At 36.4% G+C, this 57,671-nt stretch carries 44 protein-coding genes and 2 tRNA genes; 30 read left to right on the plus strand and 16 right to left on the minus strand.

Features of this window, described 5'->3' with window-relative positions; all coding sequences use genetic code 11:
- Window positions 1-360: 360 nt before the first annotated feature.
- From QZ657_RS09615 to QZ657_RS09625, 3 genes are all read right to left on the minus strand, one after another.
- A complete protein-coding gene (locus QZ657_RS09615; RefSeq protein ID WP_291960627.1) occupies window positions 361-1,827 on the minus strand; it encodes a glutamate synthase subunit beta in 1,467 nt (488 codons plus the stop codon).
- 9 nt (window positions 1,828-1,836) lie between these two features.
- Window positions 1,837-6,345 (minus strand): glutamate synthase large subunit, encoded by a 4,509-nt coding sequence (gltB, locus tag QZ657_RS09620; RefSeq protein WP_291960625.1) that lies wholly within the window; start codon window positions 6,343-6,345, stop codon window positions 1,837-1,839.
- Between the two features lie 319 nt (window positions 6,346-6,664).
- Window positions 6,665-7,804, minus strand: a complete 1,140-nt coding sequence (locus QZ657_RS09625) for an acyl-CoA dehydrogenase (RefSeq protein WP_291966566.1) — start codon at window positions 7,802-7,804, stop codon at window positions 6,665-6,667.
- A gap of 336 nt (window positions 7,805-8,140) precedes the next feature.
- On the opposite strand from QZ657_RS09625, the gene nhaD reads away from it, so the two are divergent.
- From nhaD to QZ657_RS09710, 17 genes are all read left to right on the plus strand, one after another.
- Complete coding sequence (gene nhaD / locus QZ657_RS09630; protein ID WP_291966567.1) at window positions 8,141-9,511, plus strand: sodium:proton antiporter NhaD; 1,371 nt, start codon at window positions 8,141-8,143, stop codon at window positions 9,509-9,511.
- A gap of 52 nt (window positions 9,512-9,563) precedes the next feature.
- Window positions 9,564-10,253, plus strand: a complete 690-nt coding sequence (locus QZ657_RS09635) for a MotA/TolQ/ExbB proton channel family protein (protein ID WP_276473434.1) — start codon at window positions 9,564-9,566, stop codon at window positions 10,251-10,253.
- A gap of 9 nt (window positions 10,254-10,262) precedes the next feature.
- Window positions 10,263-10,649 carry an ExbD/TolR family protein gene (locus QZ657_RS09640; RefSeq protein WP_276473435.1) on the plus strand — a complete coding sequence of 129 codons (387 nt, stop codon included), beginning with the start codon at window positions 10,263-10,265 and terminating at the stop codon, window positions 10,647-10,649.
- Entirely contained in the window at window positions 10,650-11,588 is a 939-nt protein-coding gene (locus tag QZ657_RS09645; RefSeq protein WP_291966569.1) for an energy transducer TonB, read from the plus strand. It begins immediately after the preceding gene.
- Window positions 11,585-12,796, plus strand: a complete 1,212-nt coding sequence (locus tag QZ657_RS09650; RefSeq protein WP_291966572.1) for a bifunctional folylpolyglutamate synthase/dihydrofolate synthase — start codon at window positions 11,585-11,587, stop codon at window positions 12,794-12,796. Before QZ657_RS09645 ends, QZ657_RS09650 begins: the two co-directional genes overlap by 4 nt.
- A gap of 59 nt (window positions 12,797-12,855) precedes the next feature.
- Window positions 12,856-12,930, plus strand: a tRNA-Val gene (locus tag QZ657_RS09655).
- A 905-nt stretch (window positions 12,931-13,835) separates the two neighbouring features.
- Window positions 13,836-16,952 (plus strand): SusC/RagA family TonB-linked outer membrane protein, encoded by a 3,117-nt coding sequence (locus QZ657_RS09660; protein ID WP_291966574.1) that lies wholly within the window; start codon window positions 13,836-13,838, stop codon window positions 16,950-16,952.
- 18 nt (window positions 16,953-16,970) lie between these two features.
- A complete protein-coding gene (locus QZ657_RS09665) occupies window positions 16,971-18,425 on the plus strand; it encodes a RagB/SusD family nutrient uptake outer membrane protein (protein ID WP_291966576.1) in 1,455 nt (484 codons plus the stop codon).
- A gap of 19 nt (window positions 18,426-18,444) precedes the next feature.
- On the plus strand, window positions 18,445-19,266 hold the full coding sequence (locus QZ657_RS09670) for a PKD domain-containing protein (RefSeq protein ID WP_291960611.1): 822 nt from the start codon (window positions 18,445-18,447) through the stop codon (window positions 19,264-19,266).
- 151 nt (window positions 19,267-19,417) lie between these two features.
- Window positions 19,418-20,860 (plus strand): hypothetical protein, encoded by a 1,443-nt coding sequence (locus tag QZ657_RS09675; protein WP_291966578.1) that lies wholly within the window; start codon window positions 19,418-19,420, stop codon window positions 20,858-20,860.
- A gap of 10 nt (window positions 20,861-20,870) precedes the next feature.
- Window positions 20,871-21,785: a polysaccharide lyase family 7 protein gene (locus QZ657_RS09680; protein ID WP_291966580.1), complete on the plus strand. Its 915-nt coding sequence runs from the start codon at window positions 20,871-20,873 to the stop codon at window positions 21,783-21,785.
- A gap of 10 nt (window positions 21,786-21,795) precedes the next feature.
- Window positions 21,796-22,773: a polysaccharide lyase family 7 protein gene (locus tag QZ657_RS09685; protein WP_291960605.1), complete on the plus strand. Its 978-nt coding sequence runs from the start codon at window positions 21,796-21,798 to the stop codon at window positions 22,771-22,773.
- A gap of 222 nt (window positions 22,774-22,995) precedes the next feature.
- Window positions 22,996-23,697 carry a FadR/GntR family transcriptional regulator gene (locus QZ657_RS09690; protein ID WP_291960603.1) on the plus strand — a complete coding sequence of 234 codons (702 nt, stop codon included), beginning with the start codon at window positions 22,996-22,998 and terminating at the stop codon, window positions 23,695-23,697.
- Window positions 23,698-23,797: 100 nt separating this feature from the next.
- Window positions 23,798-25,069: an Nramp family divalent metal transporter gene (locus tag QZ657_RS09695; protein WP_276473445.1), complete on the plus strand. Its 1,272-nt coding sequence runs from the start codon at window positions 23,798-23,800 to the stop codon at window positions 25,067-25,069.
- Window positions 25,070-25,162: 93 nt separating this feature from the next.
- Window positions 25,163-25,237: transfer RNA gene (locus QZ657_RS09700), tRNA-Val, on the plus strand.
- A 152-nt stretch (window positions 25,238-25,389) separates the two neighbouring features.
- Window positions 25,390-29,076, plus strand: coding sequence for an efflux RND transporter permease subunit (locus tag QZ657_RS09705; protein WP_291966582.1), 3,687 nt, complete (start codon window positions 25,390-25,392; stop codon window positions 29,074-29,076).
- Window positions 29,073-30,791 carry an efflux RND transporter periplasmic adaptor subunit gene (locus QZ657_RS09710; protein WP_291966584.1) on the plus strand — a complete coding sequence of 573 codons (1,719 nt, stop codon included), beginning with the start codon at window positions 29,073-29,075 and terminating at the stop codon, window positions 30,789-30,791. The genes QZ657_RS09705 and QZ657_RS09710 overlap by 4 nt, the downstream gene beginning before the upstream one ends.
- Window positions 30,792-30,793: 2 nt before the next feature.
- Here QZ657_RS09710 and QZ657_RS09715 read toward each other — a convergent pair whose 3' ends face one another.
- On the minus strand, window positions 30,794-32,071 hold the full coding sequence (locus tag QZ657_RS09715; protein WP_276473448.1) for a UDP-N-acetylmuramoyl-tripeptide--D-alanyl-D-alanine ligase: 1,278 nt from the start codon (window positions 32,069-32,071) through the stop codon (window positions 30,794-30,796).
- Between the two features lie 61 nt (window positions 32,072-32,132).
- Complete coding sequence (gene gldJ / locus QZ657_RS09720; protein WP_276473449.1) at window positions 32,133-33,800, minus strand: gliding motility lipoprotein GldJ; 1,668 nt, start codon at window positions 33,798-33,800, stop codon at window positions 32,133-32,135.
- A 437-nt stretch (window positions 33,801-34,237) separates the two neighbouring features.
- Here gldJ and porV point away from each other — a divergent pair, with 437 nt between their 5' ends.
- The 9 genes from porV to QZ657_RS09765 all read left to right on the plus strand — a co-directional run bounded on the left by porV (window position 34,238) and on the right by QZ657_RS09765 (window position 43,814).
- Window positions 34,238-35,383: a type IX secretion system outer membrane channel protein PorV gene (gene porV / locus QZ657_RS09725; protein WP_291960594.1), complete on the plus strand. Its 1,146-nt coding sequence runs from the start codon at window positions 34,238-34,240 to the stop codon at window positions 35,381-35,383.
- A gap of 131 nt (window positions 35,384-35,514) precedes the next feature.
- Window positions 35,515-36,003, plus strand: a complete 489-nt coding sequence (gene cdd, locus QZ657_RS09730) for a cytidine deaminase (protein ID WP_412759654.1) — start codon at window positions 35,515-35,517, stop codon at window positions 36,001-36,003.
- 188 nt (window positions 36,004-36,191) lie between these two features.
- The gene (pdhA, locus tag QZ657_RS09735) at window positions 36,192-37,190 is read left to right on the plus strand and encodes a pyruvate dehydrogenase (acetyl-transferring) E1 component subunit alpha (RefSeq protein WP_276473452.1); all 999 of its coding nucleotides are present in this window, start codon (window positions 36,192-36,194) and stop codon (window positions 37,188-37,190) included.
- A 4-nt stretch (window positions 37,191-37,194) separates the two neighbouring features.
- Window positions 37,195-38,841: a pyruvate dehydrogenase complex dihydrolipoamide acetyltransferase gene (locus QZ657_RS09740; protein ID WP_291966586.1), complete on the plus strand. Its 1,647-nt coding sequence runs from the start codon at window positions 37,195-37,197 to the stop codon at window positions 38,839-38,841.
- An 85-nt stretch (window positions 38,842-38,926) separates the two neighbouring features.
- Window positions 38,927-39,976: a M28 family metallopeptidase gene (locus QZ657_RS09745; protein ID WP_291960590.1), complete on the plus strand. Its 1,050-nt coding sequence runs from the start codon at window positions 38,927-38,929 to the stop codon at window positions 39,974-39,976.
- Complete coding sequence (locus QZ657_RS09750; protein WP_291960589.1) at window positions 39,976-40,656, plus strand: SDR family NAD(P)-dependent oxidoreductase; 681 nt, start codon at window positions 39,976-39,978, stop codon at window positions 40,654-40,656. Before QZ657_RS09745 ends, QZ657_RS09750 begins: the two co-directional genes overlap by 1 nt.
- A 2-nt stretch (window positions 40,657-40,658) precedes the next feature.
- A complete protein-coding gene (locus QZ657_RS09755) occupies window positions 40,659-41,261 on the plus strand; it encodes a SprT-like domain-containing protein (RefSeq protein ID WP_276473456.1) in 603 nt (200 codons plus the stop codon).
- Between the two features lies 1 nt (window position 41,262).
- On the plus strand, window positions 41,263-42,342 hold the full coding sequence (locus QZ657_RS09760; protein WP_291966588.1) for a mannose-1-phosphate guanylyltransferase: 1,080 nt from the start codon (window positions 41,263-41,265) through the stop codon (window positions 42,340-42,342).
- Between the two features lie 2 nt (window positions 42,343-42,344).
- Entirely contained in the window at window positions 42,345-43,814 is a 1,470-nt protein-coding gene (locus QZ657_RS09765; protein ID WP_291960586.1) for a DUF389 domain-containing protein, read from the plus strand.
- Here QZ657_RS09765 and QZ657_RS09770 read toward each other — a convergent pair.
- Window positions 43,811-44,578 (minus strand): ABC transporter ATP-binding protein, encoded by a 768-nt coding sequence (locus QZ657_RS09770; RefSeq protein WP_291960584.1) that lies wholly within the window; start codon window positions 44,576-44,578, stop codon window positions 43,811-43,813. The two genes, QZ657_RS09765 and QZ657_RS09770, sit on opposite strands and share 4 nt — an antisense overlap.
- Window positions 44,578-45,315: an MlaE family ABC transporter permease gene (locus tag QZ657_RS09775; protein WP_276473460.1), complete on the minus strand. Its 738-nt coding sequence runs from the start codon at window positions 45,313-45,315 to the stop codon at window positions 44,578-44,580. Before QZ657_RS09775 ends, QZ657_RS09770 begins: the two co-directional genes overlap by 1 nt.
- Window positions 45,316-45,426: 111 nt before the next feature.
- Here QZ657_RS09775 and pafA point away from each other — a divergent pair, with 111 nt between their 5' ends.
- Together pafA and murI are read left to right on the plus strand one after the other, a co-directional pair.
- Window positions 45,427-47,100, plus strand: a complete 1,674-nt coding sequence (gene pafA, locus QZ657_RS09780) for an alkaline phosphatase PafA (protein WP_291966590.1) — start codon at window positions 45,427-45,429, stop codon at window positions 47,098-47,100.
- Between the two features lies 1 nt (window position 47,101).
- Window positions 47,102-47,890, plus strand: a complete 789-nt coding sequence (murI, locus tag QZ657_RS09785; RefSeq protein ID WP_291960580.1) for a glutamate racemase — start codon at window positions 47,102-47,104, stop codon at window positions 47,888-47,890.
- On the opposite strand, the gene QZ657_RS09790 is transcribed toward murI, so the two are convergent.
- Together QZ657_RS09790 and QZ657_RS09795 are read right to left on the minus strand one after the other, a co-directional pair.
- On the minus strand, window positions 47,877-48,377 hold the full coding sequence (locus QZ657_RS09790) for a dihydrofolate reductase (RefSeq protein ID WP_291966619.1): 501 nt from the start codon (window positions 48,375-48,377) through the stop codon (window positions 47,877-47,879). The genes murI and QZ657_RS09790 overlap by 14 nt on opposite strands.
- A gap of 11 nt (window positions 48,378-48,388) precedes the next feature.
- Entirely contained in the window at window positions 48,389-48,790 is a 402-nt protein-coding gene (locus QZ657_RS09795) for a 2TM domain-containing protein (RefSeq protein WP_291960578.1), read from the minus strand.
- A gap of 54 nt (window positions 48,791-48,844) precedes the next feature.
- Here QZ657_RS09795 and QZ657_RS09800 point away from each other — a divergent pair, with 54 nt between their 5' ends.
- On the plus strand, window positions 48,845-49,927 hold the full coding sequence (locus tag QZ657_RS09800; RefSeq protein WP_291966592.1) for an aminotransferase class V-fold PLP-dependent enzyme: 1,083 nt from the start codon (window positions 48,845-48,847) through the stop codon (window positions 49,925-49,927).
- A gap of 152 nt (window positions 49,928-50,079) precedes the next feature.
- Complete coding sequence (locus QZ657_RS09805) at window positions 50,080-50,376, plus strand: isoamylase early set domain-containing protein (RefSeq protein ID WP_276473465.1); 297 nt, start codon at window positions 50,080-50,082, stop codon at window positions 50,374-50,376.
- Window positions 50,377-50,452: 76 nt separating this feature from the next.
- Here the strand turns inward: QZ657_RS09805 and egtD are convergent, their stop codons facing one another.
- The 7 genes from egtD to QZ657_RS09840 all read right to left on the minus strand — a co-directional run bounded on the left by egtD (window position 50,453) and on the right by QZ657_RS09840 (window position 57,602).
- Window positions 50,453-51,421, minus strand: coding sequence for an L-histidine N(alpha)-methyltransferase (gene egtD, locus QZ657_RS09810; RefSeq protein WP_291966594.1), 969 nt, complete (start codon window positions 51,419-51,421; stop codon window positions 50,453-50,455).
- 16 nt (window positions 51,422-51,437) lie between these two features.
- Window positions 51,438-52,598 (minus strand): ergothioneine biosynthesis protein EgtB, encoded by a 1,161-nt coding sequence (gene egtB / locus QZ657_RS09815; RefSeq protein WP_291966597.1) that lies wholly within the window; start codon window positions 52,596-52,598, stop codon window positions 51,438-51,440.
- A 71-nt stretch (window positions 52,599-52,669) separates the two neighbouring features.
- Window positions 52,670-53,494, minus strand: a complete 825-nt coding sequence (locus tag QZ657_RS09820) for a thymidylate synthase (RefSeq protein ID WP_291966599.1) — start codon at window positions 53,492-53,494, stop codon at window positions 52,670-52,672.
- 165 nt (window positions 53,495-53,659) lie between these two features.
- On the minus strand, window positions 53,660-55,120 hold the full coding sequence (locus QZ657_RS09825) for a NupC/NupG family nucleoside CNT transporter (RefSeq protein ID WP_412759684.1): 1,461 nt from the start codon (window positions 55,118-55,120) through the stop codon (window positions 53,660-53,662).
- A gap of 17 nt (window positions 55,121-55,137) precedes the next feature.
- The gene (locus QZ657_RS09830; protein ID WP_291966601.1) at window positions 55,138-55,767 is read right to left on the minus strand and encodes a bifunctional nuclease family protein; all 630 of its coding nucleotides are present in this window, start codon (window positions 55,765-55,767) and stop codon (window positions 55,138-55,140) included.
- An 85-nt stretch (window positions 55,768-55,852) separates the two neighbouring features.
- Complete coding sequence (locus tag QZ657_RS09835) at window positions 55,853-56,821, minus strand: electron transfer flavoprotein subunit alpha/FixB family protein (protein WP_291960567.1); 969 nt, start codon at window positions 56,819-56,821, stop codon at window positions 55,853-55,855.
- Window positions 56,822-56,861: 40 nt separating this feature from the next.
- Window positions 56,862-57,602, minus strand: coding sequence for an electron transfer flavoprotein subunit beta/FixA family protein (locus QZ657_RS09840; protein ID WP_276473471.1), 741 nt, complete (start codon window positions 57,600-57,602; stop codon window positions 56,862-56,864).
- Window positions 57,603-57,671 lie beyond the last annotated feature (69 nt).

The following is a 57,671-nucleotide window of genomic DNA, read 5'->3' on the forward strand; positions in this document are numbered from 1 at the left end:
CGCCTTTTTCGAAAGCCCCTTACAGTAATGTAAGGGGCTTTTTTTATACCTTAAAATGAAAAAAACTCGGGTAATATAAGTTTTACACTATTTTCATACGGACTTATTATACATCTGGGGTAATTTTAAGTGAAGTAGTTATACGTGTTCTCTTTGAATGCCCAAGGGCTAGTTCTGCTGTTTCATATAAGTTTAAGAGATGTAATGAGCCTAATAATGAGTACAGAAAAACATCTATTATTAATATTATGAGCTATTATTTCATGAATTTGAATATTGATAAGTGAAGTATAAGCCAAATAGATAAAAAAATCCGCAACCTTAACAGTTGCGGATTTGTAGTTTATAGGTAGTTAATAATTATACTCTAGGTAAATCACCTTCACCTTTCAATGGTAAAGCAGTTTCACCCATTAAATATTTATCTACATGATGTGCAGCTTGTCTTCCTTCTGAAATGGCCCAGACAATAAGAGATTGTCCCCTTCTCTGATCACCAGCAGCAAATACGCCGGGTACGTTTGTTTTATAATCATTTTCAGATGCCTTAATGTTGGTTCTTGCATCCATATCTAAACCCAATTGGTTCGCAACGGTATTTTCAGAACCGGTAAAGCCTAATGCTAATAAAGCCAAATCACACTTCCATTCTTTTTCAGTTCCTTCAACTTCTTTTAACTGTGGTCGTTGTCCTGGAGTTTTAATCCATTCTACTTCAGAAGTTATTAAACCAGTAAGGTTGCCATTTTGATCACCAATAAATTTTTTGGTAGATATACTAAAGAAACGTTCAGCACCTTCCTTGTGGGAAGAACTAGTTCTTAAGCGCATAGGCCAAAATGGCCAAGGCTGACCTTCGGGTCTTTCTGTAGTGGCCATTGGCATGATCTCGAAATTTGATACTGAAATTGCTCCATGTCTAAAAGATGTTCCAATACAATCTGATCCAGTATCACCACCACCGATAACAATTACATTTTTACCGGTTGCTTTGATTTCTTCTCCTAATTCTTTAATACCATCTACTCTTCTGTTGTTCTGTCCAAGAAAATCCATGGCTTGAACAACGCCTTTTAGGTCAGATCCTTCAATAGGTAAATTTCTTCTAATAGTAGCTCCACCTGTTAAAACAATAGCATCAAAATTTTGTTTTAATTCATCAGCTTTTATATCTACTCCAATGTGTACTCCACATTTAAATGTAATTCCTTCTTCTTTTAAAATTTCTAAGCGACGATCAATGACATTTTTTTCCATTTTAAAATCGGGAATTCCGTAACGTAAAAGTCCGCCCGGTTTTTCATCACGTTCAAAAACAGTTACGTTATGACCTGCTCTGTTCAGTTGTTGTGCCGTAGCCAAGCCTGCAGGTCCTGATCCAACGACAGCAACTTTTTTGTCAGTTCTGGTAAGTGGTGGTTTGGCTGAGATCCAACCTTTTTCAAAAGCAGTTTCTACAATATTTTTTTCAATATTCTCAATACTTACCGGATCTTCATTAATACCCAAAACACATGCCTCTTCGCATGGTGCCGGGCACAATCTACCGGTAAATTCAGGAAAGTTGTTTGTAGAGTGTAGAATTTCACTAGCTTTTTCCCACTTGCCACGGTAAACTGCATCGTTAAAATCAGGAATTAAATTTCCTAATGGGCAACCGCTATGGCAAAAAGGAATTCCACAGTCCATGCAACGGGCACCTTGCTCCTTTAAATCCTTTTCAGGTAATGGTACTGTAAATTCTTTGTAGTTTTTTAAACGCTCCTCAACCGGTTCGTATGCTTCAATTTTTCTGTCGAATTCCAAAAATCCTGTTGTCTTTCCCATGTTCCGATCTTAAATAGTTTGTAAGTTTTCTTCCTCTAATCTTATTAAAGCCTGTCTGTATTCTTCAGGTAAAACCTTTACGAATTTAGGTAGATAGGATTCCCAGTTTTCTAAAATTCGTTGTGCTAATGGACTTGATGTTGAATTGTAGTGACTTTCAATTAAGTCTTTCAATTGTTGAATATCTTCTTTTTCGTTGACTTCTAAAAGATTAAGTCCTTCAACGCTGCATCTCTTTTTAAAGGTTTTGTTACTGTCCAGTACATAGGCAATACCACCGCTCATACCTGCTCCAAAATTTCTTCCTACTTCGCCAAGTATAACGGCTACACCACCGGTCATGTATTCACAACCGTGATCACCTATTCCCTCAACTACCGCTTTTGCTCCTGAATTACGAACACAGAAACGCTCACCGGCTTTACCGTTAATATATGCTCTACCTGCTGTTGCTCCATAAAGAGTAACATTTCCGGTAATTACATTGTCTTCAGGTACTATAGTAGATTTCTCAGGGACCTTGATGACAAGTTTAGCTCCTGAAAGTCCTTTACCTAAGTAATCATTAGTATTACCGTTAACAATCATTGTAAGTCCTCTTGTAGCAAAAGCTCCGAAGCTCTGCCCTGCAGAACCTGTGAAATTTAATCTAAGCGTATTTATAGGTAATCCTTCAGCTCCGTAAGTTTTAGAGATTTCATTACTTATAATTGCACCAACTGCTCGATCAGTATTGCAAATAGGGTAATCTAATGTTAATTTTTCCTTTCTGAATAAGGAAGGATTGGCTTTTGCTATAATATCAAACTCGATAGATTTATCTATATCGTGTTTTTGCTTTTCGGTATTGTAAAATTTAGTTCCTTTAGGGACATCGACCTGATGTAGTATTGGTGTTAAATCAATACCAGCCGCTTTGTAGTGGTCAATTGCCTTTTTTCTATCTAGTTTTTGTACTTGACCAACCATTTCATTAATAGTCTTGAAACCTAGTTGAGCCATTATCTCACGTAACTCCTGTGCTACAAAATACATGTAATTGACTACGTGCTCAGGCTTACCCTTAAATTTCTTTCTTAATTCAGGGTTTTGAGTTGCAATACCTACTGGGCAAGTGTTTAAATGGCATACACGCATCATTATACAACCTGATGCAACTAGTGGGGCAGTGGCAAAACCGAATTCTTCAGCTCCCAATAGACAAGCTACGGCAACATCTCTGCCGGTTTTCAGTTGACCGTCACATTCTAAAATTATTCTGTTTCGTAAATCATTAAGAACTAGTGTCTGTTGAGCTTCGGCAATACCAAGTTCCCATGGTAGGCCGCAATGTTTTAACGATGTCAAAGGAGATGCTCCCGTGCCGCCGTCAAAACCAGAAACTAGTACTACGTCCGCTTTTGCTTTGGCTACACCGGCGGCAACGGTACCTACGCCCACTTCAGAAACTAATTTTACATTGATTCTTGCTTTTCTATTTGCAGATTTTAGGTCGTAAATTAATTGAGATAAATCTTCAATAGAATAAATATCGTGATGCGGAGGTGGTGAAATTAAACCTACATACGGAGTAGAGTTTCTTGTTTTTGCAATTTCAGGATTTACTTTAGGACCTGGTAACTGGCCACCTTCACCTGGCTTGGCACCTTGTGCCATTTTTATTTGAATTTCTTTAGCGTTAGTCAAATAATTGGAGGTTACACCAAATCTACCCGAGGCAACTTGTTTTATTGCGCTGTTTCTCCAATCACCGGTAGAATTTTTATAAAATCTGTTTTGATCTTCTCCTCCTTCACCTGAGTTACTTTTACCGCCAATACGGTTCATAGCGATCGCTAAATTTTCATGGGCTTCTTTACTGATTGATCCATAAGACATTGCACCGGTTTTAAATCTTTTTACAATTTCCGTCCAAGGTTCAACATCTTCTATTGGAATTGGGTCATAGTTAGAGAATTCAAAAAGACCTCTAATGGTCATTAGGTTTTTTGATTGCTCGTTGACCATATTGGAATACTCCTTATAAGTATCTGGTTCATTATTGCGAACAGATTTCTGAAGTTTTGCAATGGATAATGGATTGAACATGTGTTTTTCACCATCTCTTCTCCACCTGTACTCTCCACCAATTTCTAAATCTAAACTGGCATCAACTAGTTTTTTGTTAAAAGTTTTATGGTGACGTAAAGCAATTTCTTTCTCTATTTGATAAAGACCAATTCCTTGAATACGAGTTGGAGTGTTTGGAAAATATTTTTCTACGACTTTGGTGTTTATACCTATACATTCAAAAAGTTGAGAGCCACGGTATGAGTTTAAAGTAGAAATACCAATTTTGTTCATCACTTTTAAAATACCCTTACCAACCGCTTTGTTGTAATTTTTAATGGCATCATCAAATGATATTTCCGTGATATCATTTTCCTCTATTTGTTCGGCAATTATTTCATTTACCAAATAGGGGTTAATAGCACTTGCGCCAAAACCAAATAACAAGGCAAAATGATGTACCTCTCTAGGTTCGGCAGATTCTATGATTACACTAAGTTTAGAGCGTTTTCCAAGTTTCTGTAAACCGCTATTTACGAACGAGCACGCTAATAAGGCAGGTATAGGTGCCATGTTTTCATTCACGTTTCTGTCCGAAAGTATGATAATGTTAGCTCCTTCGTCTACAGCTTTTGATGCTTGGTCCAATACTGATTGCAAAGCATCCTCTAGACCGTTGTGTCCTTGTTTTATGGAATACAACATTGAAATGGAAACTACTTTGTAATCTGGGCTTACATCATAGTTTTTGATTTTGTCCAAATCCTCTTTTGAAATTACAGGATTTTGAATCTTAAGTTTTCTACAGTGTAATTCTGAAAACTCGAAAATATTATGATCGCTACCTAATGTTAAGCTGATATCGGTAATCAGTTCTTCGCGAATACCATCTAACGGAGGGTTGGTTACTTGGGCAAATAATTGTTTAAAGTAATTGTAAATTAGTTGTGGACGTTGGGATAAAACGGCAATAGGCGTATCAGAACCCATGGAGCCAATAGGCTCTTTGCCAGCTTTTGCCATTGGTAATACAATGGTATTGATATCCTCTATCGTATAGCCAAAAACGGACTTTCTCTTATCTAGCGTTTCTTCCCCTAAGAATAAAGGGCAATCGTTGTATGGGATATCTTTTAAATGTACTAAGTTGTCGTTTAGCCATTTTTTGTAGGGAAATTTTTGGGCAATGTTCTCTTTAATTTCTTCATCGTTGACAATTCTACCCTCTTCCATGTTCACTAAGAACATTTTGCCTGGTTGTAACCTTCCGTGGAATTCAACGTTATCAGGGGCAATGTCTACCACACCTGTTTCAGATGACATCACTACATAATCATCTTTTGTAACTGTATATCTAGATGGTCTTAAGCCGTTTCTATCTAAAACGGCACCTATAAAGTTACCGTCGGTAAAAGGTATAGAGGCTGGTCCGTCCCAAGGTTCCATCATACAGGAATGATACTCGTAAAATGATCTTTTAGCTTCGGACATCTCTGTATTTTTTTCCCAAGCTTCTGGAACTAGTATCATCATGACCTCCGGTAAAGATCTACCGGTCATTAATAAAAGTTCAACGACCATATCCATGGTTGCAGAATCTGACTTTCCAGGTAATATAATTGGAAGTACATTCTTTATTTCGTCACCGAACATGTCACTTTTCAGTAATTCCTCTCTAGAGAACATGCGGGTAACATTACCTCTTAAGGTGTTTATTTCACCGTTATGGCACATATATCTAAATGGTTGTGCCAAATCCCAAGTAGGGAAGGTATTGGTAGAAAAACGCTGATGAACCAATGCCAACCTGGTTACTACTCTAGAGTCCATAAGGTCAGAATAGTAAAGACTAATATCTAAAGGCATTAAAAGTCCCTTGAAAATTATTATTTTGGTAGATAAGCTAGGTACGTAAAAGAACTTGCTTTCGGAAAGCTTAGATTTAATAATCGTATGCTCGGTTATTTTCCTGGCAATAAAAAGTTTTAAGTTAAAATCAAAATACTCTTGATCCTCACTTTCTTTAGCTACAAATATTTGCTTAACGAAAGGCTCTGTTTCCGCTGCAATTCTACCGGGTATTGATCTATTGACCGGTACGTCTCTCCAGCCTAATAATCTTAAGCCTTGTTTTTTAATATTCTCTTCAAATACCGAGATGCAAAAATCCCTTTGATTTTCTTTACGTGGAAAGAAAATATTGCCAACGGCATAATCGCCTGCTTTTGGTAAGTCGAAGTTGCATACAGCCTGAAAAAAATCATGTGGTATATCTATTAGGATACCTGCACCGTCCCCTGTCTTACCGTCTGCGCTTACCGCTCCTCTGTGCTCTAAACGTTCAAGTATTTCTAACGCCTTATGTATAATGTCGTTAGATTTTTTTCCTTTAAGGCTACATATAAATCCAGCCCCACAGTTGTCATGTTCAAATTCCGGTAGATATAATCCTTGTTTCTTCAGTGTCATATTTTGTGGTATTTCTTCAAAAATATCAATTTTTTTAAATTATGTTCAACGATTGAAACAAATTCAAATAATAAATTCAACGAAATAAATAAAAGCTTAAAAAATCGATAATTATGAATTTTTAAAACCTTCAATTTATCATAATGATAAATTTAAGTTAATATTATCGAAAGCGATCAGTGAAGTAGGGGGTAAAAGTTAGTTTTTGTGACTTTCTAACAATTAAGTCTAACTTTATTGGGTAGTTAACAAAGTAAGATTATAGTTTAATGAAAAACACCCCTATAAATTATAGGGGTGTAATTAAATTTTTTTTTTTTTATTTTAAAATACTTCTTGAAATCACGATTTTTTGAATTTCAGAAGTGCCTTCGTATATCTGTGTTATTTTGGCATCTCTCATAAGACGTTCTACATGGTAGTCTTTTACGAAACCGTTTCCGCCATGAATTTGTACGGCTTCGACCGTTGTTTCCATTGCTACTTTAGAAGCATATAATTTTGCCATAGCACCAGATAGGTCGTAATCCCTATCATTGTCTTTATCTAATGCAGATTGGTAAACTAGTAATCTTGCAGCCTGTATTTCTGTATGCATGTCCGCTAATTTAAATGCAATGGCTTGGTGATTACTGATTTCTGTGCCAAAGGCCTTACGTTCCTTTGAATATTTTAAAGCAAGTTCGTAAGCGCCGGCCGCAATACCTAATGCCTGAGCGGCAATACCTATACGGCCACCGGCTAGAGTTTTCATGGCAAACTTAAAACCGAAACCATCTTCGCCAATTCTATTTTCTTTAGGCACTTTTACATCATTGAATATAAGTGAATGGGTATCGCTTCCTCTAATGCCTAATTTGTTTTCTTTTGGTCCTATTTCAAATCCTGGAATTCCTTTTTCAATAATAAGGGCGTTGATGCCCCTATGCTTTTTGTCCTTGTCCGTTTGAGCAATTACAATATAGGTGCTTGCTGTACCGCCATTGGTAATCCAGTTTTTGGTGCCATTAACAATATAATGGTCGCCCATATCTATTGCGGTAGTTTTTTGTGAAGTAGCATCGCTTCCCGCTTCTGGTTCAGAAAGGCAGAATGCACCTATTTGCTCGCCTGTGGTGAGTTTTGTAAGATATTTTTCTTTTTGTGCTTCAGTTCCAAATTTTTCCAATCCCCAGCAAACTAGAGAATTGTTTACTGACATAACTACCGACGTAGAGGCGTCAATTTTTGAAATTTCTTCCATAGCCAATACGTAAGAAAGAGTGTCTAGCCCACTTCCACCATATTTTGGGTCTACCATCATTCCTAAAAAGCCGAGTTCTCCCAGTTTTTTAATTTCTTCTTTTGGAAATCTTTGAGCATCATCACGTTCAATTACTCCTGCTAATAGCTCCGTTTGGGCAAAATCGCGTGCAGCTTCTTGTATAAGTTTTTGTTCTTCATTCAATGAAAAATCCATCTAATAATATATAAAGGTTAACTTCTCAAAGATAAAGATATAGTAGTTAAATATATTACTTAAGGGTCTCCTTTTGAACGATTTCATAACAATTTTGGGCTCATTGTAGGCTGTACGTTCATTTTAACATTTTCTTATACGTTAAATTGCCGTCGCCAAAAACCTGTTAAATTTATAATCATATTGATTTAAGTATTTGGATGTCAGATTACTTCGGTATTATTGTTAATTCATTAGGATTTCAAAGACAATTTTAAATATATTTGGAAGATTTATTTTTTAGAATTAGAACCTATATTTACAACTCATAACTAGTTACTCAAAAAACCAACGAATATGGAAACCATCATTGTTATTGTTTTTTTGGCGGGATATCTTGCCATTACCTTAGAACACAATCTTAAGATAGATAAATTAATCCCTGCATTGGCCATGATGGCTATTCTTTGGGCGCTTATTGCTCTTGGAATAGATGGCTACGAAAACTGGTTTGATTCTGCTCATCAAAGTCTAGTTGATGGTTTTGATAAGTTTGGGCATTTAGATAGAATGCACATGATGGAGGAGTCCCTTTTGCATCATTTAGGTAAAACTGCGGAAATTCTTTTCTTTCTTCTTGGGGCTATGACCATTGTAGAGATTATAGATTATTTTGATGGCTTTGCGACTATAAAAGGTTTTATCAAAACAAAGCAGAAAGGTAAGTTATTGTGGTTGTTTTCAATATTGGCATTCGTATTATCTGCAATCATAGATAACTTGACAGCTACCATTGTTTTGATTACCATATTGCAAAAGGTTATTAAGGACAGGGAAACTAAATTATGGTTTGCCGGTATGATCGTAATAACGGCAAATGCCGGTGGGGCTTGGTCGCCTATTGGTGATGTGACCACTACCATGTTATGGATTGCAAATAGGGTTAGTGCAGGTCAATTGGTGCTTCACGTACTTTTACCTTCATTGGTTTGTATGATTGTTCCAGTTGTGATTGCAAGTAGGTTCAAGGTCTTTAAAGGGTTGATCGATGGTGAATTGGATGGTGATAATTCTAAGTCTAAATATAGTGGTGTAATGTTATATTTAGGATTGGGGGCTATTCTTTTTGTTCCTATTTTTAAAACGGTTACCCACTTGCCTCCTTATGTTGGTATGATGTTATCATTGGCAGTTGTAGCAACTTTTGCAGAAATATATAGTAATAAAAAGTTTAGTATTTCTTCTGTAGATCAAGAGGGTCAAGACACCGAGGGGCACCATAGTCCTGTACATCATTCATTATCCAAAATTGAACTGCCAAGTATATTATTCTTTTTGGGGATTTTATTGGCAGTTGCCGCTATGGAATCTTTAGGGATACTCTTTAATGCTGCTGGAGCTCTTAATGAAGCTATACCTAATACGGACATAGTAGTTATGTTGTTTGGTCTGGGATCGGCAGTTATTGATAACGTACCATTGGTTGCGGCAAGTATGGGTATGTTCAGTGAGCCTTTAGATAGTCCGTTATGGCATTTTATCGCTTATTCTGCCGGTACTGGTGGTAGTATGTTGATTATTGGTTCTGCAGCCGGTGTAGTTGCGATGGGTATGGAGAAAATTGATTTTTTCTGGTATCTTAAAAAAATTGCTTGGTTGGCATTGTTAGGTTTTGTTAGTGGTGCAATCGTATTTATATTATTGAGAGATTTTGTTCTTCACGGATAATTTAATTCGCAAATCGTCGTTATAAAGGCAAATTCAATACTTAAAGAATATTATGTTATTATTCCAGGATTTGGCTCAAGATGCGAGCGAAGAATTATTGTCTGAAGAGAAAACACTTTCGGTCATAGATTTAATATTTAATGGGGGTACAGGTAGTGTAATCATTATCTCCGTTTTATTTATAATGTTAGGCGTGGCTCTTTATATTTATTTTGAACGATTATTGGCAGTTAATGCTGCGTCTAAAATAGATAAGAATTTCATGAATCAGATTCGTGATTACGTGACCACGGGTAAACTAGATGCGGCAAAAATTTTATGTGCTCAAACAGATTCGCCGGTAGCTAGATTAACGGAGAAAGGTGTATCTAGAATAGGCAAGCCTTTAGATGATATAAATACCGCAATAGAAAATGCAGGTACTCTTGAAGTATATAAGCTAGAGAAAAATGTAAGTATTTTGGCAACTGTGGCCGGTGCGGCTCCAATGATCGGTTTCTTGGGAACTGTTATTGGTATGATTCTTGCCTTTCATGAAATGGCCAGTAGTGGAGGCCAAGCGGAAATGGGTTCATTGGCATCAGGTATTTATACGGCCATGACTACAACCGTTGCCGGTCTTATTGTGGGTATTATTGCCTATGTTGGTTATAACCACTTAGTGAATAGAACTGATAAGGTTGTCCACAAAATGGAAGCTAACGCAGTGGAATTCTTAGATTTATTAAACGAACCTCTTTAATTTTATACTATGAAATTAAAAGGAAGAAATAAAGTCAGTCCAGACTTTAGCATGTCTTCAATGACAGATATTGTATTCTTGTTATTGGTGTTTTTTATGCTAACAGCGAATTCACCTAACGCTTTGGATTTATTGCTACCAAAGGCAAAAGGAAAATCTACTAATACTCAAAATGTATCGGTAAGTATAGATAAGAACCTACAGTACTTCGTTAATGACGAACGTATAAATGGCGAGTATGTTGAAATAGAGTTAAAAAAGGCTTTGGCAGGTCAAGATAGTCCTACGATAATTCTTAGGGCAGAAGAAAGTGTGGCCATAAAAGAAGCGGTAAATGTTATGGATATCGCGAATAGGAACAATTACAAAGTTATTTTGGCGGTACGCCCAAACTAAATGGCATTTTTAGATACGAAACATAAAAAGAAATCATTGACACTTACCACACTGTTGTTAAGTGCACTTTTATTGGTTTTATTTTATATCGGTCTAAACTATATGGATCCACCTGAAGAAAATGGGATTTCTGTTAACTTCGGTACTATGGAATTTGGTAGCGGTAAGGTTCAGCCAAAAGAAAAGATACAATCAGAACCATTAGATACTCCACCCGTTGAGCCAACCGAGCAAGAGGTCGCAGAAGCTATAGAAGAACCTGTAGAGGAGGTTGAAGAGGCTGTTGCCGATAAGGAAGCTCCTGCGGAAAAAGCATTAACTCAAGAAAATGATGAGTCTATAAAAATAGATCAGGCAAAAGAGGCAAAAAGAAAAGCTGACAAAGCTGCTGCAGATGCTAAAAGAAAGGCAGAAGCAGAAGAGAACAGGAAAAAGGCAGAAGCCGCACGTATAGCCAAGCAAAAGAAAGAAGCCGAAGACAAGGCGCGCCAAGAGCAAGAAGCCAAGAAGAAAGCTTTAGATGCAATGATGGGTGGGCTTAATAAATCTGATGGCACGGCATCTGGTAGTGAAGGTGATGATAATAGGGCAGGCGATAAGGGGCAGCCAGATGGTGATCCATATGCTACCAGTTATTATGGTAGTCCAGGTAGTGGTAGTGGTACTGGTGGTTACGGATTAAATGGACGTTCACTGGTCAACAAAGGTAAGGTGCAGCAAGAATGTAACGAGTCTGGCAGAGTAGTGGTCAAAATAATTGTTGATCGCAATGGAAAAGTGGTTAGTGCAGAGCCAGGTGTAAAAGGTACCACCAATAATAACCCATGCTTATTGGAGCCCGCTAGGAAAACTGCATTTATGCATAAATGGAATTTAGACGGTAACGCTCCAAGTAGGCAAGTAGGTTTCGTAGTAGTAAATTTCAAATTAGGAGAGTGACCTATAAAGAGACATTAGATTGGATGTTTGCTCAGCTTCCAATGTATCAGAATAAAGGTAAAAGCGCCTTTAATTCAAAGATGGACGGCATTTTAAAACTTGCCGGGCATTTAGAAAATCCTCACAAAAAATTTAAAAGTATACATGTTGCCGGAACCAACGGAAAAGGTTCAAGTAGTCATTTGTTGGCCTCTGTTTTACAAGAATCAGGTTATAAAGTTGGTTTGTATACCTCGCCCCATTTGAAAGATTTTAGAGAACGTATACGTATCAACGGTAAGAAGATAGCAAAGAATTGGGTAGTCCGTTTTATAGCGGACAACAAATCTTTTTTTAACGCTAATAGGCTTTCTTTTTTTGAAATGAGTGTTGGTATGGCGTTTTCATATTTTGCCCATGAAAAGGTTGATATCGCTATTATAGAAGTGGGATTAGGTGGAAGACTTGATTCAACAAATATAATTATACCAGAGGTTAGTTTAATAACGAACATAGGGTTAGATCATACCGATATGTTGGGTGATACTCTTGCTAAGATAGCAAAAGAGAAAGCTGGGATAATTAAAAAAGAAATTCCTGTAGTTATTAGTGAGTTTGATGAAGAAACGGCTCCAGTTTTCAAATCTGTAGCAAAAGATAAGAACTCCAAAATAATTTTTGCGGAAGAATTTGATTATCCGGACTATGAAATTGGTTTATTAGGTGCTTATCAAAAGAAGAACGTAAAAGGGGTGCTTGCTACGTTAAATGCTTTGCCTGGCTTTAAGGTCTCTAACCGTGATATAGCACATGGGCTAAAAAATGTAGTTCTTAATACTCGGTTAAAGGGAAGATGGCAGCAAATTGGCTCAGATCCTACTATAATTTGTGATACGGCCCATAACAAGGAAGGTATTGAATTGGTGATTGAGCAAATCAATAGGCAAAAATTTGAGCATTTACATATTGTTATAGGTTTTGTAAAGGGTAAGGATATGGATAAAATTTCAGCCCTTTTTCCAAAAAATGCAACTTATTACTATTGTAAGCCAAAAAATTTTCGGGGACTTGATGAAAAAGATTTGTCAAGCACTTTTTCTAATAAAGGATTTACCGGAAATATTTATAATTCTGTAAATAAGGCACTTATGGCGGCAAAAAAAAGCGCCCAAAAAAATGATTTTATATATGTAGGCGGAAGTAATTTTGTAGTTGCGGAAGTTATTTAAAATTTTATTGATTTTTCTTTTGTGAAATGTAAAAGTATTATATATTTGCACCCCCATTGGGGCTCTTAGCTCAGTTGGTTCAGAGCACCTGCCTTACAAGCAGGGGGTCACTGGTTCGAATCCAGTAGGGCCCACAGGATTAAAGGCTTTCATGAAAATGAAAGCCTTTTTTATTTCTACAACATTTATAGTATAAATTCTTACCTCATTTTGTAATGCTATAGATTGAATTTTTGTTTTTGTAAAGCTCTTGTTTAGAAGGTGGGTTAAATAGCCTGATATTACATTCATTTTGCATGTAATAGTAGGTGATTTTTGGTGCTTTTTACCTTTTTAGAAAGATAATCAGTGAGTAAAATCCTGTTTATAATTGTTACACTTCTCGGGTTGATTTTGGTATTTACATGCCAGACCGGCAATGTTAAGTAGTGATAATGTGCAAAATTTTCAAAATTCTATTCTTCTTGTATTCATATCTTAATTATAATCTATACCTAGCTGTATATATCTTACTTTTAGTAGGTAGGATCCCAATAAACACGGGGTCTCAGTTGATTTTGCGTAATTCTTATAAGTAGTGTTATTATTTATCAATTGCGCAATTTATGAGGGGTAAATTCTATAAAATCACAATAAAATTACCCTGAAATCATCAAAGTAATTTTTTTTAACAATATAATAACATATATTTGGTAAACCAGTTTGATGAACCAATTTGGTAAACCAGTTAAAAAATAGAATCAATACTAACTAAAAGAGAAGAGATGAAACGCTAAGAGAATCACATATAAAAAAGGACGGGTGCTCGCCCATCCTTTTCGTAAAAAAAATTACTTCATGTCCAACGGAAGTAATGCAAAAAACATGTAAATATTACTACAAACACATTTCCTAGTAAAAATAGGAATTTTCATTGATTTAAGATGAAAGTGTTGATAGTAGTAATTGGATATTATAATGCGAGATATACAATCGCATTTTAAGTAGATCAAAAAGATGGCACAAGCCAATTCAATAGAACTAACTTAATATAACACAGATGAATTTTAAATTAAAAATTTTTATGGTTGTAATGTTGCTTGTCAACATTCAATTATTTGCACAAGACTCCTATGACTTATCAGGTACGGTGGTAGATGCAAACAATGTGCCAATACCTGGTGCAAATATCGTTGTAGCGAATACAACAAGAGGTACACAAAGTGATTTTGATGGAAATTTTACCATCAAAGTATCTAGTGGAGATATTTTACGTTTTTCATATATAGGCTACACTACTGAAACTGTAGCAATTGTTTCGCAAAAAACAGTTAGCGTTACTTTAAAAGAAGACGCCAGTCAACTGGATGAAGTTGTTGTAGTTGGTTATGGAACGCAAAAAAAATCTACCGTTACCGGTTCAATTTCTAAAGTAACCAACGAAAAGTTAGATCAAATAGCTGTATCAAGGGTTGATGATGCATTAATAGGTCAGGTTTCAGGTGTTAATATTCAGGCTACCAATGCTGAGGCAGGTGGGGCTCCTACCATTACTATTAGAGGTATAGGTTCCGTAACCGCTGATTCTGGTCCTGCATTGGTAATTGACGGGGTTGTAGTAAGTTCAGAATTCTTAGGTAACCTTGATATGAACGATGTGGAATCTTTTGAGGTATTAAAAGATGCTGCTTCTGCTGCAATTTATGGTAGTGAAGGATCTAACGGTGTAATTTTAATTACAACTAAAAGTGGTAAGGCTGGAAAGACCAAATTTAGCTATCAGACATATACAGGTATTAAAAGTGCCCATGGTAGTGATGATTACAGAAAAAGTGTAGCAGAGTGGGCTAAAATAGAACAAGCTGCAACGGGTACACTTTCAAATGAAACTCAATATGCACAATTATTGGTTCAGGCTACAGGAGTAGATAGGGATTGGCAAGATGTTTTCTTTGACGGAGGAGCAATAACCAGTCATTCTTTATCGGCTAGAGGTGGTTCGGAAGACACTAAATTCAGTACTTCATTAAGATATCTTCATGATGAAGGTGTTGTTATTACAGATGATTTTAAATTATTCTCTGCCAATATGAAAGTTGATTCAAAAATTGGTGAGAAAGCAAGATTCGGTATTAGGGCTACGCCTTCTTATACAAAACAAAGAAGATTGCCGACCTCTATTCATAATCCTACGCGCCAATCTCCATGGTTACCTATTTATCATACGGAAGAATCACTTCAGTTTATTGATAGGGAGTCTGGTAACGGGCAATATGCAGATGTTGGTGTAGGAGATTATTTCTTTGAAAACCACCTGGTTGAATTAGATATTAATGGAGATGGTAGTGATAGCAGGCCTCGTACATCGGGTGATTCTAATCCTTATGCGCAATATGTTGAAAGAGAGCATTTTGAGTATAACACTAAATTATTCGGTTCTACGTATTTAAGCTATGAGCTTTTGGATGGTTTGACTGCTAAAACACAGTTAGGTGTTACTTTGGAGCAAAGAAAAAGAACAAGGTATGACGGTACAAAGCATCATGCCAGTGGTGCGGCCAGATCTTCATATTACCTGGCAAATAGATTTAGAACTAGAATAATTTCCGATAATACCCTTAACTATAATAAGACTTATGGTGATGATCATGATTTAAACGTTTTATTGGGTGCAACTATTCAAAAAAGAAAATCAGAGGAAAGCATTACAGAGGGTAGTGGTTTTTCAAATGACTTGTTAAAGAATTTCCAAGGAGCTACGGTTGTTGATCTTCCTACTGAAATTAATACGGAGCTTAAAAAGATAGGTTATTTTGCTCGTGTTAACTATGCGTATAAAGGAAAGTATTTGGTAAATGCATCTTTTAGACGAGATGGTAGTTCTGTTTTTGGCGTAGATTCTAAGTGGGGTAACTTCCCTGCGGTTTCATTAGGTTGGAACGTTGCTAAAGAAAATTTCTTGTTGAACAGCGATGTTGTGAATACAATGAAGTTTAGAGCTAGTTATGGTCTTACGGGTGCAGAGAACTTTAATGTAGGTGACGCTATTGTAAATGCATGGCCTTATTTAGCATTGTTGCAGAATTCAAATTCAATTGATAATGGTAGTATTGCAGCTGGTGTGTCACCATTAAATATTGCCAATACATTGTTACAATGGGAGGCATCTAAAGAATTGACAGTTGGTTTGGATTACGGCTTTTTCAACAATAGGATCTCAGGTTCTATTGATTATTATGAAAGAACTAGTGATGAGTTGTTGTTGAACAACCCTGTTTCCTATATCTCAGGTTTCAATAGTGGTATCGTTAATTTGGGTGAGGTCCAAAATAAAGGTTTGGAACTTGAAATAAGAACTAGAAATGTTTCAAACGAGAATTTTTCATGGAACTCAACTTTGATCGCATCTACAAATAAAAATGAGCTTTTAAGTTTTGGTGATTCTAACAATGCGTTAATTGAAGATACCTACGGTAGAAATTCGCAATGGATCAATAGAATAGGAGAGCCTATTTCTTCTTTTTGGGGTTACGTAGTAGATGAAGAAGCTTTTGATGAAACTTCTTTTAGAACAACATATGTTGACAGTCCTTGGAACAGGATCAATGGTCAGTCTGATGATACGATTGTAAAAGATTTAAACGGAGATGGGTTGATTACGGAAGAGGATAAAACAATTTTAGGTAGTCCGTATCCAGATTTGGTATATAGTTTTACCAATGAATTTAAATTCGGGAATGTAGACTTTTCTTTCATGGTTCAAGGTAGTCTTGGAGCTCAGGTCAACAATATAGGTGATCAATATTTTTACAACTGGTTTGGTAACAGAACAAGAAGTGGTGGAGAGTTAGAAGCTGTTGCCAATGGTCTTGTATCCGATGTTTCGTTTATCCAGGAAAAAGTATTGACAAGCGATGTTATTGCAAGTGCGGATTATTTCTCTTTACGTAATGTAAACCTAGGTTATAATTTTTCAAATGATGTTGCAGAACGTATAGGGGTAAGTGGTCTAAGAGTTTATGCTACTGCTCAGAATTTGCTTTATATCACTGCAGATGATTATCACGGTTTCAATCCAGAGCATATAGATGGTAGTAACCCAAGAGCTTATGGTTCTCAAAGAGCAGGTACACCAATTTTTAGAACGGTTACAGTTGGTCTTAACGTTGATTTTTAATCTAAAAACAAACAAACGATGAAACATATAAAATATTTAATAATTGCAGTAACGGTATCCGTATTTGTTTCCTGTGATAGTGAAGAGTTTTTAAATCCATTGCCAGACACTGCTGTTGCGGTAGATGGGTTCTTTCAATCAGATGCTGATGTGTTATCCGGTATTTATGGTATATATGACGCCTTGCAAGGTGTTAATAGTAATACCGAGTCTAATATAGGCAACTTTAACAGAGGTGTACAATTTGAGCACCTTTTAACAGAGCACAGAACGGATAATACAAGAAATGCTACCCTTGAGGGTTCTAAAGCTGATTTTCATAGATATGTGGTCAATGCCAACAATGTTGAATCAGAAGATTATTACGCATCTATGTATGAAGTAATTTTTAGGGCTAACAATATATTGGATTTTATAGATGTGGCAGATGAAGGTAATCAGGCTAAATATGCTGCAGAAGCAAAATTTCTAAGAGCATATGCTTACTTTAAATTGGTAAGAATGTTCGGTGATGTGCCGTTGGTGACATCAGTAGTGGGTCCTACGGATAATGAAGCTCTATTTACTAGAATTCCTTCAGCTCAGGTTTATGATCAGATCATAGCAGATTTACAAGAAGCGGCAAGTGAATTGGATAATTCATCTAAATCTAGGGCTTCTAAAGCCGCGGCCCAAGGTGTATTGGCCAAGGTGTATTTGTCATTGGCATCTCCTGATTATGCTGCTGCACGCCAATTATGCGAATCTATAGTAAACAGCGGTCAATTTAGTTTAATGAGTGATTTTCACGATGTTTTTTATGATGAACTGAACAACGAAATAATTTTTGCCATTCAGTATATTCCAGGAAACAGTGCGGAAAGTCAAAGTTTTTCATCTGAATTTACTTCTTCTATACGTGCAGGACAAGAAGACGGTCAAAACATTGTTAATGATAATCTAAGGTTAGATTTTATAGCCTTTGGAGGAAATAGAACGGAAACTTCAATTACTGATCTAAATGGTTCGCTTTTGGACGATAGAAATGAGGTAGCCAAATTTTTCCCGGACGGCTTTGATTCTACAGCTGAACCAGCATACGGCCCTAATGCCCGTAATGCCGGTAATGACTATATAGCTTTACGTTATGCAGATGTTCTTTTAATGCATGTGGAAGCTATAATGGCAGGTGCCGCATCTACTACAGATGCTGCGGCCTTGGCATCTTTTCAAGCGGTAAGGGATAGAGCCGGTTTAACTGATGCAGTTTCTAGTATTACAAAGGAAGAACTTTTAACGGAAAGAAGAGTTGAGTTGGCCTTTGAAAATCAGCGTTGGTTCGATCTACTAAGATTCGGTGTTGCCGAGGCTGTATTAAGTGCTCATTCTGCTGAAATGGGATATGTGTTCGATGCTAGAAAATTATTGTTGCCTATACCGGCAAGAGAAATAAATATAAGTGGTGGACTTTTGACACAAAACCCGGGATATTAAATTTTAAAACTTTTAAACTATGAAAATTAAACAAAATATTTTCCGAAAAACAACGCTACTGCTATTTACTGTAGTATTGGCAAGTTCTTTTGTTGGTTGTGTTGGTTCAGATACTTTTAGGGATGATTTGCCAGATTCCAATTCTAAGGCAGATACAATATTTCCAGAAGCTAATTTTGACTATACGGCTGATCAAGAAGATTTTACGATCATAAACTTTACAGATCTTTCAACAGAGGCATCTTCCTATTTATGGGATTTTGGTGGTGGTGAAACATCTACAGATCGCGATCCTACTTTTCAATTTCCTGGAGAAGGGACGTTTCCTGTTACTTTAGTTTCTAGTGATGGTAACGGTGTTACTTCTACAATTACTTTAGATGTAGTCGTTGTAGATGAGTTAGTTGCTGCTTTTCAATGTCCAGATTTTTTATGTAGCCCAAGAACGCCATGGGCTGGTGTGGATAGAGGAACAACAAGTTCTTATTCGGCAAGTTCTTCACCAACTCCACCAGAAGGTAATGGTGCTGCCAAATTAAGTAGTAGTTCTAATTTCCTTGATCAAAGTATTCGTGTAGTAGCAGGTGCAACTTATGAAGTAACATTTTGGTATGTTAGTAAAACTACCGGTACTTCTGCGGGTACTTTGTTGATCGAAGATGCTGACACCGGTGATGATTTTCTTTTACAGGAAATTCCGTTGACCGATCAAGCTTCGGCCTATGTTCAAACATCGTTCACTTTTACAACAGGTGAGGCAACTGAGAATATGAGATTCAATATAGAATATGCCGGGACAGAATGCAGGTTCTCTAAAATTAGTATTGATAGGCTAAATTAATGATAGCTCTTGAAAAGATAGTTTAGAAATGTTTTTGCTTTTAAGTGCGGTTTCATTTTTAAATTATCCTTCAAGACATCATGTATTCTCTTAAGCGGAAATTTCAACTGTTTAAGAAGCATCTAACAAAAAATTAAAAAAATATAATATTATGAGTTTAATAAAAAAAGGAATTAGTGCCCTTTTAATAACCGGTTTGATCATGTCATGTGATGAAGATGGTTATGAGCCAATTGAGCCGGTAGATTCTTCTGGTGGTTCTATTGGGAGTGTGTTTTCAAGTTTTGATGTATCGGCTAGTGGAGATGGTACAATTGTTACGGTAAAACCATTGACTGTAGGTGTAGATTCATACGTCATTGACTTTGGTGATGGTAGCAGTCCGTTAACCGCATTGCAAGGAGAGTCCGCTACGTATGATTATTCTAATGTAGAAGCATCTGCAGATTATACAATTACTGTAACTACCAAGGCGGCAGGGCAGGCAGATCTTGTAAAGACCGAAGATATTACGGTTGAGCATACCGTACCTTCTATTGATACAGCCCCCAGTTCACCAGAGATCAAAAGATATAATATATTGAACATTTATACGGATGCAAGTTCTGTTGGTTCAGCAGGTACAGGTGGCAAGGCTATTGTTTTGGATTCTGGTAACAATTTATTGGAATTTTCTAGGTTGCACAGTACCGTTGGAGAGTTTGCACTGAGTGATGAGGTTGTTGCGGCAGATGCGTTCTATAGCGGTGTAGGTTCTAATGATATTCATTTTGATGTGTATTCTGAGTTTGCCACAGGTATAGACAAGTTAAAGATTACTTTAGTGGATAGCACCAATGGTACCAGCCATGTAATTGATGACTTGGATTTGATTGATGGTGAATGGACAGGGTTTGATTTTAGTTTGGCAACGGATTTTTCTACGCCGGTTACTCAATTCGAAACTATTCTTTTTGAAGTAGGAAGTACTGGTACTGCAAATGATCATGCAACCATTACCGTAGATAATATTTATATGTCAAGAATGACGGGTGCTACAATTTTGAACGGTGATTTTGAGGATGGTCAAGATTTCTGGAAATGGTCAACATTTACAGACGGTAATACCAATCCTTTTGGATCTAGTTCTGATGGTTCTAACCAAGATTATGACGGGGTTGATACCGGCAGTAAGACAAGAGGAGCTAAGTGGTCATCAAGTCAATCTGGCGGAGACCTAAGAACTTCTAGTTCTAGATATGCCTATCAAGAGCTTATTTTGGAGCCTGGCACAGATTATATTTTAGAGTATCAATATGCTATTAAAGACGATAGTGGTACGGATCCTATAGGCGGCAGAAAAGTAGTTGGCCTGATCTTGAACGGTCACTATGATGATGGTGCGGATGCCGTTGATAATATTGGGGATAATTTAGGTTTTAACGAAGGTTATGTTGCAGAAGGTAAGTTTTCTGATACTACAGATGGTGCAGGTACGTTGGTACAGATTCCATTTACTGCAAACGATAGTGGAGAAGTTGCCATAATGTTCTATGCGGTAACTCCAAAAGATGCATATGTAGATAATGTGAAGGTTCGTTCAGTGAATCCTTAATTTATAATTTATGCAAAACACCCGAAACGGAATATTGGTATTTATAGTATTGCTATTTCTATCTGTAAACGCTACTTCTCAAAAACAGAAAAGTAGCGTTTCAGAATCGGATGTAGAACTAAAAAAAATCAAAAAAAAGAAGAAAAAGAAAGTCAGGTTACCCCAAATCGATTTAAACAATTGGAAGGTTACAATTCCTGAAGGTAGTGGTAAAGGAGGGGCAATCAGTGTAGCACCGCCAGAAATTTTAAATTATGCTACAAATGAGGTGCTTAAGCCTTATATGTATAATGATTCTACAAAAGGTGCACTTACGTTCTATGCTTACCCCACCTCGGCAACCACCGCTAACACTAAATATTCCAGGTCAGAACTTAGGGAGCAAATGGTTCCTGGAAACGACAACGTAAATTGGACTTTCAAGCAAGGAGGCACATTAAGTGCAAAATTATCTGTTGATGAAGTTTCTAGAGATAAAAACGGTAAGTACCATAAAGTAATCATTCTACAGATTCATGGTCGCTTGACCAATAATCAAAAAGAGTTAATAAAACAAAAGGATAATAATGCACCGCCGGTATTAAAAATATATTGGCAGAACGGTAAAATTAGGGTCAAAACAAAAAAATTAAAATATGCAGATGTGAATGCTATGGGTATATTACATGAAGAGGCGTGGACAGATGATGAGGGTTTCAATTTTGAAGAAGAAGTGGGCTTTGGTAAATTTCAAATAGAAGTAAAAGTTACGGATGGTAAAATGGTGGTTTCACTGAACAAAAATGAATATGCCGTTTATGACGATTTTAATATGAAAAGATGGGGCGTTTTTGAGAATTATTTTAAAGCAGGAAATTATTTTCAAAGTAGGGATGAAGGTTCATTTGCCAAGGTCAGTTTTTATGAACTTGAAGTGAAGCATTAATAAAAAATATATGATTATAGATTACAAGTTACTTTTCAATAAAACTGTGGTATTAAATTGCTTTTTCGCATTTGTAATAATGCTTGCCATAACAAGTTGTAGTAACGATGCAGAGGTGACTGAAGAAGAAATTGTTCAAGAAGAAGTAATTGAAGAAGAAGAGGTCGAAGAAAATACCGAGACCCAAGAAGAGGAGGTAGTTGAAGAAGTACAGGTAGAAGGAGTAGACTTCTTTCTGCCCAATATTGATTTAAGTAATTGGAAAGTTACACTGCCAATTGGTAGTCCAGATGAGGTAGAGCCACCGGAAATTATGGATTATGCTACCGATGAAAGGTTGATGCCTTATATGTATAATGATTCTACAGATGGTTCTTTGGTGTTTTATACAACACCGGGTTCCTCAACGGCCAACTCTTCGTACTCAAGAACTGAGCTAAGAGAACAAATGGTGCCTGGTAGTAACAGTACAAATTGGACTTTTACAGAAGGTGGTCGTATGAAGGGAACTTTATCCGTGCCTGAAATTACTACAGATGCAAGTGGTGAATTTCATAGAACGTTAGTAATGCAAATTCATGGTAGGCTAACAAATGAACAGCGAGACTTAATAGGGGAAGATGATAATAATGCTCCGCCAATGTTAAAAATATATTGGCAAAAAGGTAAGGTTAGAGTGCTTACCAAAAAACTGAAAGATCTTAATGCTACTGATGAGGAGATATTGCATACGAATGCTTGGGAAGATAATGAAGGTCATACTTTCCCAGAGAATATAGGTGCTAATACATTTGTTTTGGAGATTATTGCCACAGACGGTAGGCTAGAGGTTATTTTAAATGAAACGGATTCTGTGGTGTATGAAGATATTCATATGCAAAAGTGGAGTGTTTTTGAAAACTATTTTAAAGCGGGAAATTATTTGCAGACCCTAGATGCCGGTGCGTCTGCTAAAGTCAAATATTATGAATTAGAAGTTATGCATTAGTAATGTGCTATACATATACCTAGTGCAATTAAGAAAGTTGTTTAGTTGAATTTGTTGAAATGAGTTTGCCAGTCTTTCGTTAGGCTGGTAAATTTCATGAAAGTTCGCTTCCTAGTACGAGTAATTATCAATGCAAATAAAACTTCGTATTTTAGCGAGTTGTTTTACATTTTTTCGGATGGGCAAATTAGACAAATGGTTTTCCTTTAAAGCAAGATATATATGAAATTAGAGATTCTCACGAAGACAGAAAATCAGGAAATACAAAATGAGATTATTGTTCAGCTAAGAGATTTAATGAACAATAAAAATCTTGAGCCTGGTGACAAGTTACCATCGGAAAGAATGTTGTCCGACAAATTTGGAGTGAGTCGAAACAATGTTCGGGAGGCAATTCAAAAATTGGAGTTTTATGGTATTTTAATCTCTAAACCTCAAAGTGGAACCTTTGTAGCGGATATTGGGCAAGTGGCCATGAACGGGATGGTGAACGATATTCTTAGATTAGATGAGCCAGATTTTAAGTCTTTGGTTGAAACTAGAATTTTATTGGAACTTAAAACGGTAAGGCTTGCGGCAAGAAGAAGAACAGATGATGATTTAAGACTAATGAAAACTGCGTTAGATGCTTACCGTGAAAAAGTAAATAATGGAGAAGATGCCGTTCAAGAAGACCTCTTGTTTCATCTAGCTATTGCACGTGCTAGTGGTAATAGTACCATGAACACATTCATGCTTATCATTACACCAGAAATATTGGTAAATTTTGAAAAATATCATGTATGTGATAAAGACATGGCCTTTAGGGGTATTGAAGAACACCAAGATATATTCAACGCTATAGAAAAACAAGATCCTCAACTGGCAAAAGAGAAAATGAAAGTTCACTTTAAAAACCTTTATCAGTTTTGCTATAATATTTAAGACAGAGTAGGTATTGTAAAATGCTGATTATGGCTTAAAGCAAATTATTTATATTCAATTTTTGTCGACAATAACACCAAACGACCAAAGAAATTATTAAATGGAGAACTCGGTTAAAGTATCTGTCTGGAAAAAAATATTAGCGTTAGTATTGGCATTCGGACCTGGTATTTTTGCAATTGGGTATACTATAGGTACCGGTAGTGTAACCTCAATGATTGTTGCAGGTAGTACTTATGGTATGCAGCTTTTATGGGTATTATTGTTAAGTTGTGTTTTTTCGGGTTTGTTGATGTATGCCTATGGAAATTTTGCATTGGTTACAGGTGAAACAGCTTTGTACGCTTTCAAGAAACATTTGAAGTGGGGAAAACTCATTGCTATACTGATTATTTTAGGTATCTCCTTTGGTCAGTGGAATTCGTTAATGGGTATACTGGGCATTTCTGCCAATATTATCTATGAGATATTTTTAATTTATTTCCCCAGTTTGGCAGCTTTAAAATATGAGGCCGTATTGATAATAGCCATAACCGTTATTGTCCTGTTCTATGGTCTGTTGCTTGTAGGTAAGTATGCTTTTTTTGAAAAAATACTTGTCATTTTTGTTACCATAATGGGGCTATCCTTTATTATATCGCTCTTTATGGTAAACCCTTTGCCAGTTGAAGTCATTAAAGGATTGATACCCACAATTCCTAAAGTTGAAGGAGGTCAAATGATGGTCGCTGCCTTTGTAGGTACCACTATGGCGGCAGCTACATTTTTGTCAAGACCTCTTTTTGTAAAAGGAAAAGGCTGGACAATTAAAAATCGTGGGCAGCAAAAGAAAGATGCTATTATAGCGGCTTCATTGGTATTTTTTATCAGTGCTTCTGTAATGGCGGTGGCTTGTGGAGCGTTGTATCATCAAGGACAACCGGTTACCAAAGTTTTGGATATGGTAAATACCCTAGAACCGGTGGCAGGTAAATTTGCCCTTACGCTTTTCTTTTTTGGGACCTTAAGTGCAGGTTTATCATCTATTTTTCCATGTTTATTGATAGCGCCAATTTTGTTGGCTGATTACCAATCCGGTGAATTGGATACCAACTCCAAACAATTTAGGATAATAACGGCGATCGCTTCTATGTTCGCTCTTATCGTTCCAATATATGGTGCCAATCCAATTCAAATGCAAATACTTTCTCAAGTATTCAATGTATTTGTACTGCCACTAGTAATCCTAGGAATTATCCTTCTCATTAACAATAAAAAAATAATGGCGAACTACAAGGCGGGCATATGGCTTAATTTAGGCTTGTTTGCAGCTCTTTTCTTTGCCTGTGTTATTTCTTACAATGGTATAGTTGCCTTGTTGGATTATTTTTGATCACGAGGAATATCCCCATTTTATTTTTTCAAAACATCCGATCATTTTAGAATAAGATTAATGGTATCTTTGCTTTTCTAAAAAGATTTTGAGGGGATATTAGCTCAGTTGGTTTAGAGCGCTGCCTTGACAGGGCAGAGGTCACCGGTTCGAATCCAGTATATCCCACATTTTTTATCGGATTGATCTAAATTTTCAGATAGGCATTGTTTCTTTTATTCAAGTTAAATAGTTGCCTTCTTTCTACAATCTATGGTTGTTTCCTTCGTTTATTATCAGAGGCTTATGGTTTAAAAAGAACGAGTAAGTGAATTGGGTTTATGTTAAACGGGTTAATTAAATATCTTGTACAAAATAAATTAATAGCATTTGTAATGTTATTGGTGCTTTTGCTATGGGGATTGATCAGTGCTCCTTTTAATGTTGATGGTATTTTAATTGGATCTAATCCCGTTTCTGTTGATGCAATTCCTAATCTTGGGGACAACCAACAAATAGTATTTACAGAATGGCAAGGGCAATCTCCTCAAGATATTGAAGATCAAATTACTTACCCTCTTACCTCACATCTTTTAGGGCTTCCGGGGGTTAAATCTGTTCGTAGTTCATCAATGTTCGGTTTTTCTACTATTTACTTGATATTTGAAGATGATATTGAATTTTACTGGAGTCGTAGTAGAATTTTAGAGAAATTAAATAGTCTGCCGGTAGATTTATTGCCTGCGGATGCAAATCCAAAATTAGGACCGGATGCTACTGCTCTGGGTCAATTATTCTGGTACACCCTTGAGGGTAGGGACGAAAACGGAAAAGTTACCGGAGGATGGGATTTGCATGAACTAAGGAAAATACAGGATTTTTATGTTAAAAATGCACTTGCCTCTGCTGAAGATGTCTCTGAAGTTTCTTCTATTGGTGGCCATATTCAAGAATATCAAATTGAGGTAAATCCACAATTAATGCGTCAATATGAGATTGCATTGAAAGATGTGGTAAAGGCCATTAAAGAGACCAATAAAAATGTTGGCGCAAATACGATAGAAATAAATAATGCCGAATATCTAATTCGTGGGTTAGGTTTGGTAAAAAAGATCGATGATATAGAAAGTACGGTTGTTGTTTCCAATGACTTTGTTCCAATTAAAATTAAAGACATTGCCAATGTTACTTTAGGTCCTAAAGAGCGTAGAGGTATCTTGGACAAGGAAGGTGCTGAGGTTGTTGGCGGTGTGGTAGTAAGTAGATATGGCTCAAACCCGCAAAAAGTAATAGCTTCCGTCAAACAAAAAATCAAGGAATTAGAGAAGGGTATGCCCGTTAAGGAATTAAAGGATGGTTCCATTTCTAAATTGACAATAGTACCTTTTTACGATAGAACGGAGTTAATTAAAGATACGCTAGGTACCCTAAGTTCTGCTTTGTACTTAGAGATTTTAATATCAGTTTTAGTGGTCTTGGTTATGTTGCGTAACCTTAAAATATCCGTAATTATTTCTGCATTATTGCCAGTTGCTGTGCTTATGGTGTTCATAGCCATGAAATTGTTTAAAGTTGAGGCAAACATTGTAGCACTGTCCGGTATAGCAATAGCGATCGGTACCATGGTTGATCTGGGTATAATTCTATCTGAAAATATTGTTCAAAAATTAGAACAGCCTATAAAAAACAAGTCTGTTGATGAACTGGTCATAGAAGGTGTCAATGAAGTTTCAGGAGCTATAGTAACTGCAGGGTTGACCACTATTTTAAGTTTTATTCCGGTATTTGTACTTTCAGGCGAAGAAGGCAGACTTTTTACCCCGTTGGCATTTACTAAAACAGCAGCATTGTTAGCGGCAATGTTATTATCGTTATTGGTTATTCCGCCATTAATTGCAAAATGGTATAGTGTAAATTTTAAAAATATAAAACCCAAAGGCTTTGGTTCTTATGTAATAGGTTTATTGGGTTTGTGTATAATTATTTCTGGATTTTGGATAGGTCTGGTTCTAGTTGGGTTAATGGTCATTAATCTAATGCATTGTTACGGTATTCTTAAAAAGGAAAATTTTGAGAAGATTAGAATTGTTTATATTGTAATAACGACTTTATTAGTGTTGACCTACTATTGGAATCCGTTAGGGTTTGATAATAATTACCTTGCGGACCTTTTGTTCGTATTACTGATATCAATTGGGGTGTTAGGGGTGCTTTACTTTTTTTATAGGTACTATGAAAGAATTTTACTTTGGGCTATGGCACATAAACTACAGTTCTTAAGTATGCCTATTTTGTTGTTGGTTCTGGGGTCTTTGGTTTATGTGAATTTAGGAAAGGAATTTATGCCAAAGTTAAATGAAGGCTCATTTTTGTTGATGCCTACCTCCACTGCCCATACAGGTATTTCTGAAAATAAGAAATTACTACAGCAATTAGATATGGCGGTTGTGTCTATACCAGAGGTTGAAACCGTTGTAGGTAAGGCAGGGCGTGTAAATTCAGCTTTAGATCCCGCTCCATTATCCATGTTTGAAAATGTGATAATTTATAAGACGGAATTTATGTTGGATGAAGGTGGTAGCCCGCTTTCTTTTAAAACAAATGATGAAGATCTGTTTGAAACTGTTAATGGTGAATTTGTGCCTTGGGGATCAGGAATTTCTCAAGACGAATTAATACTGGATGCTGATGGGAAATATTATAGAAATTGGAGGTCCCATATTCACAACCCGGATGATATTTGGAATGAAATAGTGAATGTCACCAAAATACCAGGAGTTACATCGGCTCCTCAATTACAGCCAATAGAAACTAGATTGGTAATGCTTCAAACAGGAATGCGATCTTCTATGGGGATAAAGATTTTTGGTCCTGATCTTAAGTCTATTCAAAGTTTTGGCCGTTCACTGGAGAAGGAATTGAAAAAAATTGGAGAAGTAGATAAAGCTTCGGTGTTTTCAGATAGAATTGTGGCAAAGCCGTATTTAAATGTAATTTTTGATAGGGATAAAGCTGCTAGATACGGCATTACTATAAATGAATTACAAGAAATTTTAGAATCTGCAATAGGAGGAAAGGTATTGACACAGACAATTGAAGGTAGGGAAAGGTTTGATGTAACGATACGTTACCCACGAGAATTACGGTCTGCCCCAAAAGATTTACAAAATATAATTGTGTCCTTACCGGACGGTAGTTCCATTCCCCTATCAGAGGTAGCGCAAATAAATTTTGAAAAAGGTCCTCAAATAATAAAAAGTGAGGATGGTTTTTTAACCGGTTATGTTCTATTTGATAAAATAGAAGGTTTGGCCAATGTTACCGTAGTAGAAAACGTAAAGAAAATTATTGAAGATAAAATTACTGATGGGGAATTGATTTTGCCAGATGGGGTACGGTTTAGATTTGCGGGAACGTACGAGAATAATCTACATGCAGAAAAGACATTGGCGGTAATTGTACCGTTGGTTTTGTTGGCAATTTTGTTTATTCTATATCTTCAGTTTAGATCATTAACTGTTTCATTAATGATATTTTCTGGTGTAGCGGTAGCTTTTGCAGGTGGTTTTATGATGTTATGGCTTTATGGGCAAGACTGGTTTTTAAATTTTAGTTTTTTAGGCAATAGTTTAAGAAATGTATTTAATGTAAAAACAGTAAACATGAGTGTTGCGGTATGGGTAGGTTTTATAGCTTTATTCGGTATAGCAACAGATGATGGTGTGGTTATTGCAACCTATTTAAAGCAGAGTTTTAAAAAGGTGAAACCAAATACTATAGAAGAAGTTAGGAAGGCGGTCTTAGAAGCTGGTAAAAAAAGGATAAGGCCTTGTTTAATGACCACTGCAACAACATTATTGGCACTTATACCTGTTTTGACTGCCAAGGGTCATGGAAAGGATATACTAATACCAATGGCAATTCCCGGGTTTGGCGGAATGCTAGTGGCGTTGGTGACATTATTGATAGTCCCTGTACTTTACAGTTTTTGGCAGGAATTGAAATTAAAAAGAGAAGTTAAGGAATGATCAGCTTGGATAAATATAAAAAGTATGTATTCTATGTAGCACTATTGCTTGTAGGTTTGCTGTTAGGGTATTTGTTTTTTGGAGAATCAAAAAGCGATAAAACCGCGGTTTCCGTTGAGCACATGGAAGAAGATTCGTATACCTGCTCTATGCACCCTAGTGTGGTAAGTTCAAAAAAAAGTACATGTCCAATTTGCGGAATGGACCTTGTGAAAGCAAAAAATGATAGTAGCCTGGATTCCGATAATCTGTTTGAGATGAGTGAACGGGCCGTAGCGTTAGCAAATGTGCAAACAAGTATAATTGGTCTGGATAGTAAAAATGGAGAAATATCGTTATCTGGTGAAATTACTTCTAATGATAAGACCAATGCTACGCAGACAACCTTGTTTGATGGTCGTTTAGATAAGCTAGAAGTAAATTACATTGGTGAGTACGTAAAAAAAGGTCAAGTGATAGGAACTATTTATAGTCCTGATCTTTATTTGGCCCAAGATAAATTATTGACATCGGCTTCATACAAGGATACTCATGAGAAATTATATGCAGCGGCAAGAAATACATTGGGTCTTTGGAAATTGACAGATCAACAGATCGAGGATTTATTGAAAACAGGTAAACCTATTAAAAATTTTCCTTTGGTAGCGGATGTTTCAGGAACCGTCGTGGAAATTTTGGCATCAGAGGGCAATTATTTCAAACAAGGCGACCCATTGTTTAAAGTTTCTAAATTGTCTACTGTTTGGGGTGTTTTTCAAGCTTATGAAAATCAGATGCCATTATTGAAAATAGGGCAGGAAATAGAAATAAGTTCAGAAGCATTCAAGGGCGAGACAATCCTTGCAAAGATATCTTTTATAGAGCCTATTTTAGATAGGGGCAGAAGAGTGGTATCGGTAAGGGCCAATATTGCGAATAAAGATGGAAAATGGAAACCGGGAATGTTCATTGAAGGCAAGGTTCAAGTGGATAGTGATGATGAACAATTATTAACGGTGCCCAAAAGTGCTGTTCTCTGGACAGGAGAGCGTTCGGTGGTTTATAAAAAAGCCGATGTAGCCAAACCGGTATTTGAATTGTTGCGAGTGAAATTAGGAGGGGTAGTTGGTGATAGCTATATTGTTTTAGATGGTCTTGAAACAGGAGATGAAATTGTAACAAACGGTGCTTTTGTTATTGATGCCGCAGCGCAATTACAGGGTAAAAATTCAATGATGTACTCAAATGATGAAGATTTTCATAAAAAGGCCATTAAAAATAATCATTTGAGTAAGTTGACCAATCAACAAAATGAAAAACTAAAAGAGGCGCTTAATGTGTATTTTAAATTGAAAAATGAATTGGTCAATTCTAACAAAGGGCAAACTATAGCGCTTGCCATAAAATTGAAAAATTCGTTAAGTTCTATAATTGGCAAAAACAACGTAGATAGTGTTTTAAATACCCATTTAGGTGCTGCCGATTCTTCATTGGCACTAATCGTAAATCAAAAAAGCTTAGAAGGGATTAGGGTAGAGTTTAAAAAGCTGTCAGAAGATTTTATAGCAATTTCATCGTATGTGATTGGTTTGGAAAGTCCAATATATGTTCAGCATTGTCCAATGGCCAACAGCAACACCGGCGCAGACTGGCTCAGTTTGGAAAAAGCTATTCAAAATCCATATTTTGGGGATAAAATGCTCACCTGTGGCAGTGTCGTCAAGATAATAGAATAGTTTTATATCAATTCAAGTACGCGCTCTAGTGCCATGCCTCTAGATCCTTTTATTAATATACTTGATTCGGGTTTTAGGTTGTTTTCTTTTAAATACATTTTTAAAGCATCAAAGTTTTTCAATTTAATAGTTTCGGTATCGGTCAAATAAAAATTTTCACCTACTAATAGTATATTTTCAAAGTTTAGGTGCTTGGCTAGATCGGCAATGTTTTGATGTTCTTCTTTAGCAGATGCTCCCAATTCGAACATGTCACCTAAAATTAAAACTTTTTGGTCTTTCTGTAGTGTGTTGAAATTTTCCAACGCCACTTTCATGCTAGATGGGTTGGCGTTATAAGCATCTAGAATAATGTAGTGTCCGCTTTTATTTATTATTTGTGATCTGTTATTGTCCGGTGTGTAATTTTCAATTGCTTCCTTTACTTTGTTTAAACCAACATTAAAAAACTTGCCCATAATGATCGCAGCGCAACAATTGGAAAAATTGTAAGTACCGATCAAATTAGATTTAATAATAATTTCTTCAACTGAAATGGTAACGAACGGTTGTGCTTCTAATAATTCTATATTGTAATATTGAGGGTTTAGTGTGCTAAAACCATATTTTTTGGTATATGAAGAGAGTTTCTCCATTTGTATGGTATCATCAGCATTTAAAAAGACGGATTTTTTATGGGAGGTTAGATAATCATATAGTTCGCTTTTGCCTTTTATAACTCCCTCAACGCCTCCAAAACCCTCTAAGTGGGCTTTACCGAAATTAGTGATGTATCCAAAATCCGGTTCGGCAATAGAGCATAGAAATTCAATTTCTTTTTGGTGGTTTGCCCCCATTTCCACTATGGCAATTTCAGTATCTGCCTTTATATTCAATAATGTAAGTGGTACGCCAATATGATTGTTTAGATTGCCTTTTGTGGCAATTGTAGCGTAAGTAGTGCTAAGTACCGCATTTATTAATTCTTTGGTAGTTGTTTTTCCATTGCTACCTGTAAGACTGATTATTTGCGCTTTACTTTGCTTTCTATGATAATTGGCCAACTGTTGCAATGTTTGTAAAACATCATCTACGATTATTGTTCTTTTATCGACGAAGTATTTTTTTTCATCAATCACAACTAAACTAGCGCCGTTGTCAAGAGCTTGTTGGGCGTAAGCGTTACCATTGAAATTCTCTCCCTTTAAAGCGAAGAAGATATCGTTTTTATTAATTTTTCTGGTATCTGTACTTACTGATGGGTTTGCTAAAAAAGCAGCATGTAAATCTTGAATATTCATAAAATCGAAGATAAAAAAAGCCCCTTAAATAAGGGGCTTTTTTAGTTTGTAAAGAGAAAAATTATTTAGCTTTTTTTCCTCTTACTGTTTTGTTTTTTGTTTTAGACTTAGAGCCAACTCTAGACATAGCACATCTAAAACCAATATAATCGGTAGCCATATATTGTGGCAAATATCTTCTTTGTGCTGGGTCTAACCAGTAAGCTCTATCTCTCCAAGAACCACCTTTGTAAACTCTTACTTCATCATTGATCAATGTAGTTCTATTATTAGAAGAGTCATAATTTTTTACAAGATTTCCTAAAGAATCTCTTTCAACAGAATGCTTAGGAGAGTTGTACATTTTTTTGCTTTCATCTTCCTCTTCGTCATCACTAAATCTGTCATAGAATCTTGAAGAACCGGCATCACCATCTCTATATCCTCTGTTGTCACTAGAAGAGAAGTTTGTTCTTAAATAAGTTTCTTCTTCATCAACGGGTACCATTTTTATTTCACCTGGTAAGTTTACGGCAACAACTTTACCGTTTGGCAACGTATCGTATACTATAGAATCTCTAAGAATATTTACTTTACCATCTTCGCCAATAGCGCTCTTCATATAAATATTACCTCTGTAGTAATTGAAATCACTTACTTCGTCATCTACTATTGGTCTATAAACATCCGCTACCCATTCTGCAACGTTACCTGCCATATCGTAAAGACCTAAATCGTTTGGCTTGTAAGACATAACTTGAGCGGTAATATCGGCACCATCATCTGACCAACCTGCAATTCCGCCATAATCACCCTTACCTTGCTTGAAGTTCGCTAATTGATCACCTCTACCTACACGTTGTCCGTTACGAGTATAATCACCTTCCCAAGGATATTTTTTTCTGCCTCTGTAGTTGTTGTATTCTCTTTGACCAACTTGAGCCTGAGCGGCATATTCCCATTCAGTTTCTGTAGGTAATCTATATTCTGGCATAATAATACCGCTACTTCTTTTTGCAAAAGTAGATGTACTATCTTTTTTCATTTTTCCTTGTAAAGAATCAATTTGTCCGTTATAAACAGATTCTGGTCTGTTTAGGTAAGCTTCTGTACTGAAAGTACCTTGAACTTCACCTGTAGCTGCTTGGTATTTGGCATCTTCAGATAAGTAACCTTCCCTTTCTAACATAACTTCGTTTACACGATCCGTTCTCCATTCGGCAAATTGTGTAGCTTGGATCCAGTTTACGCCAACTACAGGGTATTCTGCGTATGCAGGGTGTCTCAGGTAATTGTTTGTCATAGTCTCGTTAAAGCCTAATCTATTTCTCCAAACCAATGTATCTGGTAAAGCACCAACATAAATATTGGTATACTTAGGATTTTCTGGAGGGTAAACACTCTTTAAGTAATCAAGGTATTCCAAATACATTACATTGGTTACCTCGGTTTCATCCATATAAAAAGATTGAACGTGCTGTGCTGTTGGGGTATTGTTCCAATCATGCATTACATCATCTTGTACCTTACCCTTGGTAAATGTACCACCTTCAACAAATACCAGTCCTGGAGCGGTTTCCTGCTCTTTAAAATCGGTATTGTATTGAAAACCACCTTCTTTGGCATTTATTTTCCAACCTGTAGCTCTAGAGGTATTTTTTCCAGATGAGGATTTAGAACAGCTACTTACTGTAAAACCTCCTACTAATACCGTGCATGAGAGTACAACTTTTATTAAATGTTTTTTCATAATTAGGACTTGAGTTCAATTTACACACTCTATAATAGTTTGGTAGCTATAGAATATGATACTGTAATTTCTTTTAATTTGTTCGTCACTTTCGCTCAATAGAACGGTGTTTTGATGAGATTATTTTACAATTAAAAATAATTTTAAAAATCTCATGGCAAACTGTCAATAAAATTTCGCTCGCTTAAATAGGTAAACGCTGAAAACTATTAATTAGTATGGTTTTGGATAATTCTTTTAGAAAGGATAAACAAGTATATTTTTTTGGGCAAAAACAACCCTCGTAAAGCATGCTAGAAAACTGTGATGGCAAATTCTTACAAAAAACTTGTTGCTGATACAAGATAACGTGAAAAACAGCGTTTACATGTAAAATAATAATTGTAAATATATTTATACGGTATATTTCGTTCTTATTACTAAATGTAAAAATTCTGATGCGAAAAATTTCAATAATTTTCTTTGTATTAATAATAGGTAAGATTTTTGCGCAAGATGGTGATCGTGTAATTACCACGGCTGTACCTTTTCTAACCATTGCGGCAGATGCAAGGTCTGCAGGTATGGGTGATATGGGTGTTGCAACATCCACAGATGCTTTCTCGCAACAGTGGAACCCGGCCAAGTTTGCTTTTGCGGAACAAAAAATGGGAATAGGTGTTAGTTATACTCCGTATTTAGAAAGTATTATTACCGATATTTCGTTGTTAAACGCAAGTTTTTATAACAAATTAAATGAGCAGAGTGCCTTTGCCGTTAGTTTAAGGTACTTTACTCTGGGGGAAATAGAATTAAGACAGTCGTTTGATGATGATGGTTTTGTTGTTAAGCCAAATGAATTGGCGCTTGATGGCTCTTATTCCTTAAAATTAAGTCCAACTTTTTCCATGGCCGTTGGTGGGCGTTTCATTAGCTCAAACTTAAAGTTTCCAGATGCTAATGTAGATTCTCAGGCAGCAAACTCATTTGCTGTAGATGTTGCGGGATTTTATAGGTCTAGAGAAATTGCGTATAATAATTTTGATGGTAGATGGAGGGCAGGTTTCAACCTTTCCAACATAGGTGGTAAAATACGTTATGATGCTGGTGGACAAGAGAATTTTCTGCCTAGTAAATTAAGTTTTGGCGGAGGTTTTGATTTTATACTTGATCAGGATAACGTTATCGGTATAACAACGGAATTTACGAAACTATTGGTGCCAACTCCGCAAGATTTTGACAATGATGGCGATTTGGATGCCGCAGATAGGGATATCTATCAAAATGAAAGCGGATTTAGTGGAATTTTCAATTCTTTTTCTGATGCGCCCGATGGTTTTGGTGAAGAATTAAAAGAGTTTACATGGGCACTAGGGGCAGAGTATACATATCAAGATGCATTCATGCTAAGAACCGGTTATTTTAATGAAAGTGAAGAAAAAGGTTCTAGAAAGTTCTTTACGTTAGGTGCCGGTTTTAAATTTAAAGCGGCGCAAGTTGATCTGTCTTACTTGTTCTCTACATCTCAGGTTAGAAATCCACTGGAAAATACACTACGTTTTTCTCTTACCTTTAATTTGGGCGAAGAGTTTTATAACGATTAATTGAAATGATAGATTTTTATACATATAAAACCTGCTTTGTGCAGGTTTTTTTTTTATGTCCATACGTTTTTTCGCTTCAATTACTATTGGCAACAGGTTTATATTTGTAGATTGAAAAACAAAATAAAAATATGATCAGCCAAAAGAAAATAAGCTTTGATATTACGGTATACGATTCGTTGAGCGAACTTAGTAGCGGAGATCAGAATTTAATGTCCGTTGCCGTAAAGGCTAGAAAAAGAGCTTATGCGCCTTATTCTAGTTTTAATGTAGGGGCATCTGTATTGTTGGAGAACGGTGAAATTATAGAGGGCAATAATCAGGAGAATGCATCATATCCTTCCGGGCTATGTGCAGAAAGGGTTGCGGTTTTCTATGCCGGTTCAAAATATCCTGGCATGAAGATCAAGGCAATAGCAATTACGGCCGCATCTTTAAATCATGAAGTAAACGAACCTGCTGCACCTTGTGGTAATTGCAGACAGGCAATTTCAGAATATGAATTTAGACAGCAAGAACCTATTAAAATTTTATTAATGGGCGAGACCGGCAGTGTAATTGAATGTAATTCTCTTGCAGATTTATTGCCGCTTGGCTTTAATAGCAGCTTTTTAAATTAAGAAAACTTGCAAAAAGTATTGTAAATAAACACGTTATATAGTTTATTTGTTAAGCATATAATTTCTGGCTCGATTTGCTTCTATAATTTTTATCGATTCATTAATATGTGTATTTTTGCTCTTCTTGGATACCTAGGTCATAATGCCTTAGTTACCAAACATAGAATTTAAACCTTTAGTTAAAATTGATGAAAAAAATCACCAAGGAAACGTATTTAAAATGGTATGAGGACATGCTGTTTTGGAGAAAGTTTGAAGATAAATTGGCTGCTGTGTACATTCAGCAAAAGGTAAGAGGGTTTTTGCATTTGTATAATGGGCAAGAAGCCGTATTGGCAGGAGCTCTTCATGCAATGGACCTGACCAAGGACCGAATGATAACCGCTTACAGAAACCATGTTCAACCAATTGGTATGGGTGTAGACCCTAAAATGGTTATGGCTGAACTTTATGGCAAGGTTACGGGTACTTCTAAAGGTATGGGAGGATCTATGCACATATTTTCTAAAGAGCATCGTTTTCATGGAGGTCATGGAATCGTAGGGGGGCAAATTCCTCTAGGTGCTGGTATGGCTTTTGGTGATAAATATGCAGGTAGGGATAATGTTACCTTATGTTATATGGGTGATGGTGCCGTAAGACAAGGTTCATTACATGAAACTTTCAACTTGGCCATGTTATGGCAATTGCCAGTAGTTTTTATCTGTGAGAATAACGGTTATGCAATGGGTACTTCGGTAGCAAGAACTTCTTTTTCTACGGAAATCTGGAAATTAGGTTTAGGTTATGAAATGCCTTGTGGACCAGTTGATGGTATGAACCCTGTAACAGTTGCTCAGGAAATGAGTAAAGCTATTGAAAGAGCACGTAGTGGTGGTGGACCAACTTTCCTAGAAATGAAGACGTACAGGTATAGAGGTCATTCCATGTCAGATGCGCAACATTACAGAACCAAGGACGAGGTTGAAGAATACAAAAAGATAGATCCAATTACTCAGGTATTGGATATAATCAAAGAAAATAAATACGCAACAGAAGCTGAAATCAAAGAAATTGACAAAAAAGTCAAATCAATGGTTAAGGAATGCGAAAAGTTTGCAGAAGAATCAGATTATCCACCGGTAAACCAATTATATGATATGGTTTACGAACAAGAGGATTTTCCATTTGTTCAACATAAATTGTAATTAGATGGCTATAGTAGTGAACATGCCCCGTTTAAGCGATACCATGGAAGAAGGTACCGTAGCTAAATGGTTAAAAAGCGTTGGTGATAAAATAGAAGAAGGAGATATATTGGCAGAAATCGAAACCGATAAGGCGACGATGGAATTCGAATCTTTTAATGAAGGCACATTATTGCATATTGGTATTCAAGAAGGAGATACTGCTCCGGTTGATAGTCTTTTGGCAATTATAGGTGAGGAAGGCGAGGATATTTCTTCTTTGATCAATGGAGGAGGCGGTGCTTCTACTTCAGAAGATAGCTCTGAGGAAGCTTCTGTAACTGAATCTTCTTCTGATGATAATGAGGAGCAAGGTTCGGGCGAAGTACCGGAAGGAGTTGAAATCGTTAAGATGCCGCGCTTAAGTGATACCATGGAAGAAGGTACCGTTGCAAGTTGGTTGAAAAAAGTTGGTGACGATGTTGAAGAGGGAGACATTCTTGCCGAGATTGAAACCGATAAGGCTACAATGGAATTTGAGTCTTTCTACAGTGGTAAGTTATTATATATTGGATTACAAGAAGGCGAATCTTCTCCTGTTGATGCGGTTTTGGCGGTCATAGGTCCTGAAGGAACCGATGTTGATGCTGTTTTGAACAATAAATCTGGTGGAAGTAAAAAAAGTTCTGCTGGTGATACCAAAAAAGAAGAAAGCAAATCTACCGAGACGGCAGAAAAGAAAGAGGTTGCTAAGCCAGTAAACGATGGTGAACGCATTTTTGCTTCGCCGTTGGCTAAGAAAATAGCTGCGGATAAAGGTATAGACTTGGCCAGTGTTTCCGGATCTGGGGATAATGGTCGCATTATCAAGAAAGATATAGAGAACTTTACGCCTAGTGCGTCTACTGCTGCCCCTGCTGCTTCAGCAAGTGTAAAAGTTGATAATGCAATAGCTTCACAACCGGTTTCAATGGCTTTGCCATCTGGTGAGGAGGGTACTGAAGAAGTTAAAAATTCTAATATGCGCAAGGCAATAGCCAAAGCATTAGGAAATTCTAAATTCAACGCTCCACATTTCTATTTGACCATTGAGGTAGATATGGACAATGCAAAAGCTTCACGTGCTCAGATAAACAGTCTTCCAGATACTAAGGTTTCTTTTAATGATATGGTATTAAAAGCTTGTGCAATGGCGCTTAGAAAGCATCCTCAAGTAAATACTTCTTGGAACGGAGATACTACAAAACACCACAAGCATATACACATGGGTGTGGCTGTAGCTGTAGATGAAGGTTTGGTAGTGCCAGTTGTAAAGCATGCAGATTTATTAGGCTTAACTCAGATTGGTAGCGCCGTTAAGGATTTGGCCGGTAAGGCAAGAAATAAGAAAATTGCACCGTCAGAAATGGAGGGTAGTACATTTACGGTTTCTAATTTGGGCATGTTCGGTATACTTGAATTTACAAGTATCATCAATCAACCAAATTCGGCAATACTTTCAGTTGGTGCTATTGTTGAAAAACCAGTTGTTAAAAATGGAGAAATAGTTGTAGGAAATACAATGAAATTAACACTAGCCTGTGATCATAGAACTGTTGATGGCGCTGTGGGAGCTCAGTTCCTTCAGACATTAAGATATTTTGTGGAGAATCCGGTTACTATGTTGGCGTAGAACAGAGATTTAACAATAGAATTAAATAAGCATCCTTTCATCGGGATGCTTTTTTTTATCTTTATACCCTAAATAAGACAAAATAATGAAACATACGTGGTTAGTACTTTTTTATATGTTGATTGTTGGTTGTGGTGGGGCAAAAGTTGATCAGTCAACAGTATTGAACCCAACCAATCCTAAAGGAGTTAAAGGGTCGGTTTTGCAGGAAAGCAAAGATAATGTTCAAGAAAGTAGCTTAGAAAGCGTAAATTCTACAGTAACTCTAAATAATTTATCAAAAGATATTGAGGCGACGATGACTTTCTTGACATCCGATGAATTAATGGGTAGGGATACCGGTAGCAAAGGAATCGCAAAAGCTGCTGATTACATACAAAACGTATTTCAGGACAATAATATTCAACCATATTTTGGCTCGTTCAAAGATACATTGGAAAATTATAGTGATGGTGTAGCATATAATGTTGTAGGTTTCTTGCCTGGAACAGACCCAAAACTTAAAAACGAGTTTGTGATAATTGGGGCGCATTATGATCATATTGGTTTGATCAGTGGAACGGTAGAAGATGAAATTGCAAACGGCGCCAACGACAATGCATCGGGTACTACTACGGTTTTAGAATTTGCAAAATACTTTGGAAAACAAAAAAACAATAAAAGGAGTTTAATTTTTGCCCTTTTTACGGCTGAGGAAAAAGGCTTGGTAGGCTCTAAGCATTTGGCTAAAAAATTAAAAGATCAAAACATTGATCTGTATGCCATGCTTAATTTTGAGATGGTAGGTGTACCAATGATAGATAAAGACCATAGTTTATATTTAACGGGGTATGAGTTGTCTAACTTGGCGGAAGTCAGTAATAAATACGCAGGTAAAAATCTTGTAGGGTTTCTTCCAAAAGCAAAAGAATTTAATCTATTTAGACGATCGGACAATGCACCTTTTCATGATGAATTTAATATACCGTCACAAACTTATAGTTCTTTTGATTTTACCAACTTTGGTGAGTATCACAAGGTAGGGGATGAGGCATCGTTAATGGACTTCAATTTTATGGCTGTAATTGTAAAGGAATCTATACCAATGCTTGAAGGTATTGTCAATGCACAGGTAAAAGAAGTAAAGTATAATTAATGGAATACATTATAGTAACAGGAACCAGTAGGGGAATTGGATTTGAGCTCAGTAAATTATTGGCAGATGCGGGGCATAAAGTTTTGGCGCTTTCTAGAAACGATAAGCCAATAAAGAATCTTGATCATGACAATATTGAAACATTCGCTTTTGATGTATCTTCGATAGAAGATAGAAATAGGTTGTCCGGTTTTTTGAACGAAAAAAATGCCAGTGTCCTGGCCTTGATCAATAATGCGGGCAAACTTATCAATAAGCCTTTTCTAGAATTAACGGAAGAAGAATTTAAGTCTGTTTATGATGTTAACGTCTTTGGCGTTGCGGCGATGACCAGATTAATTATTCCTTTTATGAATAAAAAGGGTCACGTTCTTACTATAAGTTCTATGGGCGGTATACAGGGTAGTTCTAAATTTCCCGGTCTTTCGGCTTATAGCTCAAGTAAAGGGGCGGTGTTAACTTTAACAGAGCTGCTGGCAGAGGAGTTTAAGGAAACCGGTCCTTCATTTAATGCTTTGGCCCTAGGTGCCGTGCAGACAGAGATGTTGGAAGAAGCATTCCCTGGTTATGAGGCTCCGGTAAGTGCTGAACAAATGGCGGAGTATATTATGGACTTTGCCTTAAAGGGACAGAAATTGTACAATGGTAAAATCTTACAGGTTAGCAGTAGTACGCCATAACAATGCAGCAAACATTAGCAAAATATCTTCCAGAGTTAGCGGTTAGTCCTTGTTTTGAGCTAATTAAAGATACTCAGGTGCATTTAAAGATTGTTAATGAACGTGTAACAAGACATGGAGATTATAGAAGAAGAAAAGACGGCAATCATCAGATTACGGTAAATGCTTCTTTAAACAAGTATAGGTTCTTAATAACCTTGATTCATGAAATTGCGCATTTAATTGCCTTTGAAAAATATGGTCGCGCTATTAAGCCGCACGGGGTGGAATGGAAAAAAACATTTCAGCATCTAATGATTCCATTTATAAGGCCGGAAATTTTTCCATCGCAGCTACTACCGTTATTGGCCAGGCATTTTAAGAATCCGAAGGCAAGCAGTAGTACAGACGCTCAACTATCTATAGCTTTAAAACAATTTGATGAACAACAATCGGAAAAAACTTACGTTTACGAATTACCGATAGGATGCGTTTTTCGTATCTATAACGGAAAATTATTTAAAAAAGGAAATAAACGAACCAAGCGTTATGAGTGTATAGAAATATCTACAGGAAGGATGTTTTTATTTCAACCCAATGCTGAAGTAGAATTAATAAAAAGCTGACATGAACAAAAATTATTATGCCGTTTTAATGGCAGGAGGAGTAGGATCAAGATTCTGGCCAATAAGTACAAGTGAAAACCCGAAACAATTTCATGATATGTTAGGTACAGGAGATACCCTTATCCAGAAAACATTTCAAAGGTTAAATAAATTTGTACCTACCGAGAATATTCTAATACTAACCAATGAACGTTATAATGATCTTGTTTTAGAGCAATTGCCAATGGTAAAACAAGAACAGGTAGTTCTTGAGCCTGCTATGAGAAATACGGCACCTTGTATTTTGTATGCTGCCTTAAAAATTCAGAAAATGAATGAAGATGCAGTTATGATCGTAGCGCCAAGTGATCATTGGATCGAAGATGAAGATGCTTTTGCAAAAGATGTTACAGCATGTTTTAAAAAATGCGAAACTGAAGATGTTTTGTGTACATTAGGTATTAAGCCCTCTTTTCCTAATACAGGTTTTGGGTATATAGAGTCTAATAAATCTGATACTGCACCAATAAAAAAAGTAAATCAGTTTAGAGAAAAACCGGATTATGAAACTGCAAAAGATTTTCTTGCCCAAGGTAACTTTTTATGGAATGCAGGAATTTTTATGTGGAGCGCAAAAACCATCGTTAATGCATTTCAAAATTTTCAACCTAAACAATATGCATTGTTCAGAGATGGTTTAGTGTGTTATAATACAGATGATGAAAAGAAATTCATCTCTGAGAACTATCCAAAGGCTGAAAATATTTCTATTGATTACGCAATCTTGGAAAACTCAAAAGCTATCTATGTTAAAGAAGCTACTTTTGATTGGAACGATTTAGGTACCTGGGGCTCTTTATATGATAAGCTTGATAAAGATGATGACAAAAATGCCGTAGTCAATGCAAAAGTATTGTCGCAAGACGCAAGTGGTAACATGATAAGGTCCAAAGCAGGTAAGGTGGTTGTAGTAGATGGATTAAATGATTATATCATAGTTGATAAAGATGAAGTACTTTTGATTTATCCTAAAACAAAAGAACAGGATATCAAACAAGTTTTAAACAAGGTGAAAGATACCTTTGGTGATGAATTCGCTTAAATATGGAGAACAATCTTAATCAAGATAATATTACCCCTACTAGTAATGAAGGTGGTGGTAGTGAAGAAGTAAAAAAAGATTTTCAAGGTCTTTTAGGTAGTGTAAAAAAGTTTCTTTCTGAGTTATTGGATATTAGAACCAATACAGATCAGCAGGCAACAAAAGAAGCTATTATTGCTGATATCCCTTTTAAGGGGCATACTTCTTGGATTCTGATTTGTTCAATATTTATAGCATCTATTGGTCTTAATGCCAATTCTACTGCCGTAGTAATTGGTGCCATGTTAATATCACCGCTAATGGGACCTATTTTAGGAATAGGAATGTCAGTGGCGATCAATGATATAGACACCTTAAAAAGATCATTAAAGAATTTTGCGGTAATGGTAGTTCTAAGTGTCATTACCGCATATTTATTTTATCGTTTTTTTCCGCTTAGGGATGAATCTTCAGAGCTTTTGGCAAGAACCGAGCCAGATATTAGAGATGTTCTAATCGCATTTTTTGGTGGTTTGGCATTGGTGATAGCCCGTGCTAAAAAAGGTACCATAGCCAGTGTTATTTTTGGTGTTGCAATTGCTACCGCATTAATGCCGCCTTTATGTACCGTAGGTTTTGGTTTGGCGATCGGTAATTTTGAGTATGCTACAGGAGCAATGTATCTGTTTATAATCAATACCATATTTATAGCCTTGGCAACCTTCTTGGTGATAAAGCTCTTGAAATTCCCCATGGTGCGTTATGTGAATTCACAACGGAGAAAATTAATAGCTAGGCTTGCTTCTTTATTGGCTGTTTTAGTGATGATACCTGCAGGTTTTACATTTTACAATGTATTTAAAAAATCATTGTTCAATAGAGATGCAGAGTCATTTATTACAGAAAAAATAGAACCTTATCAATTTACCGGAGAAGGTAAATTTCTAAGAGATTTTAGTGAGGTAGTTTATAATGATGATGGTAATTCTAAAATTGAATTGTTCTTTATGGGCAATGAAGGTATACCAGAAAATGTAATTGCTACTTGGCGTACGCAGATGGCAGATTATAAGCAACTTAACGGTACGGAGCTTGCCGTAGTTCAAGGGTCAAGAAGTGATGAGGCAAATGAGCTAAAATACGTAAATGAGTTATATGAATCTCAGAAAAGTATATTGACCAGTAAAGATGAAAAAATTCAGTTGTTGGAAAATGAGTTGATGCGCTTAAACCAAATTTCATCAAATCAAATTCCTTTTAAAGAGATTAGTCTTGAGGCTAAGACCAATTATGAAAACTTGGATCGTATAGGGTATGCTTATTTGATTTCAACAGATTTTACCAAGACCGATAGTATACCTTTGTTTGAAGTAACTTGGAAAAAAGAAGCTAAAAGTGCCGAAACCGTAAAGGATATGGCCAAACTGCAAGAGTGGTTGAGACTGCGTTTAAATAACAAGAATATTCAATTAAAAGAAATGCCCAAAGACTAGTTTTGTTCTTGTATATACATTTGGCGTACTTTCTTAAATAGGTCAGAAGAGTATACAAAGTTGGTAACGGCCTCGTTGTCTGTTTTGAAGATTTCGTTCTTGGAGCCTTCCCACTCTAAAAGTCCGTCTTTAAGAAAAATAATTTTCTCGCCAATTTGCATAACCGAGTTCATGTCATGAGTGTTAATGACCGTGGTAATGTTATATTCTTCGGTAATTTCTTTGATAAGGTCATCAATAAGTATTGCCGTTTTTGGGTCTAAGCCAGAATTAGGTTCATCACAAAATAAATATTTTGGATTCATTACAATAGCTCGTGCAATGGCTACACGTTTCTGCATACCACCGGAAATCTCAGAAGGAAATTTATGATGCGCATCAATTAGGTTTACTCTTTTTAGAACGGCATCTACACGATCCTTCATTTCAGATTTAGACTGTTTGGTAAACATTTCCAAAGGAAACATCACATTGCCTTCAACAGTCATACTATCAAAAAGGGCACTACCTTGGAATACCATACCCATTTCTTGTCGTAAATCGCGTTTTTCATCATCCGTATGTTCAGAATATAATTTGCCATCATAGGCAATACCACCTTCTTCTGGTACAAAAAGACCTAAAAGACATTTTAGAAAAACGGTTTTTCCCGATCCACTTTGACCAATGACCAAATTGGTTTTGCCTTTTTCAAAGGTGGTGGTTATACCTTTAAGAATATGGGCATTACCAAAAGATTTGTGTATGTCTCGCACCTCTATCATTAGCCTAGTAAAAGTTGGGTTAAAATATAATTAAGTATGATGATTACAACACTCGTCCAAACAAATGAAGTTGTGCTGGCCTTACCAACTTCTAAAGCACCACCTTTCATGTAAAAGCCATGAAACGAAGGTATCGTTGCAATGACAAAGGCAAAAATTAATGTTTTTACAAAGGCATATGCTATATGGAAAGGAACAAAGTCTGATTGTAAACCGGTTATAAAATTTTCGCTAGTTAGAAATCCGCCAAAGACACCGGCCATCCATCCGCCAAAAATTCCCACATACATAGATATAGCTATGGCAAATGGGTAAAATAACATGGCAATAATTTTCGGAAAAACTAGATAGTTCAATGAGTTAACGCCCATTACCTCTAAGGCATCTATTTGCTCTGTAACACGCATAGTTCCTATACTAGATGTAATATAAGAACCTACTTTACCGGCCATAATAATAGATACGAACGTTGGTGCAAACTCTAAAATAACGGATTGGCGGGTTGCAAAACCAATGAGGTCTCTTGGAATTAAGGGGTTGGTAAGGTTAAGTGCTGTTTGTATGGCCACAACGGCACCGATAAAAAAGGAAATAAAAATAATAATACCTAACGAGCTAAAAATCAACTCATCTATTTCCTTGAATATAAGTGACTTCATTATTCTCCATTTGGTCGGTTTTTTAAAAACCTCACGGATCATAATTGCATAGCTTCCTACAGATGCTAAATAGTTCATTTATTAAAAATAAAATTCTTACCGTAAAAATAACAATAAAGGACTTGATTTAACCTCGGTTTAATCTTTAAAGGTGTAAATTATTTACATTTGTGCTACAATCCTATCTCAATGAAAATGAAAAATTATTTTGTTGCTTCTTTGCTAGTAAGCACGATGTTGTTTGTTGGCGTTTTAAGCGCTCAAAAGAAAAATAAGGAAAATAACAATGACGATATTTTAAGGGTAAAACCTAAATTGGTTGTAGGTATAGTAGTAGATCAAATGAGATATGACTATTTAACCCGCTTTTATGATCATTTTGGTAATGATGGATTTAAGAGGCTTGTAGAACAAGGTTTTAATTGCAAGAACAACCATTTTAATTACGCTCCTACCAGTACAGGGCCGGGTCATACGTCAGTGTATACGGGTACAACACCTGCTGTGCATGGTATTATAGGAAACAATTGGTACGATAAGGAGATTGATGCCAGTGTGTATTGTGCAAGTGATGATACCTATACTTCAGTGGGCACAACAGCAGATGCGGGAAAAATGTCGCCACATAGAATGGGGGTAACTACTATTACCGATGAGGTACGTTTAAATAGCCAAATGAAGGGCAAGACCATTGCCATAGCATTAAAGGATAGGGGAGCAGTACTGCCGGGCGGGCATACCGCCAACGCCGCGTACTGGTTTCATGGGGCAGATGAGGGTAAATGGATTACTAGTTCCTATTATATGGCGCAATTGCCAAAATGGGTGAACGATTTTAATTCATCTGGTACTGCCCAATCATACAAGAAAGTATGGAATACATTAAAGGATATAAGGGAGTATAAAGAAAGTGGTATAGATAATAATTTTTTTGAAGGCAAATTTGAAGGGGAAACATCTACTTCATTTCCACACAATCCGGCAGAACTTTTAGATAAGAGCAAGAGTTTTGACATTATCAAAGCAACCCCTTATGGAAATTCCCTAACGGCAGATTTTGCCATAGAAGCATTAAAGCAAGAAGATTTAGGTAAAGATGATGTAACGGATTTTCTTGCAGTAAGTTTTTCTAGTACTGATTATGTGGGGCATATGTTCGGTGTAAACTCAAAAGAGATTCAAGATACATATTTAAGGTTAGATGCGGATCTTGCACGATTGTTCAAAGCATTGGATAAACAAGTAGGTGAAGGTGAGTACACATTGTTTTTAACTGCAGATCACGGTGCCGTTGAAGTGCCAACGTATTTGAAAAGTGAAAAAATCCCTTCCGGATATGTAAACGCAGCTGAAAACAAGAAAAGTTTGAGCGAGTTTTTACAGTATAAATATGGTACGGAAGATATAATTAAAAACTATTCTAATGATCAAATATTCTTAGATCATAAAATTGTAAAAAATTTGGATCTTAGTTTAGAGGACGTACAAATTGAAATAGCTCAAGAGGTTTTAGGGTATGAAGCTATTGATAGGGTATATACGGCATCTCAAATGTGGAGCAACAACTATACATACGGCATTCCTTATATTTTACAGAACGGTTATAACCAAAAGAGATCTGGTGATGTATTGGTGGTTCTAAAGCCCGGTTTTATTTCCTATGGAACTACCGGTTCTACACATGGCTCGCCCCAGATATATGATACGCATGCACCGTTGTTATTTTACGGTAAGGGCGTAAAGTCTGGCGCTACGGTAAACAGGACCGAAATTCCTGATATTGCGCCAACCATTTCTGCGCTATTGGGCATATCGTTTCCAAATGGTACAACGGGAAAACCAATAACAGAGGCGCTAAAATAATATGGATGATAGGCGTATAGGTATATTTGATTCTGGTATTGGCGGCACCTCTATTTGGGGTGAAATTCAAGAGCTTTTACCTTTTGAACAATGTATTTATTTAGCGGATAGTAAAAATGCGCCCTATGGTGATAAACCGCCAGAACAAATATTGGATCTAAGCATAAAGAATACCGAATATTTGTTAGCTCGTAATTGTAAATTAATTGTTGTTGCCTGTAATACGGCAACAACAAATGCAATTGAATATTTAAGGGCAAATTATGAGATACCTTTTATTGGAATAGAACCGGCAATTAAGCCAGCTGCCATAAATACCAAGACTAAAATTGTTGGGGTGCTGGCAACAAAGGGGACCTTGTCAAGCAGTTTGTTCCATAGTACATCAAAGAATCATACAGAGGGTATTACCGTATTAGAGCAGCGAGGTACCGGTCTGGTAGAAATGATCGAAAACGGTAATTTGGAAAGCAAAGATTTATATAGATTATTGGAAAGTTATATTAAGCCTATGCTAGAAAAGGGAATGGACTATCTTGTATTAGGTTGTACACACTACCCATATCTTATCCCTATGTTGAAAAAAATGCTGCCAGAAAATGTTACTATTATAGATTCTGGGCAAGCGGTTGCAAGACAAACAAAATCAGTGCTGAAGCATAATGGTCTATTGACCGGTAGTAAATTGTTGGGAAGGCATCAATTTTTTACTAATGGAGACGAACATGTGCTTGCGTCAATATTAAGCGGTTCAAAAGTTGAATATTCGGTCGTTTTTAAAGATTTTTAAGGGCATTCTCTCTTTTTACGTACGTTAAATAGGTAAAAGATAACTCGTGTTTTTCATCTGTTGGATGAAATTCTTGCTGCGTCAGCATCCAATAATTTTCATCTATTTCCGGGAAAAAAGTATCGGCGTCTTCAAAAGTGCCATGCACTCTGGTAAGTTCAATTTTGTCAGACTCTTTTTCGCCTAACTTATATATCTCTCCACCACCTATTATAAATGCAATTTCATTGTCAATCAGATCTATAGCTTCATTTAGGGAATGAACAACAATACACTCATCATAATCTACGGTGTACTTTTTATCTCGTGTTATAATAATGTGGGTTCTATTTGGTAACGGCTTTGGAAAACTCACATAAGTTTTTCTACCCATTATTATTTTGTGTCCAGAGGTTAATTTTTTGAATCTTTTAAAATCATCTGGCAAATGCCAAAGTAAATCGTTGTCTTTACCTAATTCATTATTTTCTGCTGCTGCGGCAATCATTATTAATGTTCTCAAAGTAATTTGTTTTTAGGTTCGGGCTCAATTGCCGTGGGCAATTTTAATTCTTGTTCAATTTCTTTTTCCAGTTCTGCTATACGTTTCTTTTGTTTTTCTACCAATCGCTCACGTTGAGAACGTTCCCAATCATTACCCATGAATTTGTTGGTTACAAAAACATTAAAAATATGCAACACAAATAAAAATCCCCAAAACGTAATGGCCCAAACGAACCAATTATATTCTTGTCCGTATTTTAATATTTTATTGATGAGAACCAAGAAAACGCTACCCACTAAGAATACTACAAAATGTGTGTATAAACGTTTTTTTTGTTTCACTCTTTTTTGAGCATTCTCTAACAGCTCATGCTGTTCTAAATCTAATTTGGAGGTATTTTTATTTCTAGAAAACATACTCTTCCTATCTTTGGCATAAAGATACAGCAAATGTAGTTTACCCTATGGTCAATGGAAAAAATTAGAAAGGAATTCCCAGTTTTACGAAAAGGTATTTATGCGAATACCGCAGTATATGGTTTATTATATGATTCATTGTTAGATTGGCGACAAGAGCATGATTTGGATTTTTTGATCGATGGAAGCGATATGCGTGAACGATCATTAAAAGTGATATCGGAAACGCGTTCTGCTATTGGTAAATTCTTCAATTGTAAATGTGATAATGTGGCGTTGGTCACCAATTTTTCATCTGGTCTAAATATTTTGTTAGAAGGTTTAGATGCGAATAAAAGGGTATTACTTGTCAATGACGATTACCCTTCACTAAATTGGAGTTTTGAAAATAGAGGCTTTGATGTTTCTTACGTATCTATGGCGGTTGACTTAGAAGAACGTATAAATGAAGCGGTTGTCGGTGGGAATATAGATGTTCTTGCACTAAGCCTGGTACAATGGATGGACGGTTTTGCCATAGACCTTGAATTCTTGAAAAAATTGAAAAAGGAAAACCCAGATTTGATTATCATTGTCGATGGTACTCAATTTTGTGGCAGTGCTAATTTTGATTTTGAAAATTCCGGTATTGATGTTTTGGGGGCAAGTGCCTATAAATGGTTATTGGCTGGTTATGGTAACGGATTTATGCTGTTTTCTGATCAAGTTAGGAACTGTTTTTCCATTAATAACATTGGTTTTAATGCTGCCGATGGAGATTATGACAAAAAAAATAACATAAGATTTGCAAAAAAGTTTGAGCCTGGTCATCTATCATCGCTGATATTTGGAAGTTTAAAGTATTCGATAGATTTTTTCGAAAGAATAGGGATGGACAAGATTACGGCGCACAACCATAAATTATCCAAGAAAGCGAAAACCGAATTTGAAAAAATGGGTTTATTATCTGAACGAATAGTACAGCGAAAAGAGCACAGTACCATATTCAATATTAAAGCAGATAACGCCACTTTTCAAAAATTAAAGGATAACGATGTATTTTGTGCCCAACGTGGTGAAGGTGTACGTTTAAGTTTTCATTTTTATAATACGGAAGCAGAGATAGATGCTATCGTCAACATTTTAAAAAATGGGTAAATAGCTATTCGTAATAAAGAAAATTCGTAAGATAAAATTTCGTTGTGTAACTATAAAATGTAGAAAAATTGAGGATTTGATAAAAATGCGTTAAGTATTGTAAATGAGTGTTTTATTGTACTAGTTTTACCTTGAATATTAAATTTGATATCATGGCAATTGCGAAAAAATATTTAAAAACGAAACCAGTATGTAAGGTCACTTTTACGGTGCCTACAGATGATGCAAAGAAAGTAGCCGTAGTAGGCGATTTCAACAATTGGAATGCTAAAAAAAGCGCATTAAAAAAACAAAAGGACGGTTCATTTAAAGGAACGTTTGATCTTCCAAAAGAAAATACTTTTGAATTTAAATATATTGTTGATGGAGAATATGTAAACGATGCAGAAGCGGATCGTTACCAATGGAATGATTTCGCTGGTTCAGAAAATGCAGTTTTAGAATTGTAGAAAAACCGTCTTGATTAATATAAAAAAAAGCCTGCTAAATTTAAAGTAGGCTTTTTGTATTTCTCTGGTATATTTCTTAGGTTTTTTTAAAAACACAGTTTTTGTAACCGTATTCTTGAGATTCGTATTCGGTAGTCATTTGTAATCCCGATTCTTTGGCTAACCACGTTATTATTTCATCGTCATATTTCTGCGAAATTTCTGTATGTATAGTTTCCCATTGATTAAAATTTACGGTTAGGTCAAGTTTATCAATTCTTACGGTTTGTTCAATTTTTGAGACCAAATAACTCTTGGCAGATCCCGTTTCTGGGTTATATACTTCCCAATGTAAAAATTCATCTAAATTAAAATTAGCTTCTAATTCAGAATTTATTCTTGCAAGTACGTTTTTATTGAACGCTGCGGTTATACCTTCTTGGTCATTGTAGGCGTTTAAAATGGTCTGCGGATTTTTTTTCTGGTCAAAACCCATAAATAGCAGATCGTTAGGTTGCATCAGTTTTTGAATGTTTTTCATAAAACCAACGGCCTGATCATGTTCCAGATTGCCAATATTGGAGCCTAGGAATAATATAATTTTTCTGTTCTTTCGGTTATTGATTTCCTTTAGCGCTTCAAAATAGGTGCCTTGAAAAGGCTGAACTTTTATTTTTGGTAATTCATTTTCTATAGAGTTATGAAGTTGGTTCAGGGCATTGTCGCTAATATCAATAGGAACATATGTGAAATCTATGTTCTTGTCACTGAATTCCTTAAGTAGAATTTTGGTCTTTTTGCCATCTCCTGCGCCAAGTTCTATTAAATCAAAAGAGCCAAAACCTGTAAACAGTTCGGTAATTTCTTTTTTGTTGTTCTCCAGAATTTCATACTCACAATCAGTAAGGTAATAGGTAGGCATTGCCATAATATCTTGAAAAAGCTTATCGCCTTTTTTATCATAGAAATATTTTGAAGAAAGATGTTTAGGGAAATCGGTCAAGCCGGTATAAACTTCTTTTTCAAATTCAGTTGAGGCAACCGGTACTAATTTAGTGTCTTGCATAATCTATATGTCGTAATTATTTGGCTAACCTTATTCCGGTGAACTGCCATTTTAATTCTGTTGGGAAAAAATTTCGATAGGTGTGTCTGGCGTGGTTGCTGGGTGTAGCTATGGAGCTTCCCCTAAGTACTTTTTGGTTGACCATAAATTTGCCGTTATATTCGCCCAATGCTCCATCTACTTTTTTGTAATTTGGGTAGGGGAGATAGGCACTTTCCGTCCATTCCCAACGTTGTCCCCAATTAAACAGGTTTTGCGCAGCTTCCCACTCAAATTCTGTAGGTAGACGGCATCCTTTAAATTGCGCAAAGGCAAATGCTTCAAAATAAGAAATATGGGTAACGGGAGCTTGTAAATCAACTTCGGTTAATCCGTTAAGGCTGTAATAATGCCATATTCCGTCTATGTTATGCCAGTATAATGGCGCATTTACCTGGTTTTGCTGAACCCAATCCCATCCGGCGGCATGCCAAAGGTCAAAACGTTTGTACCCGTTAGCATTTATGAATTCAATGTATTCCGCATTTGTTACGAGTTTGTTAGATATTTCGTAATCATGTAGGTATACTTTGTGTCTTCCTAATTCATTATCAAAACAAAAGTCAGTAGAATTGTGGCCTATTTCATAAATGCCTTCGCTCATAGGTATCCAACTTTGAGTGTCTTTCTCGATAGTATGCTCTTTAAATGAGTCGGAGTATTTAGGTAATAACGGATTGTTGCCAAGAATATATTTAATATCTGTAAGTAATAATTCTTGATGTTGTTTTTCGTGATGAATTCCTATTTCAAGGACTTCCAGTAGCTTTTGGTCTTTATTTGAATTTAGCAATCTGTTCATTGCTTGGGTTACGTAAGTACGGTATTCATAAACTTTTTTGACCGATGGTCTTGATAGATTACCGCGGTCTGCACGTACTACACGCTTGCCAACCGTTTCATAATAGCTATTGAAAACAAAAGAAAAATCTTCATCGAATATTTGATAGGATTTGTCATAGACTTTGAGAATAAATTCTTCAAAAAACCAAGTAGTATGGCCCAAATGCCATTTTGGTGGAGAGACGTCTATGATAGGTTGTACCACATAATCTTCAATTTTGAGAGGTTTGCAAATAACCTCGGTATGCTCCCTAGTTTCTAAAAAGAAATCTATGAGCGTATCAGTACTAACCATGAGAACAATTTTATTGTAAGTTAAATAAAATTGCTCAATCGGTTTTAACCTGATAAATTAAGAAATTGATACTATACAGCTACTATCCCCTTAATATGAGGATGCGGATTATAATCCTCTAATGAAAAGTCTTCGAATTTAAAATCGAAAATGTCTTTCACATTAGGGTTTATTTTCATTTTTGGCAAAGCTGTAGGCTCTCTACTTAATTGTAGTTCAACCTGCTCCATATGGTTGTTGTATATGTGGGCATCACCAAAAGTGTGAATAAAATCGCCGGCTTTATAACCGCAAACCTGTGCCATCATCATGGTAAACAAGGCATAAGATGCAATATTAAATGGAACCCCTAAAAAGATATCTGCACTACGTTGGTATAATTGGCAAGATAATTTTCCGTCTGCCACATAAAATTGAAAGAATGCATGGCAAGGTGGTAAAGCGGCTTTGCCGTTAGACACATTTTCTGAAAATGACTTTGATGTATCTGGCAAAACACTAGGGTTCCAAGCGGAAACTAACATTCTTCTGCTATTAGGATTCGTTTTTAGGGAATGAACAACCTCTTTGATCTGGTCAATTTCATCATTGTTCCAATTGCGCCATTGATGACCGTAAACCGGACCTAAATCTCCGTTTTCATCTGCCCATTCGTTCCAAATACGAACGCCGTTTTCCTGTAGATAATTAATATTGGTATCACCTTTTAAAAACCACAGCAGCTCGTGCACTATAGATTTTAAATGTAATTTTTTAGTGGTTACCATAGGAAAACCTTGGCTGAGGTCAAAACGCATTTGATACCCGAACACACTTTTGGTTCCGGTTCCTGTGCGGTCACCTTTTTGGTTTCCTTCAGCTAATACGTGATTAAGTAAGTCGTGGTATTGTTTCATAAAATAGCGCTCCTTGAGTCTTATGGTTAAAACTGGTACGGAGTAATGATTTTGTTCCTTCAAAAATAAAGAAAGATGATATTTTGAACGTAAGATTAACTTATCAGTTATCAATAATTATCAACGACATAATAAGTGTTTCCCTTTTGGGGGCTACGGGGCTTTTTAACCTAAAATCATACCTGCTATGGTTGCAGAAAGCAATGAAGCTAATGAGCCGCCTAAGACTGCTTTCATTCCAAATTCAGATAACGTTTTTCTTTGACTGGGGGCAAGAGATCCAATACCACCGATCTGGATACCTATTGAGGCAAAGTTTGCAAAACCGCATAACATATAGGTAGCCATAATCACAGACTTGTTAAACTTTAAATGTGGTATGGTACTTAAATCTTTAAGTTCTGCCAATTGAATGTAGCCCACAAATTCACTTGCAACTAATTTAATACCCAGCAATTGTCCCATTAGCATAATATCTTCGTTGGCTACGCCAATTAACCACATTAATGGCGCAAACACGGTTCCTAAAATTGCTTCAAGTGAAAATTTGGAATAAGATGTATTTTCGGCTATCCAACTATTTAAGTGGGTCAAGTCTCCTGTCCACTCTAAAATTCCGTTCACCATGGCTATAATTGCCACGAAAACCAATAGCATTGCACCAACGTTTACGGCTAGTTTTAAACCTTCTGTAGTTCCGTTTGCAATAGCATCTAGTACGTTGGCGCCAATTTTTTCGGAAGAAACGTGAACATCGCTATTGACTTCTTCTGTCTGTGGATATAAAATTTTGGATATAACGATTGCCCCAGGCGCGGCCATTACACTTGCAGCTAAAAGGTGTTTGGCAAAAATTAATTGTAGTAATTCATCTTCACCGCCCAAAAAACCAATGTACGCTGCCAGTACTGCACCGGCAACCGTGGCCATACCGCCGATCATGACCAATAAAATTTCTGATTTGGTCATTTTTTCCAGGTATGCTTTAATTAAAAGAGGAGCTTCTGTTTGTCCAAGAAATATGTTTCCGGCAACAGAAAGACTTTCAGGGCCTGAAATACCCAATGTTTTAGAAAGTGCCCAAGCAAGCCACTTTACCACTTTTTGAATTAATCCTAGGTAAAATAATAAAGAAGTCAGGGCTGAGAAAAATATAATCGTTGGCAATACTTGAAAGGCGAATATATAACCAAAGGTACCGGTATCGACAACTAGTCCTTCAAAAAGAAACTTACTACCTGCTCTTGTAAATTCTAAAATACTGACAAAAATTTTCCCAATTTGTTCAAAAACCAATTGTACAAAAGGAATTTTAAGAACACCTATGGCAATTACCAGTTGTAGTGCCAGGCCAATACCTACAGTTTTCCAATTAATGGCTCTTCGATTAGAGCTGAATAAAAATGCCAAAAGTAACAAGACTGCCATACCAAGAATACCTCTACCAAGGCTGTTGATAGAAAATCCTTCACTGGCTTCCATACCCATAACCCCTTCGGTAGCTACATCTTCAACCAAAGTAGTATTGGTCGTGTTTTCTAAAGGAATATTTACGTCTACATCTTGAGCAAAAGTAAGTGAGGTAAGAATTAGTGCAAAAAATAGCAACCATTTGCCCTTTTTCATAAACTGTAATTTAAGATTTAGTTGCGTTTAGAGATTTCATCTCTCAATTTTGCCGCCTTTTCGTAGTCTTCGTTGGTGACCGCTTTTTTTAATTCTGCTTCTAATTCATCTATAGTAAGCTCAGTGAAACCGTCCGTTGCACCAGATTCTATCTCTATAGTTTCCCCTTCTTGCAAAATCTCATCGACCATAATGCTGTCGTCATTATCTTTTTGATGCTTCTCTTTAGAAGAGAACTTTAAGAAAATACCAGCTTTGTCCAATATTGTTTTATAAGTAAAAATGGGAGCGTTGAAACGTAACGCCAAAGCAATGGCATCACTGGTTCTTGCGTCTATAATTTCTTCTATGCCATCTCTTTCGCAAATAATGCTGGAGTAAAATACACCATCTACCAATTTATGAATAATCACCTGTTTGATAACAATATCAAACCTGTCAGAGAAATTTTTAAAAAGGTCATGTGTAAGTGGTCTTGGCGGCTTGATCTCTTTCTCTAAAGCAATTGCAATAGACTGAGCTTCAAAAGCGCCAATGACAATAGGTAACTTTCTATCACCTTCAACCTCGTTCAAAATAAGTGCGTATGCACCGTTTTGAGTTTGACTATAGGAGATCCCTTTTATTTTTAATCGTACTAGACTCATAGGTTTTTAACTAAAAAAGGCTGTTAGAATACTTGGGGCTCCAACTATTCAAACAGCCCTTTAAGGGGCACAAAATAACAAAAAATTAACCGTTTTGTGCTTTAAAATCCTTTAATTTTTCAATCAATTGAGGAACTACTTCAAAGGCATCACCAACTATTCCATAATCTGCGGCTTTAAAGAAAGGCGCTTCAGGGTCATTATTAATGACTACTTTGGTTTTAGAAGCACTTACACCTGCTAGGTGTTGAATTGCCCCAGAAATACCAATGGCTATATAAAGGTTACTGGCTACGGGTTTTCCTGTTTGCCCTACGTGCTCTCCATGAGGTCTCCATCCTAGGTCTGATACCGGTTTGGAACATGCGGTCGCAGCACCCAAAACATCGGCTAATTCTTCGATCATTCCCCAATTTTCAGGGCCTTTCATTCCTCTTCCCGCAGAAACAACGATATCGGCATCGGCAATAGTAGCCTTGCCAACTACTTTATCTATTTCAACGGATTTAGTATCGTTTGTGGCTGCATCTGAAGTAGCGCCTATTTCTTCAACAGAAATAGCGGTTTTGTTTTCATGGGCGCCAAAAGCATTGTTAGATACACCTACTATTTTTATATCGGTATCTATTTGAGTATGGGCAAAACCTTTATTACTGAATGCGGTCCTTTTTACTGTAAATGGCGATGTACTATCTGGAGCTTGAACTACGTTAGGTGCATAACCTGCTGATAGTTTTGCCGATAACAATGGTGCCAAATACTTGGTATCTGTGCTAGAGCTTAAAATAACCACTTTGGCATCTGTACTCTTTACGGCTTCGGCAATGGATGAAGCGTAAGATCCGGCATTAAAAGTTGCCAGTGCATCATCTTTTACGTTTATGACCTTTGAAACGCCATAATCGCCAAGTGATTCGTTTTCGCTGCTATTAAAAGCGATTGCTGTAACGGTAGTGTCCATCATTTTGGCCACTGCAGCGGCATAAGAGGCAACCTCGTACGCATTCTTTTTAAATTTTCCTTGTTCTGATTCTGTATATACTAAAACTGACATCTTTTTTGTTTTTAATGATTACCTATTAAATAGGTTGTTATTAAATGACTTTGGCTTCGTTATGTAAAAGATCTACCAATTGATCCACGCTATCGGCAAGTTTAACTTGACCTTTTGGAGCCGGTTTGTCGAATTTTTTATCTTCGGTGGCCTTGGTCGCATCCACAGGTTCAACAACAGTAAGCGCCTTTTTTCTTGCCATCATAATACCTCTCATGTTAGGAATACGAAGGTCGCTTTCTTCAACAAGGCCTTTTTGCCCGCCCACTACCAATGGTAGGGAGCTGCTTAATTTTTCCTTTCCACCATCAATTTCTCTAACAGCGGTTACATTGGTGCCGTCAATTTCAAGACTAATACAAGAGTTTATGAAATTCATATTGGTCAAGGAAGCTAGAATTCCTGGGACCATTCCTCCATTATAATCAATAGATTCTCTACCGCCAATAACTAGGTCATAGCCACCATCTTTAACAACGGCCGCTAATTGCTGGGCAACGGAAAAACCATCCGTAGGTTCTGTATTGATTCTGAAAGCCTCATCCGCGCCAATGGCAAGTGCCTTACGCATGGTGGGCTCAACGGTTGGTCCGCCAACGGTGGCAATATGCACTGTGGCACCTTGTTTTTCTTTAAACCACATAGCTCTTGTTAAACCAAATTCATCGTTCGGGTTAATTACAAACTGTACACCGTTAGTGTCAAATTTGGTGTCGCCATCTGTGAAATTTATCTTAGACGTAGTGTCTGGTACATTACTTATGCAAACTAATATCTTCATGTTTAAAAAACTTTATATCAATGGTGACGAAGATAGCTAATAAAATCCGAATTTACTATGCATGCATAG

Source organism: Maribacter sp. (assembly GCA_020629415.1).
Lineage (GTDB): Bacteria > Bacteroidota > Bacteroidia > Flavobacteriales > Flavobacteriaceae > Maribacter > Maribacter huludaoensis.

Excerpts from the sequence above, each read along its gene's own strand:
- gldJ (WP_276473449.1), bottom strand. The coding sequence starts at position 33,800 with ATGAAAAAACATTTAATAAAAGTTGTACTCTCATGCACGGTATTAGTA.
- QZ657_RS09670 (WP_291960611.1), top strand. The coding sequence starts at position 18,445 with ATGAAAATTAAACAAAATATTTTCCGAAAAACAACGCTACTGCTATTT.
- QZ657_RS09740 (WP_291966586.1), top strand. The coding sequence starts at position 37,195 with ATGGCTATAGTAGTGAACATGCCCCGTTTAAGCGATACCATGGAAGAA.
- QZ657_RS09840 (WP_276473471.1), bottom strand. The coding sequence starts at position 57,602 with ATGAAGATATTAGTTTGCATAAGTAATGTACCAGACACTACGTCTAAG.
- QZ657_RS09770 (WP_291960584.1), bottom strand. The coding sequence starts at position 44,578 with ATGATAGAGGTGCGAGACATACACAAATCTTTTGGTAATGCCCATATT.
- QZ657_RS09820 (WP_291966599.1), bottom strand. The coding sequence starts at position 53,494 with ATGAAACAATACCACGACTTACTTAATCACGTATTAGCTGAAGGAAAC.
- QZ657_RS09645 (WP_291966569.1), top strand. The coding sequence starts at position 10,650 with ATGGCATTTTTAGATACGAAACATAAAAAGAAATCATTGACACTTACC.
- QZ657_RS09830 (WP_291966601.1), bottom strand. The coding sequence starts at position 55,767 with ATGAGTCTAGTACGATTAAAAATAAAAGGGATCTCCTATAGTCAAACT.
- murI (WP_291960580.1), top strand. The coding sequence starts at position 47,102 with ATGGATGATAGGCGTATAGGTATATTTGATTCTGGTATTGGCGGCACC.
- QZ657_RS09805 (WP_276473465.1), top strand. The coding sequence starts at position 50,080 with ATGGCAATTGCGAAAAAATATTTAAAAACGAAACCAGTATGTAAGGTC.
- pdhA (WP_276473452.1), top strand. The coding sequence starts at position 36,192 with ATGAAAAAAATCACCAAGGAAACGTATTTAAAATGGTATGAGGACATG.
- QZ657_RS09825 (WP_412759684.1), bottom strand. The coding sequence starts at position 55,120 with ATGAAAAAGGGCAAATGGTTGCTATTTTTTGCACTAATTCTTACCTCA.
- QZ657_RS09800 (WP_291966592.1), top strand. The coding sequence starts at position 48,845 with ATGGAAAAAATTAGAAAGGAATTCCCAGTTTTACGAAAAGGTATTTAT.
- nhaD (WP_291966567.1), top strand. The coding sequence starts at position 8,141 with ATGGAAACCATCATTGTTATTGTTTTTTTGGCGGGATATCTTGCCATT.
- egtD (WP_291966594.1), bottom strand. The coding sequence starts at position 51,421 with ATGCAAGACACTAAATTAGTACCGGTTGCCTCAACTGAATTTGAAAAA.
- pafA (WP_291966590.1), top strand. The coding sequence starts at position 45,427 with ATGAAAATGAAAAATTATTTTGTTGCTTCTTTGCTAGTAAGCACGATG.
- QZ657_RS09775 (WP_276473460.1), bottom strand. The coding sequence starts at position 45,315 with ATGAACTATTTAGCATCTGTAGGAAGCTATGCAATTATGATCCGTGAG.
- QZ657_RS09795 (WP_291960578.1), bottom strand. The coding sequence starts at position 48,790 with ATGTTTTCTAGAAATAAAAATACCTCCAAATTAGATTTAGAACAGCAT.
- QZ657_RS09695 (WP_276473445.1), top strand. The coding sequence starts at position 23,798 with ATGGAGAACTCGGTTAAAGTATCTGTCTGGAAAAAAATATTAGCGTTA.
- QZ657_RS09790 (WP_291966619.1), bottom strand. The coding sequence starts at position 48,377 with ATGATTGCCGCAGCAGCAGAAAATAATGAATTAGGTAAAGACAACGAT.
- QZ657_RS09750 (WP_291960589.1), top strand. The coding sequence starts at position 39,976 with ATGGAATACATTATAGTAACAGGAACCAGTAGGGGAATTGGATTTGAG.
- QZ657_RS09640 (WP_276473435.1), top strand. The coding sequence starts at position 10,263 with ATGAAATTAAAAGGAAGAAATAAAGTCAGTCCAGACTTTAGCATGTCT.
- QZ657_RS09615 (WP_291960627.1), bottom strand. The coding sequence starts at position 1,827 with ATGGGAAAGACAACAGGATTTTTGGAATTCGACAGAAAAATTGAAGCA.
- QZ657_RS09680 (WP_291966580.1), top strand. The coding sequence starts at position 20,871 with ATGCAAAACACCCGAAACGGAATATTGGTATTTATAGTATTGCTATTT.
- QZ657_RS09665 (WP_291966576.1), top strand. The coding sequence starts at position 16,971 with ATGAAACATATAAAATATTTAATAATTGCAGTAACGGTATCCGTATTT.
- QZ657_RS09835 (WP_291960567.1), bottom strand. The coding sequence starts at position 56,821 with ATGTCAGTTTTAGTATATACAGAATCAGAACAAGGAAAATTTAAAAAG.
- QZ657_RS09715 (WP_276473448.1), bottom strand. The coding sequence starts at position 32,071 with ATGAATATTCAAGATTTACATGCTGCTTTTTTAGCAAACCCATCAGTA.
- QZ657_RS09745 (WP_291960590.1), top strand. The coding sequence starts at position 38,927 with ATGAAACATACGTGGTTAGTACTTTTTTATATGTTGATTGTTGGTTGT.
- egtB (WP_291966597.1), bottom strand. The coding sequence starts at position 52,598 with ATGGTTAGTACTGATACGCTCATAGATTTCTTTTTAGAAACTAGGGAG.
- QZ657_RS09765 (WP_291960586.1), top strand. The coding sequence starts at position 42,345 with ATGGAGAACAATCTTAATCAAGATAATATTACCCCTACTAGTAATGAA.
- cdd (WP_412759654.1), top strand. The coding sequence starts at position 35,515 with ATGATCAGCCAAAAGAAAATAAGCTTTGATATTACGGTATACGATTCG.
- QZ657_RS09675 (WP_291966578.1), top strand. The coding sequence starts at position 19,418 with ATGAGTTTAATAAAAAAAGGAATTAGTGCCCTTTTAATAACCGGTTTG.
- gltB (WP_291960625.1), bottom strand. The coding sequence starts at position 6,345 with ATGACACTGAAGAAACAAGGATTATATCTACCGGAATTTGAACATGAC.
- QZ657_RS09685 (WP_291960605.1), top strand. The coding sequence starts at position 21,796 with ATGATTATAGATTACAAGTTACTTTTCAATAAAACTGTGGTATTAAAT.
- QZ657_RS09690 (WP_291960603.1), top strand. The coding sequence starts at position 22,996 with ATGAAATTAGAGATTCTCACGAAGACAGAAAATCAGGAAATACAAAAT.
- QZ657_RS09710 (WP_291966584.1), top strand. The coding sequence starts at position 29,073 with ATGATCAGCTTGGATAAATATAAAAAGTATGTATTCTATGTAGCACTA.
- QZ657_RS09660 (WP_291966574.1), top strand. The coding sequence starts at position 13,836 with ATGAATTTTAAATTAAAAATTTTTATGGTTGTAATGTTGCTTGTCAAC.
- QZ657_RS09625 (WP_291966566.1), bottom strand. The coding sequence starts at position 7,804 with ATGGATTTTTCATTGAATGAAGAACAAAAACTTATACAAGAAGCTGCA.
- QZ657_RS09705 (WP_291966582.1), top strand. The coding sequence starts at position 25,390 with ATGTTAAACGGGTTAATTAAATATCTTGTACAAAATAAATTAATAGCA.
- porV (WP_291960594.1), top strand. The coding sequence starts at position 34,238 with ATGCGAAAAATTTCAATAATTTTCTTTGTATTAATAATAGGTAAGATT.
- QZ657_RS09760 (WP_291966588.1), top strand. The coding sequence starts at position 41,263 with ATGAACAAAAATTATTATGCCGTTTTAATGGCAGGAGGAGTAGGATCA.
- QZ657_RS09635 (WP_276473434.1), top strand. The coding sequence starts at position 9,564 with ATGTTATTATTCCAGGATTTGGCTCAAGATGCGAGCGAAGAATTATTG.
- QZ657_RS09755 (WP_276473456.1), top strand. The coding sequence starts at position 40,659 with ATGCAGCAAACATTAGCAAAATATCTTCCAGAGTTAGCGGTTAGTCCT.